Below are 57,671 nucleotides of genomic sequence, written 5' to 3' on the forward strand. Positions count from 1 at the left end.
CCGGTTACAGGTAGCTGGTTACCGGTCTGTTGAATTTGTAAAAAAGCTGATAATTTGTTTAGCCAACATTAAACATTGAACAACCGAACATTGAACAGTAAAGCCTCGTAGAGGCGGCATGTTAGTAGATAAAAAAAAGAGACGATTTACAGGAGCGCCGTAGGTGCGATATGTTTAGCAGGATGGTATATAACGGCAAGATGGATGATTAACAGGCTCTGATGCAAGAGGCTCCTTAATATGCCGCCTTTACGAGGTTATACAAAATTGGCCGCGATTACCTTTTAGCTACTAATATGCCGCTCCTACGGAACTTTGCGATGGGTTGTGGGCAGACCCGGAAGCCTGTTGCCGGTTACAGGTAGCTGGTTACCGGTCTGTTGAATTTGTAAAAAAGCTGATAATTTGTTTAGCTGCGTAAGCGCAGAAGCACTACCTGCTGCCAACATTAAACATCGAACAAACAAACATTGAACGGTTTACCGGTTTACGCAAACGTTTGACTATCTTTTTACCGCACAATTAACGCTTTCTTTAACAGGATAACCCCATATTTGATTTTTACGCTTGCTCAACAAACCCCAATAGATATGGATACCCGCAGAAGTTTTTTAAAAAAAGCAGGCCTGCTTACCGGCGCCGCCGGTGCATGGTATGCCTTACCGCCAACCTTGCAAAAAGCCCTGGCCATAGATCCCGCGCCGGGCAGTACTTTTTACGATGCAGAACATATTGTTTTCCTGATGCAGGAAAACCGCTCGTTCGATCATGCTTTCGGCACCCTGCAGGGCGTACGTGGCTTTAACGACCCCCGGGCCATTACCCTCGCCAACAACAATAAAGTGTGGCTGCAAAGCAACAGGAACGGCGATACCTATGCCCCCTTTCACCTGGATATAAAAGACTCTAAAATTACCTGGATGGGATGCCTGCCCCATGGCTGGGATAACCAGGTAGACGCCCGTAATGGTGGCCGTATTGATAAATGGATTGAGGTAAAAGACCCCGGTGATGAATTTGAAGACATGCCGCTTACCATGGGCTATTATAACCGGGCAGATATTCCTTTTTACTATGCCCTGGCCGATGCTTTTACCGTTTGCGACCAGCACTTTTGTTCATCCCTTACAGGCACTACCCCAAACAGGTTATATTTTTGGACAGGCACCATACGTGCACAAATGGAAGCTGCTGCGCAGGCCAATGTGTGGAACGAAAACGCGGAACACCATACCCTGGTTGACTGGAAGACTTATCCCGAACGCCTGGAAGAAAACGGCATATCATGGAAGGTGTACCAGAATGAAATTTATGCTGATACCGGTCTGGATGAAGCGCAGCCCTGGCTGGATAATTTTGGCGATAACCCGCTGGAGTATTTTAAACGCTATCATGTAAACCTGGCACCGGAAGTAATCGCCCATTTGCCTGTTAAACTGCAAAAGTTGGAGAAAGATATACAGGACATAGAAACCAGGCTGGCAACGGCTAAAGAACCCGAGGTACACAAGCATGAAATACTAAAGATGCGCAGGCTGTTAAAATGGAAAAAGAAGCAACTGGCAGCCACGCAAAAAGCCATCGCTACCGATACAGCAGAAGCGTATAAAAACCTTTCTTCTCTTGAAAAAAACCTGCATACAAAGGCTTTTACCAATAACCGTAACGACCCCAATTATCACCAGCTAACCAAAATACAATACAATGATGGCAACGTACAGCGGCAGATGGATATACCAAAAGGCGATGTATTGCACCAGTTCAGGCAGGATGTAAAAAATGGGCAATTGCCTACGGTATCATGGTTATGTGCGCCACAGCATTTTTCAGACCACCCTGATTCGCCCTGGTTTGGCGCATGGTACGTAAGTGAAGTAATGGACATACTTACACAAAACCCGGAAGTATGGAAGAAAACCATTTTTGTTTTAACCTACGATGAAAACGATGGCTATTTTGACCATGTGCCGCCCTTTGGCGCACCCAATCCCTATATGCCCGGCACAGGCAAGGTTTCCGCAGGCATAGATACCTCAGTTGAGTTTGTGCGCCGTAACGAGCAGTCAAGCGCCAGGGGCATGCGTGAAAGCAATATTGGCCTTGGTTTCAGGGTGCCGATGGTGGTGGCTTCCCCCTGGACACGCGGCGGTTATGTGTGCTCTGAAGTGTTCGACCATACTTCCTCACTCCAGTTCCTGGAAACTTTCCTGGAAAAGAAAACCGGTAAAAAAATCACCGAGTCCAATATTACCCAATGGCGCCGCACCGTATGTGGTAACCTTACATCGGTGTTTCGCCCATACAGTGGCCAGAAAATTGAAACGCCGCCATTTGTTGATAAGGATGCATTTATACAGCTTATCAACAATGCGCAGTTTAAAAATTTGCCCGGGTATAAAAAGCTAACTGAAGATGAAATTGCTGCCGTTAACAACGGGGCTGCAGCATCCCCTCTGCCACGGCAGGAAAAAGGTATAAGGCCTGCCTGCGCACTGCCATATGAACTTTATGTAAATGGTAACCTCAATAAAGCTGCCGGCAAATTCAACATTAGTTTTAAAGCGGGCAATAAGTTGTTCGGGCAGTCTTCTGCCGGTGCGCCTTTTAATGTATATGCACTTAGCGCCTACCAGCGGCAGTTACTTACCAGCCGGGATTATGCAGTAACCGCCGGCGATGAACTGCATGATGAATGGGCGCTCGGTAATTTCGATAACGGCAATTATCACCTGGCTGTATATGGCCCCAATGGGTTTTACCGCATGTTCAAGGGCAATACCGAAGATCCTTTGCTGCACATAACATGCGGTTACGAAAAAAATAAAGTCACCGGTAAGTTTACGGGCAATGTAATGTTCTCTATCCGCAACAATGGCAGCAAACCCATAACAGTAACGCTTGCAGACAATAGTTATAAAACCGGCAGCAAAACAAAAAGCATCGCTGCCAACAGCAAGGCAGAAGTTGTGTTTAATCTGTCTGGGTCGTTTGGCTGGTACGATGTAAGCATCACTGCAAATGGTTACGATGCCTTCAAAAAACAATTTGCCGGCAGGGTAGAAACCGGCGATGTATCCAGGACAGACCCTTTGATGGGGGGAGTGGTGTAAAAGGTGTGCGTGGTAATCGGGTTACATGTATACGTACTTTGTAGCTCGTACTTTTTACATCGTACATCCCACATCGTACATCTAACATAAGTAAGTACTTTGTACTTCGTAACTCGTACTTTTTACATCGTACATCCCACATCTTACATCTAACAAAAAGTAAGTACTTCGTACTTCGTAACTCGTACTTTTTACATCGTACATCCCACATCGTACATCTAACATTTTCAGGGGGTGTCCCTAGTCCCTCGGGTCGGGCTTTCCGCTATTACTCCGGCACAAGCCCCTGCTGCGATGGCCTCACCGGGGTAGCCGCTGCAATCCCTCACCCGAAAGTGCAGCACGCTGCTGCAGCACAAACAGCTTGTAGTGTAAGTTGAAGACTTTAAAAAGGACGGTATATAGAAAGTTTTGATATCATCAAAACATGGTATATTTATTTCTGCTTACCTGTGGCATCAGCGTAACTGCTTAATGTTTCATGCAAAGTTGCTGCCGGTCTGTAATTGGCTTGCAAAATAGTAGCTCAGTAATTTGTTTCGATATGAAAAAACTGTTTGTCGCCGTAATGGGGTGTTGTATGGCATGCTGCCTCTATGCCCAGCCGGATATGAAATCCCTTATTGAGGACAACCTGCGCTTTGCCGAAAAGCAGTATGCCTATATGGCCAGCCTGTTGCCGAAAGATTCTATGCCCAAAACGTTTAGCCCAAAAACACAAAAGCTGGTAAGCAGCGATATACAATGGTGGTGCAGTGGTTTTTATGCTGGCAGCCTCTGGTATATTTATGAATATACCGGTAACCAAAACATCCGGCAGGAAGCGGAGAGGGCCCTGCAGATTATTGAACCCAACCGCCATTATACCGGCAACCACGATTTAGGTTTTATGATGTACTGCAGTTACGGCAATGCCTACCGCATTACCAACAACCCGGCTTATAAGCCCATATTGCTGGATGCCGCGGCCGCCCTTACAACACGTTACCGCCCGTCCATCAAGGCCATACAGTCGTGGGATTCCGGTAAGAGCTTTAAATGTCCCGTTATTGTAGATAACATGATGAACCTGGAATTGCTGGAATGGGCCAGCCTCAATGGTGGTGGCGCTACATTTTCAAACATAGCAATTACCCATGCCAATACAACACTGGCCAACCACTTCAGGCCAGATTACAGCGCATACCACGTGCTGGACTATAACCTGGCCACGGGCCAGGTATCCCGCAAAACCACGGCGCAGGGTGCGGCAGATTCATCTGCCTGGGCAAGGGGGCAGGGATGGGCTTTGTACGGCTATACCATGATGTACCGTTTTACAAAAGATGAACGTTACCTTAACCTGGCACGCAACCTGGCCGGTTTTATACTCAATAACCCCAACCTTCCGCAGGACAAAGTGCCCTACTGGGATTTTGATGCACCGGGCATACCAGATGCACTGCGGGATGCCTCTGCGGCTTCCCTCTTTGCATCCGCGTTGCTGGAGCTTTCAACGTTTGTAAACGGGGCGGAAAAGAAGCAATTCGTATCCTCTGCTGAAACCATGTTGCGTACCTTGTCATCTGGTGCTTACCGTGCAGAAGCGGGTACCAACGGTGGTTTCCTGCTTATGCACAGCGTGGGTGCTTTGCCTTATAACAGCGAGGTGGATGTGCCCTTAACCTATGCGGATTACTATTTTCTTGAAGCGCTGCTGCGTTATAAAAAGTGGTACCTGGATTAGCCCGCCCTGTAGGGGGATGAGGGGCGAATGTTGCTGGCTGGTGAATGGAAAACCTTTGCACCTGGCACCACCCTTGGTTGCAAAAGGCTGCTGAAATTTGATGATATAATCATTGATAAAGTACGGTTGAAAACAGAGACAGCCGTGCGACTCCTCAATTGGCTGAAATAGGCATGTATGAGCTGGTGGAATAATGTTTTTATGTTTATGGGCCCGGCAGGAGGAATTACTATGAAACATCGTTGCGTCGCACTCTTGTACTGCGGTAATTCTATTCACCAATTGCCCCAGTAGCCTGCCTTGGGCAAACGAAGGGTTCTGTGCATTGTTCAATATAGCGAAGACAGACGCATCATACATTCAGTATAGAAGCAAGCCCCGCATTAATTTTAACCCAGGAAACTGTCATGAATATAATCTACCACGCTAACCAGGCTCTTGCTTTCTTCATATACTTTTAGCTGCCTGTCTGCACCGGTGCCGTTCTCCAGCATTTTGTGAATATAGTTAATGGCATGGCGGTTACCCAACTGGTCAACAACATCATCCACAAAATCCAGCAGCTCATAAATAAGCCCACGGGTGCTGGCTTCTGTTTCTTTGCCAAAATCAATAAGGCTGCCGTCAATACCGTACCGGCTGGCCCGCCATTTATTCTCGTTCAGCAGGGCACGCTGGTAAATAATAAAGTTCATGTTCTGGCTGCGCAATTTGTACAGCTTGGCGCAAATAGCCTGGAATAACCCTGCTATGGCAATGGTTTCATCCACCGTCATGGGTATATCGCAAATGCGGAACTCAACTGTATTAAAGAAGGGGTGCACCCGTAAATCCCACCAGATTTTTTTGGCGTTATCTATGCAGTTGGTTTTAATCAGCAGGTTCACATAGTTTTCATAAGATTCTATGCTTTCAAAATAATCCGGTATGCCAGTACGTGGAAATTTATCAAACACCTTGGTGCGGTAAGATTTATAGCCCGTTTTGCGGCCCTCCCAAAAAGGGGAGTTGGTGCTTAGCGCATACACATGCGGCAGAAAATAGCGGGCAGAATTTGCAATGTGGATGGCCATTTTGCGGTCTTCCATACCCACGTGCACATGCAGCCCAAAAATAAGGTTGCTGCGGGCAGCTTCCTGTAATTCGTTTACAATTTCGTTATAGCGGGCATGATCAGTAATCAACTGGCTTTCCCAGTGGCTGAAGGGGTGCGTGCCTGCTGCGCCTACCCATAAGCCCAGGTCTCCGGCAATTTGCGAAATGGTTTTGCGCAGGGTAAGTACGTCGTTATAGGCTTCATCTACATTCTGGCATATATCGGTACCCACTTCCACCACAGCCTGGTGCATTTCTGCTTTAACCTTGTCTTTTATTACTTTCTGGCCCTCAGTAACAATTTTTTGCTCATGGCTTTTAAGTTCCCGGGTAGATGGGTCTATCACCATGTATTCTTCCTCAACCCCCAGCGTAAAATGACGGTAGCTGATATTTGCCATAACTGTTTTTTAGTTTGTTTTCAACAATAACGGATGCGCTGTTCTTGCAAGCAACAGTTTTCAAGATACATACAAAATAGCATTCCCTAAACTTGTTGAAAATTTATTTTATGGTAAGTGTACCCAGTTTTGCGCTGTACTTATAAAAGCCCGTTTTAAAGGCAAAAATTGCGTACTTATCGGGGCCAATTTCAAAGAAATCAGAGCCGGTTATAAAGCCGTCATAGTCTTTACTATGCATAGCAATCTTCTTTTCCAGCAGCTTGCCATCGTGGGATAATATAGCACAGGTAAATACCAGTTTTTTTACTTTTTTAGCGGCATCCGGTTTTTCATCTTCCTCAAGGGTAAGATTGTCTTCATCATCATTATAGAACAACAACAATCTATCTTCAAAATAAGCAGATTCGAAAGAATATAAGTATAGCTTTATTGGACTATGGCTATAATAAACTGTTCCGTAACCGGGTGAAAAGAAACCAATTTGCTTTTTTGGTATGCAAGTAAAGGTTGTTACTCCATTCGCCTTAAATGTTGCAACTAACAGGCTGCTGTAGGTTCGTTTAACCAATGGGCGCCCACTACTGGACACATCTGCATTTTTAATACACTCAAGTATTATGTGTGTGTTACCCAGGTTAGTAGTAATGCCCTGCCGGATAACAAAATTTATAACAATCCCTTTTTTATTTCCATCATTTTTTGCCTCGCCAAGCCTATCTAACTTGTCTAATAATTCCTGTGGAAATTCTGTGTAAGAAAAAGATGATTTGTCTCCATTGCCAAGATCTGAACGGCAAATACCTGCATAATTGCCCTTATGAAGATTTTTATACAAGCCATACAAAATTACCTTGTCGGCAGCATCATAGCCTACTATTATTTTCTTTATGTAATGCCTGTCGTTTTCAATAAGAATGTCTTTATAGTTATCACCGTTAAAAACCTTCAGGTGAGAGCTGTAAGAAGGTACTTTTTCTCCATCCTCCCTTTTAAAATCTTTGGTATCTTTTTCTTCATATAGATCGTAATAAACATAGGCTCTGCCTTCCATATCCACATCAATACTGTTTACGTCAATTTTACTTTCCGGAACGGAAAAGTCAAAATTTTTATAGGTGATTTTCGCCAGTTGCTTATCAAACACATAAAACTCCATTGTTTTAGGCATCTTTTTCTTCTTCGCCCTGGGAAAATGGTACAAGCCCAACTTTATTGAGTCTCTTGAATAGATTATACCTACGTTAAACATATCGGGAACCGAACCTCCGCTACGAACAGCATCTATGTTAGCTTCATCGTTGGATATGTCAAAAGAAGCTACAGTATGCGGATTTCCCATCGTTAACGTAACCGGATCAAGGCTGTGCGCATACACAGATATAGTTTTTTCTTTCCATTGTACTTCCCTGGTTAGCAGGTAGTATTTGTTTTCTATTCTAACAAAATCAAGCAAATCGCCGTCCTTGCTAAAAAGATCATCCAAATCCTTTTCTTTATCTGCCTGCAGCTTGCCGTCAAAAGACATTAGCGTATATATCTCATCAGGCCCGGATCGTTTCTTGCTTGGTTTAGTAAACATGGCAATAAAACTGCCATCGTATGCTGGGAGTGCTTTCACAAAAGCACCAGCATTAAAGAATTTTGACTGGCTTTCTAATTTTTCACTTAACTGAATCTCAAAATCCTGGGCAACAAGTTGATGGGAGCTGATAAGAAATGGAAATAGTACAGCAACTGCTTTTTTAAGAGTACAACGTAACTTCATAGAATAACTGGATTTTAGTTTTTTAAGCAGCAGGGCGCCAGCCCCGCCATATTTAAGTTGCGGCACTACAAACGCCAGGCTATTTGTTGTGCTGTGTCACCACCGCGCCAGGGATAGAAGCGGTTACCCCGCTGAAGCCTTGTGCGGCTGGTTTGTGGCGGAGTAATAGCGGATAGCCCGGTGCCCTGGCAGGCGCCCTAAATATCTTTCCTAAAATTTAAATGCAGGCCATGCCTGCATTTAAAAAAGAAATTTTTAAGCGTAATTTATAAAGGCTTTCATTCAGACTACGGATAAAGCGCCTGGCCGGCACTGCTGCGTTTAATATACTCGCCCCAGGTTAAATTGTCTTTACCGGGTTCTTGTGCCAATGCTTTTTCTATGGCATAGTTGGCGGCCGTTTCTATTACCCAGGCAAAGTTTTCTTCGCCAACGCTGTTGCGGTCGGCATCTGGGGCAGGGTTGCAGAAATCTATGGCATAAGGCACGCCATCGCGAAGGGCCAGTTCTACCGTATTAAAATCGTAACCCAGGAAACGGTTGATGCGCAGTACGATATCTTCCATTTCTTTATGCTTTTCCGGCGACGGGCTAAAGCTGGCCGCATAGCGCAGGTGGTGCGGGTTACGGGGCTCGTAAGGCATGATGCGCACATACTTGCCGCCAATGCAATAGCAGCGGTAATATTCTTCAAAAACAATTTCTTCCTGTAACAACATTACCAGTTGGCCGGTTTCGGCATGTTTTTCAAAAAAGTCATCTATGCTGGTAAGTTTGTACACATTCTTCCAGCCACCACCTGCAAAAGGCTTCATATAAGCGGGAAAACCTGTGTAGCTGAAGATGGCCTCCCAGTCAAGCGGGTAAGCCAGGTTGCTGAAAGACTGGTCGGTGGTATCCTGCGGAAGGTCGCGGGAAGGAAGGATAACGGTTTTAGGCACCGGTACATCAATTTTTGTGGCCAGGCAGTTGTTGAAGAATTTCTCGTCGGCACTCCACCAGAACGGGTTGTTGATAACCGCTGTACCGCACAATGCGGCGTTTTTAAGGTAGGCCCGGTAAAAGGGAACATCCTGGCTGATACGGTCTATGATAACGGCATATTCTGTGGGGTCTCCCTGTGCTACTTTGTTGATTGTTACAGCTTCTGCCGTAACCCCTTCTACATTTTTGCTGTTAACCCGGTCTATAAATCCTTGCGGAAAAGTTCTTTCCTGGCCGAACAATACGCCGATTTTTTTCATAAGGAAAATTTGAAGTGATGAATTGGTTTCCGTTGGTTGAATTTAAACAAACAATTTGTCTGAACCACGATTTTAGGTTGTTTTTTCTAATTAACCTGAAACTATCGGGGGAATTAATGAACAGGTAACAGGTAATGGGAGTGAAGTGCAGGGAATGGAAAATGAAAAATGATGAAGGTGGCGGCCGGCTTATAGTTTACGCCTGCCGGAGGTTACATGCAATACGGCTGATGTGTAAGAAAAAAATGGATGATAATAAAGCGGGCTCATGGACCGCAGCTTTATACTAACAGCTTATATTGCCCTGTGCAAAACTCAACCTGCCTTCCTTTCCGCTAAGCCGCTGCTTCTCCTTATCTTGCAACCTGCTATGGAAAAGTTTATAGTTTCTGCAAGAAAATACAGGCCCCAGACTTTTGATACCGTGGTAGGGCAGGGGCATATTACCACCACATTAAAAAATGCTATTAAGAATAACCAGTTGGCGCATGCTTTTTTGTTTTGTGGCCCCCGTGGCGTGGGCAAAACAACCTGTGCCCGCATTCTTGCAAAAACCATTAACTGCCAAAACCTGCAGCCGGATGGCGAGGCTTGCAACCAGTGCCACTCCTGCAAAAGCTTTAACGACGGTATTTCGCTTAATATACACGAGCTGGATGCTGCCAGCAATAACTCCGTAGACGATATACGCAGCCTGGTAGAGCAGGTTAGGTTTGCACCGCAGGCCGGCAAGTACAAAGTGTATATTGTGGATGAGGTGCACATGCTTAGCGCCAGCGCCTTTAACGCGTTTTTGAAAACGCTGGAAGAGCCACCTTCTTACGCCATTTTTATACTGGCCACTACGGAAAAACATAAGATACTGCCTACCATTTTAAGCCGTTGCCAGATTTTCGACTTTAAGCGCATCACCTCCAACGATACGGTTGAACACCTGGAAGAAATTGTAAGGAAGGAAGAACTGAAAGCTGAAAAAGGCGCTTTGCAGGTAATAGCCCAAAAGAGCGAAGGCTGTATGCGGGATGCCCTGAGCATACTGGATAAAATTGTAAGCTTTACCAATGGCACGGTAACCTACCAGAACACACTGGAGCACCTGAACATTCTTGACCATGACTACTATTTTCGCCTGCTGGAACATTTGTTACAACAGGATATGGCTGGCGCCATGCTGCTGTACGATGAAATAAACCGCAAGGGTTTTGAGGGCGACCTGGTGCTGAATGGTTTTGCGGAATTTATACGCAACCTGCTGGTATGTAAAGACCCCCGCGCCGCCGCCCTGCTGGATGTAGTGGAAGGGATGCAGCAGAAATATACTGACACTGCCGCGGCTACAGGCATGTCTTTTTTGGTAAGTGCCCTGAACATATTGAACGAAGCGGAAATAAACTTTAAAATGGCCCGCAACAAGCGGCTGCATGTGGAGCTTACTATCATCAAGCTCAATTTTTTGCAACAAGCGCTTGAGCTTGCCGCCGATAATGGCTCAGTTGTTAAAAAAAAACGGCTTGATGGCCCGGTAGCTTATAAAACACGGAGCATTCCGTCGTTGCAGGCCAAAAATGCGGCGCAACAGGCCCCACCTGCACCCTCTTCAAAACTATTTATACAGGAACAGCCGGCTGCGCCACCCACAGCCCGCACACCCGTTAACAGGGTAGAAACCGCCAGGGCAATGGTGGCAGAGCCTGCCGCCACACCAGCCACTACCACCCTTGCGCCAAAATCTAAAAGAAGCCTGCTGGACGGACTGCGGGAACGTTATGGCGACAGGTACCTGATTGAAGAGATAAAAGAAGCCGAGCCGCTGGAAATAAATAAACTTTACCAGGTATGGAGCAGGTACGGCTCCAAACTGGAACAACAGCAAAAATTTACCGCCTTTAATACTTTTAAAACCGCCCGGCTGGCTATTGATGAGGATAACCTTTTTACTGTTACCGTACTGGCGCCCATACAGCAGAAGTTTATTGAACAGGAAAAAATGATGCTGACGGATGAAATTCAGCAGGCATTTAACAACCGGGCCATTACATTCAGGATTACTGTAGAAGAAGGGGAGAAAGAAGATGTGCCCCTGCACCTTGCTCTTAACAGCAGGCAGCGCCTTGACCGCATTGCCGAGCAATACCCGCTGGTAATGGAACTAAAGAACAGGCTGGGGCTGGAGCTGGATTATTAGCAATGCCCCTGCTACAGCAGCAGCCCTTCTAAAAACAGGTAGGCCACACTAAAGTAGATAACCAGGCCGGTAACATCTACCAGGGTAGCCACAAAAGGGGCGGAAGATACCGCAGGGTCGGCCCCAAGTTTCTTCAGCAGCATTGGCAGCATAGAGCCGCTTAATGTGCCCCATAATACCACGCCTATTAAAGACAGGCCAACCGTAAAACCAATCATCATCCAATGCTCGCCGTATACAGCCGGTACAATGGCATGCCATACCGCCACCCTTATAAAACCAATAATGCCTAATACAGTGCCCAGCAAAATGCCGCTGGATATTTCCCGGCGCATTACCCGCCACCAGTCTGCAATGGAAATTTCGCCTACTGCCATAGCCTGTATAATCAACGTGCTTGCCTGCGAGCCGCTGTTGCCGCCGCTGGATATAATCAGCGGAACAAACAGTGCCAGCACCACTGCTTTGGCAATCTCATCCTCAAAATATCCCATTGCAGTAGCGGTAAGCATTTCACCTAAAAACAATACTATCAGCCATCCTACCCGCTTGCGGAACAGTTTAAACAACGGCATATCAAGATAAGGCTCGTCCAGCGCTTCGGTACCGCCCATTTTCTGCATATCCTCACTAAACTCCTCGTTGGCAACCCACAACATATCATCAATCGTAACAATGCCCAGTAAAATGTTATTGTCATCCGTTACCGGCAGGGCTACACGGTTATTCATTTTAAATACCTGGCTGGCATGCTCCTGGTCATCATTTACGTTCAGGGCAATTACACGGCTGTCAATCAGCTCGTCCATACGCTTGTCCGGTGCTGCCAGTATTACGTCGCGTATCCGTATATCGTCTACCAGTTCGCCCTTTTCGTTAATTACATAAATCACATCAACCGTTTCGCTGCTTTTAGCTACACGGCGTATGGTGGTAAACACTTCATCCACTGTATTATGCTGGTAAACGTACACATAGTCCGGCGTCATCAGGCGGCCCACACTATCTTCAGGATAGCCAAGCAGGGAAAGCGTAATTTTTCGCTCTTCAGGGTCAATCAGTTTAATCAGGTCGCGTAAAACTTCTTTGGGCAGTTCTTCCAGAAAATCGGTACGGTCATCCGCCGGCAGTTCATTTAAAAGCTCGGCTGTTTTAAAAGAAGGTAATTCTTTAATAATGCGTTTCTGGGCAGACAGGTCGAGGATCTTAAACACTTTAGAAGCCCTGTGTATGGCCATGCCGGCAATAATCTGCGATTCGTATTCGGGGTATTCGCCCAAAAGCGCTGCAACATCGCTAATGTTCTGGTCATTCAGGAAATCGCGGATCTCAATTTTGTCGTCACGCTTAATTATTTCTTCAAACTGCTCAAATAAAGTATCCTGTTCTTCCTGGTAGCTCATGCTTGCAAATTAAATAATACAGCCCTTGAAACATGGTTCAATCCGCATTTTTATTATTTTGCCGCCATATAGCAAGCAACATGATGTTACCGAATTTAGTTATCGCCCCCAGCCCCAAAGGTGGCAGGGGTGTATTTACCACAAAGAATATTGCCGCCAATACCGTACTTGAAATTTCTCCTGTAATAGTGCTTACCGTGCAGGAGCGCAAAGACATAGAAAAAACAAAACTCTTTCACTACATATTCGAATGGGGTAAAACACGCAAGCTGGGTTGCATGGCGCTGGGCTATGTATCCATGTATAACCACGACTACGCATCCAACTGCGAATACGAGATGGACTTTGAAGCCCGGCTGATGACCATTAAAACCGTAAAAGCCGTAAAAAAGGGAGAAGAACTTTGCATTAACTACAATGCCGATCCCAACGATAAAACACTGGTTTGGTTTCACAAATAGCCATGGCATAAGCCATGCCGCTTTTTTTGGGGACCGGCAGCGGTAACATCCATTAAACTTCGTTGTGTCACTCACTTGTACGCCTTGTACGCTATTCGGCTTTTCAGCCCGGATAGTGTCTGCCAGCTCTGCTGCCAGGCACGTAACCTTTCAAGAGCCCGGCAAATCCTCTTCCAGTTGAAAAAGCTGTAAAAAAACTCACATCGGCTTCTTAATGCTTCTGCCACCAACAGGTGCCAGAAGCGGGTGGCAGCAGCAGATATCTACCCGGTGGGAAAAGCTGCGCAGCGAACCAAACAGTACACGAGTGCGATCCCGAATCGTTCCTCTCGGGACAGGCTACAGTAAAGCCTCATATTTGTTCCTGCTGCCGGGTACATAAAAAAATCCTGCCCCAAACAACAGGGATGAGGAACTAACCATGCGGAGCGCTGTTCTTAAATTCCTTTAGGTAATCATGCTTCAGGTGGTCGTAAAAAGATTTTTTATCTACCAGCAGCGATGCAAGGCCGGCAATTAAACCTGCCACCATCAGGTGAAATATTACAGAGTGCCTGTCTGTCATTTCCAATACCAGGATGGCCGAAGTAAAAGGCGTTCTGGTAATGCCTGTAAGAAAACTAACCATGCCGGCAAGTATAAGCAGGTTGGCATCTGTGGCATGCAGGTTAAACCAGTCTGCCACAGATGCGCCAATGCAGGCGCCGGCCGTTAAGCCGGGGGCAAACACACCACCCGCGCCACCGGTAGTAAAGCTTAACAGCGGGCCGATAAACCTTAGCGGAAATACATACCACTCATTGGTTTTAACATCGGTAAACAGTAATTGCTGCATAATTTCTTTACCGGAACCCACTATGGCATGGCTTACGAAAAATGCCCCCGACGCCAGTAGCAATGAGCAGCCCACCGAAAAGAATAGGTTTTGCCTGGTGCTGGTAAGTGTTCTTGCCTTCCATCGCAATACTTTAATAATAAGCTGGCACATATAACTGCCTGCAATACCACCCAGTATAGCCACGATTACAACAATAAACAGTATGTACCAGGACAGGCCATCTACCTGCGGGTAACCCAGGTACATGTACGGCCCCAACATGGCCTGGGCGGTTAAACCGGCAATAATAACGGCGGAGAACAGGGCGGTTCTGTAAAAGCTGATATGTGATCTCGAAAGCTCTTCCACAGCAAAAACTATCCCGCCAAGCGGTGTGTTAAAAGCGGCGGCTAACCCCGCGGCTGCGCCGGCAACAATCATATTGGGCTTTGCCACTTTGGGCCAGCCGGCAGGTATAAGTGCATACACAAACTTAAACACCGATCCGGCAATTTGTATGGTTGGACCTTCACGCCCCACAGCCGCGCCGCCCAATACCATAGACAGGCTGGAAGCGATTTTTGTGGCGGCTACTTTAAGGCTTAGCAGGCTGGTTACATCGCTTTTAGGGTTTTTGTCTACTATGTCAATAGCCGCCATTACCTGGGGAATGCCGCTGCCCCTTGAGGCGGGGGCGAACAGTTTGACCAGCCACCAGCCGATAAAAATAAATATGGGCGCCTGTATAAATATCAGCCAGTGATGCCACCCAAATATGGCCGCGGAAAGCTCTTCTGCCCATGCAAACATTTTGGCGTACAGAACAGCAACCAAACCGGTAAGAAGAGATGCTATCCAGAATGGGAAAGCCTGCAGTAAGCCCAGCTTCATTCTTTCGTTGTGTATAAGATCGAACCGTTGTTTTAACAAAAGCCTTAACCTGCTGAAATACCTCATGGCGACAATTTAAATGCGGGGTATGAAGATGGTGTAGAAGGGGGCTAAAGGTAAGGTTTTAGTGTCTGCCAGCTCTGCTGCCAGACACGTAGCCCATTAAGAGTCTGGCAAATCCTTCTTCGATTGCAAAAGCTGTAAAAAATGTACAGCGGCTTTTTTATGCTTCTGGCACCTGTCGGTGGCAGAAGCAGGTGTGGCAGGCTTCGGGTATAGTGTCTGCCAGCTCTGCTGCCAGACACGTAGCCAAGCAAGAGTCCGGCAAATCCTTCTTCAATTGCAAAGCTGTAAAAAATGTACAGCGGCTTTTTAATGCTTCTGGAACCTGTCGGTGGCAGAAGCGGGTGTAGCAGGCTTCGGTTTTTAGTGTCTGCCAGCTCTGCTGCCAGACACGTAGCCTATCAAGAGCCCGGTAAATCCTTCTTCAATTGCAAAAGCTGTAAAAAATGTACAGCGGCTTTTTAATGCTTCTGGCACCTGTCGGTGGCAGAAGCGGGTGTAACAGGCTTCGGGTATAGTGTCTGCCAGCTCTGCTGCCAGACACGTAGCCTATCAAGAGCCCGGCAAATCCTTCTTCAATTGCAAAAGCTGTAAAAAATGTACAGCGGCTTTTTAATGCTTCTGGCGCCTATCGGCGGCAGAAGCGGGTGTGGCAGGTTTTGTGGACTCTCAGCAGCTTGTTTATGCTTCTGGCACCTGTCGGTGGCAGAAGCAGGTGTAACAGGTTTTAATGCAAAAGACTGGAGACAAAAAAGCTATCTAAAAAAAATCTGCCGCCCGTAGGGCGGCAGCAACTTTATTTGTCTTACAACTTATCCATTTCCCCTTTTACAAACTCCATCAGTGTTTTTATATGAGCAGGCGAAAAATCGAATTTCAGGCCTGCCGCTTCATATAATTGAGGCAATGTTTTGGTACCGCCAAGGCTAAGTGCATTGATGTAGTTCTGCAGGGCCTCCTGCGGGTTTTGCTGGTACTGCATCCACATACCAATGGCGCCCAACTGGGCAATGCCGTATTCAATGTAATAAAAAGGCACTTCAAACAGGTGCAACTGGCGTTGCCAGCCGGTTTTTCGGTATTCTTCCAGGCCGCTGAAGTCAATGGTATTGGTTGAAAACTCATTGAGAATTTCCATCCATTTTTCCGTACGTTCTTCTATGGTATGTGCAGGGTTTTCATACACCCAATGCTGAAACTTGTCAATGGTGGCAATCCAGGGGAAGATGGTAATTACCCGCTCCAACTGGTGTTCTTTTGCCCTTTTCAGGTCTTCCGCATTATCAAAAAAAGCTTCCCAATGGTTCATGCTGAACAGCTCCATCGCCATGCTGGCCACTTCCGCTATTTCCATGGGGTATTCCTTAAAGGCACTCAACTCCAGCGGGTGTGCCAGGAAGGAATGGATGGCGTGGCCGCCTTCATGCACCATCGTGGTTACGTCGCCCATCTGGCCGGCGGCGTTCATAAAAATAAAAGGGGCCCCACTTTCCGCCAGCGGACAATTATAGCCGCCCGGTGCTTTGCCTTTGCGGCTGTCCAGGTCAAAATGCTTCAGTTCATCCATTTTGCGCAGGCAATTGGCAAAGAAGGGGTTCAGTTCCTCAAAACATTTTTCTGTTTTCGCCAGCAGTTCGCGGCCACCCTCAAACGGGTGCAGCGGCATTACACCTTCCGGTTCGGCTTCGGTATCCCAGGGGCGCAGGGTATCCAGGCCCAGTTTTTCCTTTTTTCGTTGCTGTATGCTGGCTACCAGCGGCAGTACATGCAGCTTTACTGCTTCATGAAATTGCAGGCAGTCTTCCCGGGTATAATCAAACCTGCCCAGTTCCACAAACTTATAATCCCGGTAGTTGGCAAAACCGGCGTTTTTAGCTACCTGGTCTCTTTTGGCTACCAGTTGTGTGTATAAATCGTGCAGCGTGGCTTTATCCTGTTGGCGGCGTTCCTGTATTTTGCGGTACACTTCTTCCCGCAGCGCCCTGTCGTGGTCTTCCAGAAATTTGGAAGCCTGCTGCAGGGTATATTCCTGGCCTTTAACTTCTACAGTCATACGGCCGCTAATAACACCGTATTGCTGCTGCATCACGCTTAACTCAGCCTGCAGCGGAATATTGGCTTCACGAAAAAGGTCAATGCTTTTTTTAACGCTGCGCAGGTAGGTGAAGTATTTATCCTTATCAAGTTGTTGGGTAAATTCATTGTCCACCAGCTTCCTGTTAAGCTTATCGGCATAAGGCTGCAGCTTGGGCTGTATTTCCATGCAGAAATAGGTAAACGCTTCTTCCAGGCTTTTGTCGGTGGTGTCGCAGGTCATTTTAATCTGCCGCCAGCAGGCATCTTCGCTAACGGCCGCCTCTACTTCGCTCATGTCTTTCAGCCACTGTTCCAGGCTTTCCATGCTGTTTATTTCCCGGCTTAGCAACTGCTGAAAATAAGGTTCCAGCGCATCCCAGGTAGTTACCTTAAAGTCTTCCGGTAAAAAAGAACGGTGCAGTTTTTTTATATCGGCTGTCATAATAAAGAATTTGTTTAAGGCAGGTTTACTGGCCGGTTGGGTTTATATAAGGCCCGGTAAGAGAATTAACACTGGCCCGGCATACCTGCGGTGGAGAATATGATGCTTACAAATGGGCAGGCGGATGTTGATATAAATTATAACCGGCCTGTTGGCAGGCCGGCTATTAAAAGTTATTCTTCTGTTTTTTTCTTTTTAGCTGTTTTTTTCTTAGGTGCTTCATCGGCGGCAACTTCTGTTGTTGCTTCTTCCTCTTTTTTGGCGGAGGCTTTTGCCTTCTTTTTGGCTGCCGGGGCCTCTTCTTCTGCTACGGCAACAGCTTCAGCGGCTTCTTTAGGCTTTTCAGCTTTCACTTTGGGGGCAGCAGCTTCTGCCTGTTCTGTTTCAGTTTCAACTTCTTCGGCTGTTTCTTCAGTTTCTTCATCCGCCTCACGCAGCTTTATTTCAATATCGTTGTTTTTTAAAACAGTAAACCATTTTACTATTTTTTTCATGTCGCTGGCGTAAACGCGTTCAAAGTCCATATCAGGGTAAACCTTTTGAAAATAGGCTTTAACCGCGGCGGCATCATTGGCATTGGGTAATGCTTCGCTGCTGGCAGTCATAGCGTTAAGCACATCTACCAGGTTTACATTATCCCTTATAGTAAATACTTCAATGCTTTCCAGGTGAGAAAAGCTATGCACACGTGATGACACGAATTTTGTTGTTTTATCTTCCAGGGAGCGTACAATGGCCCCGTCGTTTTTGCTGCCAACCAATTCAAACAAACCTCCTAAACCAGTAACGGAAATAATTTTGCTATATTCCATGAAATTCAATTTTGGGCGTGCAAGATAATCAGAACTGCCAAGTTTTCACTAATGAAAATGTGAAATAAAAAAAGCAGGCTTTTTACGACCTGCTCGGTTAAAATGCAATACCACCCGCCCTATTCTTCAAAAAAGCATGGGCGGGGCCGTTGATGTAAGGTTATTTGCGTGTATATTTCATTTCCATGGTTTTCATTTCCTGTCCGTCCACCGTCATGAACATTTCCATATACTCATGCTTGTCGTCCACGAATTTATACACCTGTTTAATGTCTATTTCCTTTCCCGTCATGGGGTCAACCTGTTTGCCTGTTGAGGTAATGGTTTTTGTAGCGGCATCCCAGGTACCGGTCATATAAATAATGCCGGTGCCCATATTATCTATCCAGGTGCTCATAAAAACCTTTTTGGCATTGTCGTAGCCGGTATTGCCGATACCTTCAAAAGGCATGTTCATAATGCTGCCGGAGTATTTTGCTTCCAGGTAGCGCCCTCCCAGGATCATTTTATTTACACAGGTACCTGTTGAGGTAGTTGGCGGGGCGCCGGGGGCCATCCACATGGTGCTTTCAGTAGTCCATTCTCCTTCGCTTTGGGCAAGCAGCTTCTGCATGTCGCCGGGCGTCATGTAATCCATCCATTTTTTCATGGCTGCCGGGTCATCCTGTGCGGTGGCTGAACCTGCGGATAGTGCAATCGTAATAACGGCAATAAAAATTTTTTTCATAATACAGTTTTTATGTTGTTGGAATGTAAAGGGCGAGGGGAGAAACTGATGGTAAACTACAAAATTGCCGGTAAATAGGCGGCGGCTTTTTATTAACGGCGTGAATGGTGAGTAGGGAGTAGTGAGTGGTGAATGGTGAGTGGTGAATGGTGAATAGTGAATGGGTGGCAAAGGCATCCCACAGTGAAGAAACACATCGTACATCCCACATCGTACTTGTTTTCATCGTACATCCCACATCAAACATCTCACATGTTACCGGTACTTCGTAACTCGTACTTTAACATAGCCTGCAAGCGAAAAGAGCAGCGTGTTACACTTTGCGCCAGGGATTGAAGCGGTTACCCCGCTGAGGCCATCGCAGCCCGGCTTTGTGGCGGAGTAATAGCGTAAAGCCCGGCCCGCCCTGTATTTTGGTGGGGGCGCCCTGCATTTCTTTCCTTTGCGTTTAAATTAGTATGTTAGTCAAGGCTAATAGCTAAAACAATGCTGTATGAAAAAACTGGATAACTATATTCTGGGCCGCTGGATAGCGGGAGACGGGGACGGGCAAACCTTGTTTAACGCTTACACCGGCCGACCGATAGCTGCGGCAACTACCCGCGGGCTTGACTTTGCCGCCATTCTTAACTATGCCAGGCAAAAAGGTAACCCTGCTCTGCGCAGCATGACGTTTAGGGAACGTGGCCTGATGCTGAGGGCGCTGGCCCTGCACCTGCGCAACCACCTGGACGGGTTTTATACTGTAAGCTACCAGACCGGCGCCACAAAAAACGATAGCTGGATTGATATTGAAGGCGGCATCGGCAACCTGTTTGCCTACGCATCGCTGCGGCGAAAATTTACCGACGAAAGTTTTTGCCTTGATGGCGAACCCCACCAGTTGAGCAAAGGCGGCAGTTTTATGGCCCAGCACCTGCTGGTGCCCAAAGAAGGTGTGGCCGTACATATTAACGCGTTTAACTTTCCTGTATGGGGCATGCTGGAAAAAATAGCCGTAAACCTGCTGGCAGGTGTGCCGGCGGTGGTAAAACCGGCAACGGTAACATCGTATTTAACGGAAGCCGTGGTGCGGCAGATTGCCGCATCGGGCATTTTGCCGGATGGCGCTTTGCAACTGGTTTGTGGTTCTGCAGGAGATATGCTGGACTATGTAACAGCGCAGGATGTGGTTACATTTACAGGATCGGCAGGTACGGGGCAAATGCTGAAATCTCACAAGCGCATACTGGAAGAAAATGTGCCTTTTAATATGGAGGCAGACAGCCTTAACTGCATAGTATTGGGAGAAGATGTAACTGCGGATATGCCGGAATGGGAAATATTTATTAAAGAAGTACGAAAGGAAATGACGGTAAAGGCAGGGCAAAAATGTACTGCTGTGCGCCGCATATTTGTGCCGGCCAATAAGCTGGAAGATGTGAAGATTGCTTTAGGCAATGCTCTGGCACAAACAAGTATAGGTAATCCACTGAATGAGAAAGTGCGAATGGGTAGCCTGGCCGGGCAACAACAACGCACAGAAGTAAAGGAACAGGTACAGAAGTTACTGGCCTCCTGCCAGGTAATATATGGTTCGCTGGATAGTGTGCAGGTAATTGACGCCGATGCGGAAAAAGGAGCTTTTGTAAGTCCGTTGCTGCTGTTAAACCAGCGGCCCCTGTTCTCCCATGCGGTGCATGAGGTGGAAGCTTTTGGCCCTGTGGCTACGCTGATGCCCTACACAGGCATGGATGAAGCGGTGCATCTTTCCCGTATGGGTAAGGGTTCGCTTTGTTCTACCATTGTAACAGCGGACAGTCAATTGGCCAGGCGATATGTATTGGGGGCGGCAACACACCATGGCCGCATACTGGTACTCAACCGCTCCTGCGCGGGTGAGAGTACGGGGCATGGTTCCCCGCTGCCGTTATTGGTGCATGGCGGGCCGGGCAGGGCTGGCGGCGGAGAAGAAATGGGCGGCATACGCGGTGTAAAACATTACATGCAACGGGTGGCGGTGCAGGGTTCGCCAACGGATATTACCGCCATCAGTGGTGTTTACCAGCAGGGGGCAACGGGCAGGCAGGATGCAATACACCCTTTTCGCAAGCATTTTGAAGAGGTACAGGTGGGCGACCAGTTGCTCACGGGCAAACGTACCATTACAGAAAGTGATATTATCGCTTTCGCCAACCTTAGCTGGGATCATTTTTATGCGCATGTAGATGCTACCTCACTGGAAGGCACCATGTTTGAAAAGCCTGTAGCCCATGGCTACCTTATACTAAGCGCCGCGGCAGGCCTTTTTGTAGAAAACAGTGCCAAATGCCCGGTACTGCTTAACTACGGTATTGATGAACTGCGGTTTACCAAGCCAGTATATGCCGGCAACACCATTCAGGTGCGTTTTACCTGCAGGGAAAAACTTAACCAGGATGCGAAAGACGAAAATGATGTACCTAAGGGTATTGTAAAATGGCTGGTGGAAGTAACGGATGAAACCGGTGAACAGGTTGCCGTAGGAACTATTTTAACTATGGTGGCTAAAAAAACAACGCTGTAAGACCGGCGGCAATTTTTTGATACCAGCGACAGTATTTTATGGTCCCGAAACTTCGGGATTCCTTGCGTCGCAATCCGTTCATCAGTTGGTTCAATGGGCGGCTTTTCAGACCCGGGTATGCTGCCATTGCCACAATGCTGCCAGGCAAAGACCTGGCAGGGCAGGGCAAAAATTTTTTCACTTTATAATTTCTCACTATATTCATTCCCGTCTTCGAAGTTGCAGCCCTACCGGGGCTATGCAACTTTTTTTATATACACTTAAAACTAAAGCTCATGAGTACCCAGGCATTATTGCAGGCTTACGACTGCACGAAAGAAATATGGGATGAAATGTGCTGTGACAAGCAAACCATCCGGGAACAGTATGCCAAAGTATTCGAAGCGCTGCAGCACCTGCAGGTAAACGACCTGGAACAGAAGGACCGCCTTGCTGGTGAACTGTTTATGAACCAGGGCATTACTTTTACCGTTTACAGCGACAATGCCGGCATTGAACGTATTTTTCCCTTCGACATTATTCCCCGTATCATCACCAACAAGGAATGGGATACTATTGAAAAAGGCATCAAGCAGCGGCTGAAAGCGCTGAACATGTTCCTGAAAGATATTTACAACGACCAGAACATTATCAAAGACAATATTATACCCGCTGAACTGATTGCCTCCTGCCCTCATTATACCCGTGAAGTGCATGGCATACAGGTACCCCATGATATTTATGTGCACATAAGCGGTATTGACCTGATACGCGGCGATGACGGCAAGTTTTACATACTGGAAGATAACCTGCGTACACCCAGTGGTGTAAGCTATATGCTGGAAAACCGGGAAGTTACCAAGCGCATCTTCCCGGATATGCTGGCGGCCAACAAAGTAAGGATGGTGAACAACTATCCGCTGCTGCTGCACCAGATATTGCTTTCACTTGCGCCTCAGCAGATATCCAATCCTACGGTGGTGCTGTTAACACCGGGTGTATATAATTCTGCCTATTACGAGCATACTTTTTTGGCAAGATCAATGGGTATACCGCTGGTAGAAGGCCGCGACCTGGTGATTGATAACCACAAAGTGTATATGAAAACCACCCGTGGGCTGGAGCAGGTACATGTTATTTACCGCCGCATAGATGATGAATACATAGACCCACTTGTATTTAAACCGGAAAGCGTGTTGGGCGTGCCGGGCATTATGGGCGTGTACCGCAAGGGTAATGTGGCCCTGGTAAACGCGGTGGGTAACGGTGTGGCGGATGATAAAGCCGTGTATGCTTATGTGCCGGCCATGATAAAATATTACCTGAACGAAGAACCCGTTCTGTCAAACGTGCCTACGTATGAATTAGAAAATGAAGATGCCCGCCAGTATGTGTTTGATAATATTGAGAAAATGGTGGTTAAGCGTACCAACCAGTCCGGCGGTTATGGTATGATAATGGGCAACACGGTAAAAGAAGAAGACTGGGTAAAGGCGAAAGCTGAGATTGAAGCGGACCCCCGCAGTTTTATTGCCCAGCCGATTATCAAGCTCTCTACGGTGCCTTGCTTTATTGATGGGAAATTTCAGCCAAGGCATGTGGACCTGAGGCCTTATGCCCTTTGTGGCGCCAACGGGGTGCAGATTGTGCCCGGTGGCCTTACCAGGGTAGCCCTTAAGCAGGGGTCGCTGGTGGTAAATTCATCACAGGGCGGCGGCAGCAAAGACACCTGGGTGGTTGACCTGTAAACAGGCAGGTGAGTGGTAAGTGGCAAGTGTGCTTGCACATCAACGTTTGATTACACAATTAGTAACCGGTAGCATGAAACCGGTAACTTACTTAAAAGAGAAATTAAACATACTCTATGCTTAGTAGAATAGCTGACTCTTTATTCTGGCTTAACCGTTATATGGAACGGGCAGATGGCTTGCTGTTGGTAACCAAAACAATCTATATTCTTTCGCTGGATAAGGGTGTGAACAACAACCTTACCTGGCGCCCTGTAATAGAAACTTTTACCCATGCGGAAGAAGACAAAATAGCGCTGCTGGAGAATAATACAGATGCTTCTCTAAACCTGCTGCTGGCCGATACCACCAATCTTAATTCGTTAAAAATACTCCTGACCCGTGCCCGGGAAAATGCCAGGGGCGTGCAGGATTATATAACCAAAGAAGTGTGGGAACAGGTTAACCAGATGTACCACCTGGTAAATAACCCTAACCTGCCCAATAAGCTTACCAGCTATTCGGCGCTGGAAACTATAGAAAACTTTTTGCGCAACAGCTTATTGTACACGGGTGTAACAGATATTACCATGCCCCGGGGCACTGGCTGGAGCTTTATGAACCTGGGCCGTTATATAGAGCGCTGCCTGCTTACCCTGGAAACCACAGACAAGCAATACGCTGATATACAGTACAACATAGCACAGCAAAACGATATATTGCAGTGGCGGTACCTGCTGCTTTCACTGTCTGGGTACGAGCTGCACCTGAAAACATACCGTACCAACAACTACAACAAAAACGTATTGCACCAGGTGTTGATTAACGAAAACTTTCCGCACTCCGTTCTTTACTCGTTAAGCCGCATAGGCAAATACCTTGAAACCGTGGTTAGTGAAAACAAGACACCTGATAATGAAGCTCTTTTGCGCCTATTTGGCCGCCTGTACAGCCGTGTAAAATATGTGGATTTCGATAGCCTTAACAGCAGTACCTTGCAGCAGTTTTTAACCGAGGTACGCTATGAACTGTTTGAATTCAGCAAACAGGTGGCGCATAACTTTTTCTCTTATTCATAAGCATATAAAATGCCCATATTCAGGATACATCACGTAACTAAATACGAGTACGACAGACCGGTAAAAGAGAGCATGAATGAAATAAAAATCTTTCCCTATCCATGCCCAGAACAGGAAACATTATCTCACGAAACAGCCATAAGCGGCCAGCCCGATGTTCAGTATTTTAAAGATTACTGGGGTAATAAGGCCGGCGTTTTCAGCCTGATGGCCCCGCACAAAGAAATGGTGATAGAGAGCCGGCTGGTGCTGCGTACCACGTCTTCCTCCCAGATACAGTTTAATTTTCATGCCGGCTTTGATGAACTGAAGCAGGACATGAAAGGCAAACTGCAGTTGCTGGAGCTGTCAACGCCCGAAAACATACAGTCGCAGCCGGAAATAGATAAAATTGTACAGCATTTTTACGAACCAGGTAAAAGCGTTGCACAGGTAACAGAGCAATGCTGCGAATACATTTTCAAGTATTTTAAATACATAAAAGGCATTACGGATATAGAGTCAACCGTGGATGAAATATTGGCGCACCGCAGCGGTGTTTGCCAGGATTTTGCCCATGTAATGCTGCAGGTGCTGCGTACATTGGGCATACCATCGCGTTATGTAAGCGGCTATATATGCCCCAACAAAAGCGGCATGCGCGGCGAGGGCGCTACCCATGCCTGGGTAGAAGCCTGGATGCCCGGCTATGGCTGGGCAGGTATAGACCCTACCAACAACGTATGGACCACTAATTCCCACATTAAGCTGGCTGTAGGACGCAGTTTTAAAGATTGCACCCCCGTGAAAGGTACGTTTAAGGGCCCTTCCAAACAGCGCCTTTCCATCCACGTTTCTGTTGGTTACGAGGATGGCCATGTGTTTGAAGAAGTGAACAATGTAAAAATGCATGTATCCCCTTCCGATTCTAAAGAGGAAATATTTGTTGATGAAAGCTTTGGACAGCAACAGCAGCAGCAACAACAACAATAAAAATTTTGCATTTGCAAGTAATTGCACTTAAATACCAGCATTAACCCTCGTGGCATCTTCGTTTCAAATATGATTCGTTGTGATTGGATCTTTCAACGAAAGAACCAATCATAATCAATCCGTTTATCTCCTGTGCAGATGGTATCGTCCCGTATCACCTGCAGTCAGCAAAGCCACCTGCCGGCAGGTTTAATTACAGCTATTAAGAACATGCTGTTGGTACTAAATAACTATGCCAGTATTTTTAGCAGCGCTTTTAGCTATTTTGTTGCAATTTGCAGCCCTGAAAAACATGGCTATGAAAGGATTTGCACTGTACAGGATACTTACGCTTTTGGTAAATGTTATTTGCACAATATTTGGTATGGGGCTTTTTTTCTTTTTAGGGGTTGTGTTTACCGAACCAGGGGTATTATTGCAGTTCCTGGTATTGCTGGCTGTAATGCTTTATGCATGGCATGCAAACAGGTTTTTGTTAAAGGTGCTTATTAAGAAAGAGCTAAGTACACGCAAGCACAGGGATTGGTTACAGGTAAACGCCATCGTTACTGTTATATTCTCCGCGGGAATCATTTTCCAGTCAATAAGCATTATGAACAACCCCACTGAAGCCCTTGAAATTATCAAGCAATTTCGGCATCCAAATCCTAAGCAATTATTAGAGAATGTAAGCATTGTTATGCTGGTAGTGGCAGGCATTTTATTAGCTCATGTTGCCTGGACTTACTTTCTTATCCGCAGGCATAAAGAATACTTTATCAACGAGAATATTTAGCTGTTGTTTCACGTATTTGCAGTAGTAGCGAAGAAGGACTCTATGCTAGGGCGGATGCTGAAAAACATCTAACTGCTGCAGTATCAGTATAGCTTATGGGGGTAGCTGGGTAACTGAATTATGCGAAGGGTATACGTAATGCTCCGGGATAATGTTTTAGTTGCTCAGTAAAGATATGGCGTACAAGTGTTCCAATCTTGCTGCTTTGCCACGCAAGATTGCTCAACCAAAGCCTCATAGTAGCAATCCTGCTGGTCCCATAAAAAAGCCAATGTCCGCGCAATCCTTGCCATTACTGGCTTTTAAAAATATTTTCTCCAAATTATTTGGTAGTGTTATCTCAAATCTTAATTTTGCCTATCAATTTAGTAGACTAATAATTTACCACCAGAAGTTTTACTAACAAGGTTTTAAAACAAGCGCAACCGGGCCTGCAAGCGGCCTGGTTATTCACCAATGAAAAATGCGTTTATGAGCACAACTAACATCATGCACCAACCCGGTGCAGCCAACCTGGTGGTATTTCACACCCCATCTGTTTCCTCCTGTTTTACACAACAAGATTGTTGTTGTACATGCTGTTGTTGATGCAAACATTTGCCTAAATACTTTGATGAAGTAATTGCCGGGCGTATGCTGCCATGCATGTATTGTAAATGGTGGTAAATTTATTAGCCATGCTGTGCTGCTATGCCCCGGCATCATCATTCTTCACTTAAAAATATTCTCCTTTAGCTGCGTTTAATGCCGGCTAATCGAATCAATACTATTTCCTGTTTAACAATCCATGCTGTCAGTAGTGCATTGGCGGCATGGCATCACTATCACTAAAACAACTGAAATGTTCCTCTTACAACACCGCGGCAAGCTGTTGGTAACCCTGCTGGTATTAATTGCCGGTACAGCATTGCCCCAAAACAATTTTGCGCAAACCTTAAAAGGAAGGATACTGGATGCCGACGGAAAAACGGCATTGGCAGGCGCTACCGTGCAGGTAAAAAATAAAAGCAATGTAACTGTTACAGATAACGAGGGCAATTATGAATTGACTGTTCCGTCTCTTCCTGTAACCATCCAGGTTAGCTATGTTGGTTACCCGCTTAGCGAATACCGCATAGCCAGCGCAGGCGAATTTAAAACCATACTTATTAAATCACAGCAGGATATTACAGAGAACGTGGTGGTTACCGCCGTAGGTATTAAGCGTTCTCAAAAAGCCCTGGGCTACAGTGTTTCTGAAGTAAAGGGAAAAGAGCTGGTACAGGCACGGGAGCCCAACCTGGTGGCAGCTTTAAGCGGCAAAGTGGCGGGCGTGCAAATCAATAATTCGGGTGGTTCTCCCGGTGGTTCCTCAACCATCAGGATAAGGGGTAATAACTCTTTGCTGGGCAACAACTTTCCACTGTTCATACTGGATGGTATTCCTATTGATAATTCCATACAGGATATCTCCGGCAATATCACCAACGTAAACTCACTGGCCACACCATCCAACCGCGGTGTTGATATCAACAGTGCGGATATCGCCAGCATTACCGTTCTTAAAGGTCCTGCTGCAGCCGCTTTATACGGCATACGTGCGGCCAATGGCGCTGTAGTAATTAATACCAAACGTGGCAGCGACTTAACTGACCGTAAACTGGCTGTTACCTATAGTGGCTCGCTTACCATTGACAAAATAAACCGGCGTTTGCAACCCCGTCAAAACACCTACTCCAATGGTTTAAACGGCCAGTATGTATTGCCTGGCGTAACAGGCAGCGATGAAAACTGGGGGGCTCTATTAGATACGCTTACTTACAGCGACCAACCCAGCGCCTTTGATAAGAACGGCGTTATTGTTGGCAGAAGCAACCCGTTATCAAATGGTAAGGCTGTTAACCGTTACAATAATGTAGACAACTTTTTTGTAACCGGTTATACCAAAGACCATAATGTAAGCCTGTACGGCAACACCGGCAATGCCGGGTATTACCTTTCTTATGGCAACTTAAAACAAACCGGTATAATACCTACAACTGATTTTTACCGTCACACTTTCCGCTTTAACGGAGACTTTAATGTAAGTGATAAACTAAAACTTACCGGCGGCGTTAACTACATACAGGATGGCGCACATAACCGTGCCCTGATGGGTGGCTTTAATACCAATGTTATCAGGGCGCTCATTAACTCTGCAACTAATTTCGATATCACCAACGGGCTGGATAAACCTTACGATAACCCTGATGCTTACAAGCTTCCTGCTACCGCTGCCAAACCCTGGGGCGCTTCCCGTGCTTATGCAGGCGGTATTGGTTGGGATAATCCATACTGGAGCCTTAACATGAACCCGCAATCAGACCAGCTTAACCGCTTCATCAGCTTTGCAGAAGCCAATTACGAAGTGTCAGGCTGGCTTAGGGCAACGGCACGTTATGGTATAGACAATTATACTGATGTACGCAAGGGCGCCTTCAGCCGGGGTACATCCGGCGTTGCCACTGGTACCATTAACGATGTGAACTATTCAAGAAGAGATAATAATGTTGACTTCCTGTTAAGCTCACAGCATCATTTGTCTGAAGATATTGGCATAAGCGTAGTGGCTGGCTACAACTATTATAACTCTTACCGCAATCAAATCAATACCCGCGGCGATGGTTTAACCATTCCCGGCAACTTTAATATTTCTAACGCTTCCACTACGCAAACAGTTAATACCACTATTCGCAAAGAGTTGGTGGCTGGCTACGCTGATATCAAGTTTGATTACAAAAAATGGCTGTACGTAGAAGCAACCGGCAGAAACGAATGGACATCTACGCTGGCAAAGGGTAAAAATTCTTTCTTCTATCCGTCTGTTGCCTCAAGCTTCATCTTTAGCGATGCACTCGGCCTTAACGGCGGCCTGCTTAGTTTTGGTAAAGTTCGTGCATCTTATGCGCAGGTGGGTAACGATGCAGACCCGTACTCATTACAAACGTATTACATACCCACCAGTGCCGGGGGCATCATTCAAAGCAGCATTAGTTTTCCGTTCAATGGTTCGCAGGGTTTAAGTTCCAGCAGCACGCTTGGCAACCCTAACCTTAAGCCGGAACGCATTACTACCTGGGAGGTAGGCACAGAATTACACTTCTTCAAAAACTACACAGTGCTTGATGCAGCCTATTATCACAACAGCAGTAAAGACCAGATTATTCCCGTATCACTGCCAAACTCTACTGGCGCTTCAAGCTCCATCATCAATGCAGGTAACATTGTTAACCGTGGTATAGAAATCACTTTGCAGCAAACTATCATCAAGAATAAAAACTTCGGATGGAATGCTACAGCGCTTTTCAACAAAAACATCAGTAAGGTTAATTATATCACCAACAGCATTACCAATGTAAGCCTTGGCGGTATATGGATGGAGGCCCGCGGCCAGGCCGGCGACCCCTATGGCACTTTCTACGGCATAGACGTAGCCCGCAACGACAAAGGCCAGGTGATTATAGACGACAACACGTCAAGCGCCAACTATGGTTATCCGGTTGTAAATTCCACCTTCACCAAAATTGGTGACCCCAATCCCAAATTTAACCTGGGCTTGCGTAATGAATTCAAGGCCGGTGCTTTCACACTTTCCTTCCTGTTAGATGCACGTTTTGGTTTCGACATCTTCAATGCACCGCGTTTGCAAATGGTGTACAATGGTGTAGATGAGTCAACTGCTGCAAGGGGTACTAATACTGTATTCGAGGGTGTAACACAATCAAAAGGCGAAGTAAATACTATTCCCGCTGTGTTAAGCCAGGCATGGTACCGCAAAACTTTCAGCATACAGGGCCTTTACATAGAGCATGATCTATACTGGGTTAAATTGAAAGATGTTAACCTTACGTATGATATCCCCCAAAGCTTTTTAAAGCCGCTTAAAATACAGGCCGCCAGTTTCACGCTTACTGCAAGAAACTTTCTGCTGGGCACCAATTATACCGGCAGCGATCCTGATTTAGGTACACGTAACGGTCTTGCCAATTATGCAGGTATAGATTTCTGGACAACGCCAAACACACACAGCATCGGCGCGGCATTAAATGTTACTTTTTAAAAGTAATTGGGATTTATAAATTATTAAGCTCTTTATCACTCATCGTTTGGCTCCCTCTCCCATAGGAGAGGGCCGGGGGTGAGGTTTAAACAATACTATCATGAAACAACATACAAAATATTTGGGGCTGTCAGCAGCAAAACAACATGCAACTGCAGTCCGGGCTATCCGTTCCAAGTCCTCACCCTCCTTCGTCGGGTTGCGGGCTTTCCACTCCTATCCCGCAGCCATTCGGCTTAAGAATGTCTATGGGGCAATAGTGCTGCTGGCTGTATTTGCTCTTGCCTCCTGCGATTTGCAGAAGACCAACGTAAATCCCAATGCATCTTCAGAAGTATCGCTTAGCGCTGTACTAACCGGCGCCGAAGTGTCCCTTGCTTTCAACATTGGCGCCAACGGGGCTATCGCTACCAACACGTTTATACAACAAACCTCTGGCGCCAATGGCGATGCGGCGGGGCTGGATAACTACACCATATCGCCTTCTTACTACAACAGCACCTGGGGCAGTTTTTACACCGGCGTTCTGGAAGAATTGAAAATTCTACAGAAAACCGCATCGGAAAGGCAATTGCCTTATTACAGCGGTGTAGCAAGGGTGTTGTCATCATTTACTTTTGGCGCCCTCACTGATATATTTGGAGACATCCCTTACACAGAATCCTTGTATGGTAATGGTATAGTAAACCCTAAGTATGACAAACAGCAGGATATCTATGCTGCCATACAATTGCAACTGGATTCTGCCATTACAGAATTATCAAAACCCGTATCTGATAATATAGGTGCTACACCTGCAACAGATGATTTAATCTTCGGAGGCGCTACCGCCAAATGGATTGCAACAGCATATACGCTAAAGGCCAGGTATGCATTGCATTTAACAAAGCTGGGTGCTAAAGACGCAGCGCAGAAAGCATTGTCTTTCCTGTATGATGGCGCTAACTATCGCGGCATCGCAAGTTCATCGGCGGATGCGCAGGTGTTGTTTGGTTCAGCGGCTACCAATGCCAACCCTTTTTACCAGCAACAGGTAAACAGGCCGGGCTGGGTTGGTCTGGGTGCATCTTTTGTAAACCTTTTAAATGGTAATAAAGTAACCGATGCAAATACTACCCCTGAGGGAACTTATGTTGACCCACGCCGGGCATACTTCGCCACTAATTTCCCAGCAGGCAGCAGCACCTACCAGGGCAGTACCGCAGGAGTGCCCGGTGCAAAATCTGTAATTGGCCCTTATTACGGCACTGCTACATCACCGGTAAACCTGGTTACGTACAGCGAAGCCAAGTTTATTGAAGCAGAAGCAAGGATTATTATAAATCCTTCAGACCCTTTGGCACAAACCGCATTGCAGGAGGCAGTGAAAGGTTCTTTTGCCAAGGTTGTTACCAACGCCAACGACCCATATTCTTCTGCCCAAAAGCAAGCGGATTATATCAATGCCAAAGCATCGCTTACCGGCAACTTCAATGCAGATTTGGAAACCATCATTACCCAAAAATATATCGCTTTGTTCCTTCAGCCGGAAGTATGGGCAGATTACAGGAGAACAGGTTATCCTGCATTGCCGCTGGCGCAAAATGCAACATCTGCGGCCAACCCGAATGGCTTAATTCCAAGAAGGATTTTATATCCGCAGAATGAAACATCATTGAACAGCAATGCACCAGCGGGCTCAACCTATCAAACTCCTAAGTTGTGGTGGGATAATTAACCCTATCCCCTAAAGGGGTAAGAATCGTTGCCGCGTACCGGTTACGGGTTACCGGCCAGATGTATGCGGAAAGATGAAAACTCACGCAAAGAACGCAGAGGCGCAAAGAAAGAAGAAATAAGAAAAGCCTTTGCGACTTAGCGGGCTTTGCGTGAGATGCTCTACGGCTTTAACCAAAGTGAAGCATAATAATCAGCAGGCATCCTTAAAAAAAACTGTTGCACCCAAAACCTAAAGATGCCCATTGATATACAGATGAAAGGTTTGCGACGCAAGGGACGATACCATGAATGATAAAGCTGGTATCAAAAAAAAATTGAAAAACAACGCTCAATACTTATCCGGGATGCCTCTTGTGGTGAGGATGTATGGACTTTAGAATTGCGTGTTGATGATTGTATGTTGAATACTTAAAAGAATGAAACGGATGAATTTTAAGAAACATCTTTTTTTGTTGGTGATGGTTGTTGCTGGTCTGGTTGATTTAAAAGCACAAGATAAACGCCCACCTAATTTTATCATCATCCTCGCGGATGATTTAGGCTATGGCGATTTAGGTAGCTATGGACATCCCACCATTAGAACACCCCATCTTGATACGCTGGCGCAGCAGGGGATACGGTTTACGCAGTTTTACGTTGCGGCCAATGTATGCTCACCCAGCCGGGCCGGTTTATTAACAGGCAGGTTGCCGGTGCGTACCGGTGTTACAGGTGGTTTGGGTGTGTTCTTTCCGCATTCGGCAACAGGGTTGCCAACATCTGAGGTGACCATTGCCAAAGCATTAAAAGCAAAGGGTTACAGCACCGGCATTGTTGGTAAATGGCACCTGGGAAGCAAGCCTCAATACCTGCCCAACAATTATGGCTTTGATGAATATTTCGGAATTCCTTATTCCAACGATATGATACCGGGCAACAATAATATCCCTTATCCGCCGCTGCCGTTGTACCATAACAGCCAGGTGCTTGAAACAAACCCTGACCAGCACCAGTTGACCAAACGTTATACAGAGGCTTCTATAGATTTTATCAGAACAAACAAAGACAAGCCTTTCTTTTTATACTATCCCAACAATGCGCCACATGTGCCTTTGTATGCATCCAACGATTTTGATGGCAAAAGCAAACGCGGCTTGTATGGTGATGTTGTGCAGGAACTGGACTGGAGTGTGGGCCGCATTATACAAACATTAAAAGGGCTAAAGCTGGATGATAACACGTTCGTTTTATTTCTTAGTGACAATGGCCCCTGGTTAACTGAAAAAGAGAACGGTGGTTCCGCAGGGTTATTAGCGGATGGTAAAGCCTCTACCTATGAAGGTGGCATGCGTGTGCCTGCTATTGGGTGGTGGCCTGGCACTATACAACCTGCGGTAAGCACATCGCTGGCAAGCAGCCTGGATGTTTTGCCTACCCTGTTACATTGGGCAGGTACGCCCCTGCCTGCTGACAGACCGTTGGATGGGTTTGATATCGGCGACTTGTTTACGGGCAAAAAAGAATCAATAAGGGAGATTTTCTACTACTATAATTCAGATAAGTTATTTGCCATACGCAAAGGGGTGTGGAAGGCAAACTTTACTACCCACTCCGGGTATAACCCAAAGTTGCCGGAGCCGCACGACCCGCCGCTTATCTACAACCTGGAGAATGACCCTTCTGAGAAATACAATATTGCATCCACGCATCCGGAACTGGTGCAGGAATTTAAAAAGTTATATGCGGAACAGGTGGAGAAAGTGAAGCCTGCGCCATCTGAGCTTGCCAAATTTGAGGAGGGGCCCGTGAACGAAGCTTTTAAAGCTTTGATTAAGCAAAGGGAAGCGCAAAGCAAACTGAAACAGGATTAAGTGCTGCAGATTATAGGCTTGCTGTATGCACAGAGATAAAAACTCACACAAAGAACTAAGAAATAAGAAAAGCCTTTGCGCCTTGGCGGCCTTTGCGTGAGATGCTCTAACCGGATTCAGCGAATGTGAATTACGATAATCAACAGGCATAAATAAAAAAACCTGTTGCACCCGCAGCCTGAAGATGCCCATTGATATACAGATGAAAGGATTGCGACGCAAGGAACGATGCCATGAATGATGAAGCTGGTATTTAAAGAAAGACAAACATTCAACAACTATGCTCAATAATAGAAAATCACTACAGCTACTAACTACCGCGGTTGCAATTGCAGCAATGCATACCGCTACTGCACAGTACAGCCCTAAACCTGTTTTTAAAGGCAATGCGGGTAAAACGCTGGCAGAATCAACACCTGGCAATACCGTGTTTAATCCTATTGCGCCACAAGGTGCGCCGAATGTGCTGTACATTATGCTGGATGATGTTGGCTTTGGCGCCAGCAGCGCTTTTGGCGGCCTGGTGGAAACGCCCACTTTTGACAGCCTTGCCAATAACGGGCTGCGCTTTACCAATTTTCACACAACAGCTATATGTTCGCCTACCAGAGCTTCGCTGCTTACAGGGCGTAACCATCATTCAGTAAATATTCCTACAGTAATAGATGCAGCGGTTGATTATCCAGGCCACAATGGTTATATGCCTTTTGAAAAAGGTACCATTGCGGAAATAGCACGTGAGAATGGGTATAACACATTTGCTGTGGGTAAATGGCATGTAACACCTTCTCCGGATGCCACGCCGGCCGGCCCCTTTAACCGCTGGCCCACTGGCCGTGGCTTTGACAGGTTCTATGGTTTTCTTGCCGGCGAAACAGACCAGTACACACCCATGTTGTGGGAGAACAATAATAAAATTGAGCCCGACCTGCAGGGCAGGCATTTAACAACAGTACTGGTTGATAAAGCCATTGAATATATAGCAGGCCAAAAATCTTCAGCTCCCGGCAAGCCGTTCTTCTTATACCTAACGCCCGGCGCTACACATGGCCCACACCAGGTAGACCGCGAATGGATAAACAAATACAAAGGCCGTTTTGACCAGGGCTGGGACAAGTATCGTGAAGAAGTATTGGCCAGGCAAAAAAAGCTGGGCATTGTTCCGCAGAATGTTACCATACCACCGCGTAACCCGGGTATAAAGCCATGGGATTCTCTGTCTGCATTAGAGAAAAAAGTGTTTGCAAGGTTCTTTGAAGCTTATGCGGGCTTTTTATCTCAAACAGATTATGAAATAGGCCGGCTGATAAACTACCTAAAAGAAATCAACCAGCTTAATAACACATTGGTAGTGCTGATTATAGGCGACAATGGCGCCAGTAAAGAAGGCGGGTTAACAGGCCATGCGCAGGGCATTAATGAATACATAGACCGTAGCGTGTTTACAGAAAATTATGAAGACCGCATTAATGAGATAGCGAAACTGTATGACGATATAGGTACCGCTAAAACAGGCCCTAACTACCCGGAAGGATGGGCGCAGGCCGCCAATACACCATTCCGTTACCTTAAGCAGGATGCCAACAGCGAAGGCGGCACACGCAACCCGTTGGTATTATTCTGGCCGGATGGCATAAAGGAAAGAGGTGTGCGTTCGCAGTATTCACATGTAAATAGTGTAACGCCAACAGTTATAGAGCTGGCTAATCTTAAGGTGCCTGAGGTCATCAATGGCTACAAGCAGGAACCCCTGGAAGGTATAAGCTTTGCTTATACTGTTAAAGATGAAAAAGCAGCCGGCAGGCACCATGTACAATACTATGAAATTGCAGGTGGGCGCTCTATATACAAAGACGGCTGGAAGGCCGAAGTGTATCATCGCAACGGCACGCCTTTTAGTACAGACAAATGGGAATTATACAATCTTAACGACGACTTTAATGAGCAAAACAACCTGGCGGCTAAAGAAGCGGGTAAGCTTAAAGAACTGGAGGATTTGTTTGATGCCGAAGCGATAAAGTATAATGTGTACCCATTGCTGGGAGATACATCGCTGCGGCCTTTTTTCCAGTTAACTAAAGGCCCCTTTGCTACACGCAGGCAGGCCATATTGTACCCGGGCATCACACAATTGCCAACCCTGTCAGGCCCACCATTGCAGCAGCATTCTTTTAGTATAAAGGCAGATGTTGAAATATCCGGCGATAACGCTGAAGGTGTATTGTTCGCTGCCGGCGGAAGGTTTACCGGTTTAAGCTTCTTTGTACACAATGGCAGGCTAAAAGTGGTGCATAATAACAACGGCAAGCTGGTTACGCTGGAGGCATCGCAGCCTGTAACAAAAGGCAAAGCCATATTGCGCTACGACCTGAATTATACGCCTGCAAAAAATCTTACCGATGCTGCAGGCACAGAGGCCTTGTATATTAATGATGTTAAAGTAGCGGAGAGAATAATTACAAAGGCGGATGCTACCATTATGCCTTATGATGAAGGGCTTGATGTGGGCCGCGACAATGGTTCGGCGGTATCGCCATTGTACCAGTCGCCGTTCGTCTTTACAGGAAAGCTGAACAAAGTGATCATTGATTATTAAGAAAGCAATTATGAGCCCAACTGCATAACTACTATTATGCATCGTTGCGTCGCACTCTTGTACGACTGGTTCGCTACTCTCCATATTGGTACAGGCTGAGTAAACAACGGCAACATAAGAGGCTAATTATAAACCATAAAAACAAAAGGCAATGACTTTATCTGACATCTACCTGCTGGCAAGAAAAATTGTGGTTGGCATTATCATCTTCCTGGTGCCGCTGGCGATAATTTCCGGCATACTCTGGCTGTTGCAAAATGTGCTGCTCAGGTAAAATACACATTAGGTTAAATAGCTATTCACCATTGACTATTCACTTGTTAAAGATTATTATATGCCAATAGAAAAAGATACTGCCCGGAAAATAACACGGGACATACTTGTTAGCCTTTTGCTGTATGCATTACCTGTATTACTGATGTTGCTTAGTTTTTACTTTACCGGCGAGAGGCCCTGGAAAGAAAAAAAACAGGAAACAGCAAAAAGCAGGTAGCGTTGTAAACGATCAATCGCAACTCAGTATTGGCCACTCACCAATCAGTGCTGTTTAGTTAAGATTGTCAGCCTGAGCCTGTCGAAGGCGGATGCATGAAAAGTAAAGCATATAAGCGGTTTCGACAAGCTCAACCTGACATTGGTTGCTTAACTAAGCGGAATTGATTCACCATTCACGACTAAATCATCTAAACATGATACATTACATCGAACAAATTTTCCGCAACCTCGGTACATGGGGCTTGCCTGTTATTATGCTCATTGTGGGCATCATTGAATTCGCTTATGGTTTGTATGACAATCATTGGTCAAAAAATGAACGCATCCTTGATATCGTTTGCTTCATTGCGCCCAAACTTATCATCAGGCCGATGATAGCCTATTTCGGGTTGAAATTTTTACCGGTACTATTGCCCGGCGCAAAAGATGCGTTTTCCTGGGTGCCGTTCTGGTGGGCATTTCTCATCATAGCTGTAGCTGATGATTTAACACAATACTGGTACCACCGGCTGCACCACCAGGTGCCCTGGCTATGGAGGTTTCACCGCACACATCATTCCGCGCCTTACATGGGTATGGCAATGGCCAGCAGGCAAAATGTTATTTATACTATTTTCTTTTCGCAGATTTACTTAACTACTGCGCTTACATACCTGGGCCTTGGTTACGCGGCATTATTTGTAACAGGCATTAAATCTTTAATTACAACAGCGGCCCACAGCAGCATTAAATGGGATAAACCTTTTTATACCATCAAATGGTTAAAGCCCATTGGCTGGGTAATGGAAAGATTGATATCAACACCTGCCACCCATCATGCGCACCATGCTGATACAGATGGAGATGGTGTTGGCCACTACAAAGGCAACTTTGGCAACATGTTTTTTATATGGGACCTGATTTTCAAAACCGGTATCATCACCCGTAAGTATCCGTCATCTTATGGTATTAAACATTACGGCCAGGAGGAGTGGTATGCGCAATTTGCATGGCCCCTGTTCAAATCTAAAGTAGAGGGCAGTGAACTGTCTAAGAATGGCCCAGAAGTAGGCGATGAAATACCGGTTGAGCACCGTCGTAACGAAACAGACGAGCCATTGGTTGCTGTACCAGCATAATGAACGTAGGGATTGCCCGGATAAATAAGTAATGAAAAAATAAGAGACTAATGAATAAAAAAAGATTGTTTGTTCTTTCAGCATTTTTTGCAGGGTTGTTTGCAGACGATATAAAAGCGCAGGCAAAGGAGCATCCCAACGTGATTATTATTTATGCGGATGACCTTGGCTGGAGCCAGTTATCCTCCTATGGTAATACAAAAGTACAAACCCCTAACATAGACGCTATTGGCAAGGAAGGTGTTCGGTTTACCCAGGCCTATGCATCAGCGCCAATATGTTCTCCATCAAGGATGGGTCTGTTAACCGGCCGTTACCAGCAAAGGTTTGGCGGAGAATTTCTTGTGCCGGAACTGCATTCAACAACACTTACCGACCCGGAGCTTATCCAGAAGATTAAAGCCGACGCGATTGAAAGGAAAGCACAAACAGAAAGCAATATTGATCTGGAAGCATACAAAAAAATTAAGAAAGGGATACCGGAATCAGAAGTGCTTATCAGCCAGTTGTTCAAGCAGGCGGGTTATGCAACAGGTGCAATCGGCAAATGGCATGCGGGTGAAGAGGAAGGCTTAAAGCCCTGGCAACGTGGTTTTGATTATTATTACGGCATGCTAACCTGGGGCTCTATTTATGCAGGAGTTGACCAGCCCAATATCCTTACCCGGTCTTTTCATTTTCATACCAACCTTGCCAAAACCACCAAACGGGAAGGTTCTATTAACATTGTACGCAATGGGGAAGTAGTAGAAGAAAAAGAGTATATAACGGACCGCCTTGGGGATGAAGCTGTAGGTTTTATTGACCGGAACAAAGACAAGCCTTTCTTTTTGTATGTGCCCTTTAATGCGCCGCATGACCCCTTCCAGGCAAAGAAGGAAGATTTTGATGCCATTACCACCACAACAGACACAACAGAACGCATTTACCTGGCCATGGTAAAATCGCTTGACGACGCTGTAGGCCGCATATTGAATAAGCTGAAAGAAGAAGGGCTGGATAATAACACCCTTATCTTTTTCGGCAGCGATAATGGCGGGGCCTCTTACACCGGGCAAATGAAAAATGACCCGTTAAAAGGCGGTAAGCTCAGCCATTTTGAAGGAGGCATACGTGTACCCTTGCTGTTACGCTACCCGGGTAAAATACCTGCCGGTAAAACTTACGATTTACCTGTAAGCAACCTGGATATTTTTGCAACCGCCGTTGCCGCCGCCGGTGCACAACTGCCCAAGGGCAAGGTGTACGATGGGGCTAACCTGGTGCCTTATGTAAGCGGGGAAAGCAACGGAAGACCACATGAAACGTTGTTTTGGCGTAACGGCTTTTCAAAAGCGGTGCGCAAGGGCGATTGGAAACTGTATGTAAATGAGCGCAACGGTAAAACGCTGCTTTATAATATCGCCGATGATATAAGTGAAGAAAAAGATTTGGCCGTGGCTAATCCTGCCAAAGTAAAAGAGTTGCAGGGTGCTCTTAAAAACTGGGAAAGCCAGTTGGCCAAACCCGTATGGCCATTTATAAGAACTGAGGCTATACCCGGTCTGGATGCAGCTTATTACTTTCCTATATAAAAGCGCCATTCGTGTTCAATACAATACATGCTAAGCCGGTAGCCGCAAACTACCGGCTTTATTTTTGATACCCTGTCTGGACCACGATTTTACATCTGATTGGGGTGATTATCCTGAAAGCAGGATGAAGTCTTGGGAGAGGTAAAGTCAGGAGCATCGGAAAAATCCGGTTAAAATCGTGATGAGGTGATTATGCTGAAAGTAGAAGGAATTGTCAGCAAAGGTTAAAAGTCAGGCGCATCGGAAAATCCGGCTAAAATCGTGGTAGGGCTGCATAGAGAACAGAATGTACAAGAGTGCGACGCAACGATGCCTCATAGTAGTTTCTACAGCCTGGCCCATAAAAAACTGCACAATAAAGCGTAAGCTTTATACTGCTAAAAGCTGTTTATTTGTTTGCTCAAAAGGAAATTGTCGCTTATGGAACCAGGGAACAAAACACCCAATGCATTAATAAACGAAACAAGTCCATACCTGTTACAGCATGCCTACAACCCTGTTGAGTGGTATCCCTGGGGCAGGGAAGCACTGGAACGTTCGGTAAAAGAAGATAAACCCATCCTCGTAAGCATTGGCTACTCTGCCTGCCACTGGTGCCATGTAATGGAGCGGGAAAGTTTTGAGGATGCGGCCACAGCAGAAATAATGAACAGGTTCTTTATCAATATTAAAATAGACAGGGAAGAACGCCCCGACCTGGACCATATTTATATGGATGCCGTACAGGCCATGACGGGCAGCGGGGGCTGGCCACTCAATGTATTTCTCACGCCTGACAAAAAGCCTTTTTACGGCGGCACTTATTTTCCGCCGGTAAAAGCCTTTAACCGTATGAGCTGGCGGGAAACACTATACGCTGTTAACGATGCTTACCGCAACCGGCGGGATGAAATTGAACAACAGGCAGGTAACCTTACAGAACATTTGGTAGCTTCTAACTCCTTCGGCATCCGCAAACCCGGCGAACAAGAGGATGAGCCGCTTTTTTCAAGCGAAAATACAAACCTTGCCGCGCAGAACATTCTTACACAAGGCGATAAAACATGGGGCGGCTTTGGCAGGGCGCCAAAATTTCCGCAAACCTTTTCTATACAATACCTGTTACAGCATTACTATTATACAAAACAGGAAGCATCGTTACAGCAGGCGTTGCTTAGCCTTGACAAAATGATACAGGGAGGCATTTACGACCACCTGGGCGGTGGCTTTGCCCGGTACAGTACCGATGAAAAATGGCTGGCCCCGCATTTTGAGAAAATGCTGTACGACAATGCTCTGCTGATTTCCACACTGGCAGATGCTTATCTTGTAACAGGCAAAAAGCTGTATGCGCAGGCCATCAGTCAGTCAGTTAGTTTTATTGAAAGGGAGATGCTGCACCCCTCTGGCGGTTTTTATAGTGCGTTGGATGCGGACAGCGAAGGGGTGGAAGGCAAGTTTTACACATGGAGTAAAAGTGAGATACAGGAAATACTTGGCGGCGACGCGGATATTTTTTGCGAGGTATATAATATAACTGAAACGGGTAACTGGGAGCATACCAACCTCATCTGGCTGCCGGTTGCAATGGAAGAAAAGGCCGTTGCCATGGGCTTACCGTTGCACGAACTGGAAGAAAAACTGGCTGTTTGCCGTAAAAAATTGCTGGCGGAGCGGGATAAAAGAATCCGTCCCGGCCTGGATGACAAAATTTTACTTGGCTGGAATGCCCTGATGATAACCGCCTTTGCCAAAGCTTATGCTGCGCTGCAGGATGAAAAATACCTGGCGATGGCGGAAGCAAACCTTCATTTTCTTGAAAATAACCTGCAAGGTGCGGAAGGTAGCTGGTACCATAGTTGGAAAGACAACCGCCCCGGCAGCCCGGCTTTCTTAGACGATTATTCCCACCTTATCCAGGCATACCTGCAGTTGCAGGAGGTTACAGGCAATCATGATTACCTATACAAAGCCCGGCAGTTGGCGGAAACAGTCGTCAGCAATTTTAGCGAGGAGGACAATACTTTTTTTTACTTTACCAGCCTTGATCAGCAGGATGTGCTGGTGCGTAAAAAAGAGGTGTACGATGGCGCAACCCCATCAGGAAACGCGGTGATGGCCCAAAACCTGTATTACCTTTCTGTTATTTTTAACCTTCCGGCCTGGCAAAGCCGCAGTATCAATATGTTACTTTCTTTGGGTAAGGCGGTTGTGCGTTATCCAACATCGTTTGGGGTGTGGGCCTCTTTATTACAATCTGTTACACATGGTATTAGCGAGGTTGCCATTGTAGGGCAGGATGCGTTTACATTGCTCCGGCAGTTAAACGGGCATTATGTACCATCACGCATAACCCTGGCTGTTACCCGGGAAAATAACGAATTTGCGTTGCTGCAGGCTAAGGCCGCTGTGGAAGGCGAAACATGGATGTTCCTGTGTAAAAACTATGCCTGCAGGCAGCCGGTAGGTTCTATGGAAGAATTTCTTAAACTTGTGCAAACGCCATCTTAAAAAAAATCGTTTCTTATACAATAACCTTGTATTATTGCCGTTTTTTTAAGGTTAGAGGCTTAGTTTTAACAACTTTTAAAAAAGCTTCGGAACGGTCAGCAGATTTGTAGCGTATGGTTTTTGGTGTCGGGCTGACGGTTTTTTATGGCGGCCCAGTTGCGTCGCACTACGTTCATCGTTCCGTTTTTCATGGCGACATTTAAGCGGGTATTAATCGTTTACGGGTGGGTTTTTATCATTCAGCCGGTAAATTTGTCCTCCCATTTTACTAAAAGGGGAGGGGTAAAAAAGAAGGGAATTTGTGCGTTTCGTGTAGAAAATCCCCGGTTTTTTAAACAAAACGGGGTAAAAAAATTAAGATTTGATAAAGAATCATTGAACCAGTCTTAAAATATTGACAGATGTCAAAAAAGCTAATTAAATCATTACATTTGCTAAATACCCCATTAATCAGTTAAGATAGATGAAAAACCAACTCTTATCGCTTATATCAATTCTGGCCCTTACCGTCGTTGCGGGTGGGTGTTTTAAAAAGGGAAAAAGTAAGGGGTTACCTGATAATGGTCAACTTGTTGGTGTATCCTCTTCAGCTAAAATGAGTGCAACCAAGCCGGTGGGTATGGTATATGTTCCGCCCGGCACCTTTCACATGGGGCCCAGTGATGAAGACATCAATTACAATTTTACATCCCGCAATAAGCAGGTTTCCATAGCAGGGTTCTGGATGGACGCTACCGAAATCACCAATAACGAGTACCGCCAGTTTGTATGGTGGACACGTGATTCCGTAGCGGCACTGGAGCTTGGGTTTTTCAAAACCGGTGCAAATGGGGATACCGCTATTGACTGGGCCAAAGCCCGTACCATTAAATGGGGCGACAGGGCTACTATGGAAAAACTCAACAAACTGGTTTTAGCGCCTGATAACAGGTTGTACAATAAAATGGAGTTGGATCCGCTGAAAATTGAATACAGCGTACAGGGCTTCGACCTTAAGGAAGCCGCCAAAAGAGAAAATGCACGCCAGCCCCGTTCTTCCTTTATTTTCCGTTACAAAGAAGCAGTATATCCTGATACGCTCGTTTGGATGAGGGATTTCTCTTATTCTTACAACGAGCCCATGACCAAACGTTATTTCAACCATCCTTCTTTCGGCAATTATCCCGTAGTAGGTGTTACCTGGAAACAGGCCATCGCCTTCTGTAGCTGGAGAACACAGTATATGAACAGTTTCCTGGAAAGGAAAAAGTTTGCTGTGGAAAGTGATTTCCGCCTGCCTTCAGAAGCGGAATGGGAATATGCGGCCCGCGGCGGACGCACACAGTCTATGTTCCCCTGGGGTAACTATTACCTGAGAAATAAGAAAGGCTGTTTGCTGGCCAACTTTAAGCCCGGTCGTGGCAATTATCCTGAAGACGGTGGTTTTTATACCGTGCGGGCAGATGCTTACTGGCCTAACGACTTCGGCCTTTACAACATGGCCGGTAATGTGGCTGAATGGACTGGTTCTTATTACTATGAAGGTTCTTATAATTTCCAACACGATATGAACCCTGATGTTCGTTACAACGCAAAAGACTCCGATCCTCCGCGCATGAAGCGTAAAGTGGTAAGGGGTGGTAGCTGGAAAGATGTAGGGTACTTCCTGCAAACCAGCACCCGTTCTTACGAATACCAGGACACGGCAAAATCCTACATCGGTTTCCGCTGTGTAATTGATTTACCTGCTCAAATGAGAAAGTAAGTAAAAAACTAAACGCTGTCCTTTGAAGAAGACACCACTCACTTAAAGGCGCTTTCCATTATTATTTTGTTACAGTAAAAATTCAAAATCCATCATTAAAAATCGTAAAAATGGCAGCTGCAATTCCTCCGAAAGTTAGTAGAGTAGTAGACATTTTTGTATCCATTGCTGCGGCAATAGTTATTGTGGGCGCTTTATTTAAACTTCAGCACTGGGAAGGTGCTGACACCATGTTGATTGTGGGTTTAGGTACCGAAGCTATCGTATTCGCAATATATGGTATTCTTTATATGCGCTATCCTGCAATAGATGACCACCAGGTAAAAATTGCAGGGGAACCTGCGGGCAATCCTGCTTTAAAAAGTATGGAAAAAATGCTGGCGGAAGCAGACATTACCCCCTCTAATTTATCAAAACTTAGCAGTGGTTTCCAAAAGCTGGGAACTACAGTAGAAAAAATGGGAGATATAGGTGATGCAGTTTCTGCAACAGGTGATTACGCCAAAAAAACAAAAGAAGCTACCCAGGCACTTTCTTCCGTTAAGGATGCTTATCTGGCAACTTCCAATTCGCTTAATGCCTTCAATAGTGCTTCTGAAAGCACAAAGGTTTTCCACGACCAGATACAGGTTCTAACCAAGAACCTTTCTTCTTTAAATACCATTTATGAACTGGAGTTGCAGGAAAGCAATAATCACCTGAAGACACTCAACCAGTTCTATGGTAAGCTTGCTCAGGCTTCTGCTGCCATGACAGGTACCGCAGAAGATGCACAGAAGGCCAAAGAGCAAATTGCTGTATTGGCAACAAACCTTGGAAAATTGAACCAGGTGTACGGTAATATGCTTACTGCTATGCAGGGCAGATAATGTATTCTCTGAAAACAGAATTTCGAAATCGTATATCCTACTATAAAAAATTGATTTGATTATATGGCACTACCTAAGGAGCCACGGCAAAAAATGATTAACCTGATGTATTTGGTGCTTACTGCATTGTTGGCATTGAATGTATCAGCGGAAATCCTGAACGCTTTTAGAACGGTTAATACCAGCTTGAATAATGCGAGTAGTGTGATTGATCAGAAGAATGCAGCTCTGTTTAAATCTTTTCAGGAAAAGTTAAAGGATGAAAAAACTAAAGAGCAGGCGGCAAAATGGCAGCCAAAAGCATTGGAAGCTAAGCGGCTTGCAGACAACATATATAATTATGTTGAGAGCTTGAAATTAAGATTGAAAACAGAGTCGGGCCTCGAAATAAAAAATGGAGTTGAAACCTACAAAGAAGATGAAACAAATGTACCCACTAGGGTGATGATTGAGGGCGGAGATCCACAGGCAAAAGTTTTATACCAGCGATTAAAGTCGTTCAAGGATTCTTTACTAAACATAGATCCTGAAATCAAGTCGGCATATCAAAATTCATTGCCCATTGATTTGAGTATACCTAAAACGCAGAATTCTGGTAATAATTCGTGGGAAGCCGCTTATTTTAGAATGACCCCTACTATTGCTGCAATTACCATTTTAAGTAAATTTCAAAACGATATTAAAAACAGTGAAGCACAAGTAGTAGATTTTTTGCACCGTAAAGTTGGCGAAGTACAGTTTGTTACTGATACTTATCAGCCATTAATTGGGCAGAGCTCAAATTATTTGATGCCTGGCCAAGAGTTAACAATAACGGCTGGTATAGGTGCTTACAATAGCGCTGCAAAACCAACTGTAACTGTTGATGGCTCCGCTGCCAATCCTAATTCTTCAGGTATTCCTGAAGTTAAATTTAACGTTGGTGGGCCTGGTTCTTATACTAAAACAGTACATATTACGTTTAGAAATCAATTAACAAACCAACTGGAAAGTAAGGATTATAAAGTCGAATATACTGTTGGGTCTCCCACCGGGGCCAGTGTAAGTGCGGATGCTGTAAAAGTTTTGTATATCGGTTTAGATAATCCTATTACAGTAAGCGGGGGTAATGTTGGTGATGAAAGGGTAACTATCTCTATTGACAATGGAACCGCAACAAAGACTTCTGCCGGAAAATATATGATCAGACCTGGGAAAGCAGGGAATGCTACAATTACCGTGAATGCGGATGGAAAATCAACTCCGTTCCCTTTTAAAGTTAAGGATGTACCAGATCCTATCGCTATGGTTGGCCAGAGTAAAGGTGGCCGTATGAGGGTTAATGATTTTAAAGCGCAGGCAGGTGTTAGGGCAGTCTTGGAAAATTTTGTTTTTGACGGAGTTAAATTTAATGTTGTAAGCTATACAATTGTGTTTACAGGTGCTGGTTTCTCTCCCCTTCAATTTAGGGAGGTAACAGGAGAAAGGTTTGATCCTGTAAGAAGCCTCATAGAGAATTGCAGGGTAGGCACTACCGTAACAATTGATGAAATTAAGGCTTCCGGACCAGGAGGAACGAGGGATATTCCACCGATAGTATTTAACTTATTTTAATATACTGAACATGATGCGTCTGAAATATTCAAAATGGGTTCTGGTGCTGCTTTTTGCTGCATTAGTTACTGATTCCGTTACAGCTCAGCGTCGCACAAGACGCAGAACAGGCGGTAGCGCTTACGGAAATCAGCAGCAGACAAACAACTCTGGGTATGGCAATCCCGATACTACACGCAACCCCTCCCAGTCTGCTTATGGCAATGCAGCACCCGCCGGGCCTGCGTTTGACACTACTTTGCCTATCAACAGGGTTCAGTCTTCTGGCGGAGGATTGTTCGATAGCGTAAAAATGTCTTTACGTAATGATGCAGCCATTGAGCGCTCATTAGTTAAAGAGAGGACGCCACTTGATTACGAAAACTTGAGAGAGGATGATGCGGTTTACCGGGTAAGGGTTTGGCGTGAAATTGACATACGTGAAAAAATAAACCTGCCTTTCAGGTATGCTGCAACTGAAGATAATGGTGGCCAGCGTTTTATTAGCATCCTGCTTACTGCGATAAAGCAAGAAGGTATTACAGCTTTCAGCAGCGATGATGACCGGTTTACTACGCCAATCACCCCTGAAGATGCTATCAAAGCTTTTGGCGGGGGAGAGGACACTGCAAAAAAATACGATCTTGATGGAAATGTTATTGGCTACGAAATAAGGCCAAAACCTTTATCTCCCGATTCTGTTTACAAGTTTAGGCTAAAGGAAGAGTGGATATTTGACAAGGAATCAAGCCGGATGTTTGTACGTGTATTGGGAATAGCTCCGGTTATGCCTTATAAACTTTCAACCGGCCAGGCATTGGAAAACAGTGAAAGACCCCTGTGGTGGGTTTACTACCCCGACTTACGCCCTGTACTTTCCAAATTCGAGGTCTACAATCCCAAAAACTTCGGTGCGAGGATGACTTGGGAAGAACTTTTTGAAGGCCGCATGTTTAGCAGTTATATAGTTAAATCAACCATTGACAATCCTTACGACAGGGCACTGGCTGACTATGTAAAAGACCCGCTCTTCAGGTTGTTGGAAGGCGAAAAAATCAAAGACAAAATATTCGACTACGAGCAGTCGTTATGGTCTTACTAGTACAAATTTTAAAAAATATCATAACAATTTCAAACCCCGCTTATAGCGGGGTTTTTTTATGGGGATAAACTTATAATTATTTAGTTACCAATTAGTTATAAAAGGATGCTTTTTTTAAAAAAAGCTTATAAAAAAACTTGTACAATCCAAATTGATATCTAACTTTGTTCTCGGTTTTTCATAGGATATTGGATTTTAAAACGGGGTAGGATTTCCATCCAAGCCCCTTTTTTATTTTAGTACTATCTTATCTTGTTCTGTTTTTAATTTAGTTGATAATCAATTATTTACGTCGGTTTTCCAGTTTTCATGTATTTTATATTTCGTTGAAATAAATGCCTTTCTAATAAAAGATAGGCAGATTTTTAATATCAAAGTTTATAAATGCTAAACAAGCATTTTTTGAAATCGGAGATTTTTACTCATTTTTTTTTCAGTTTTAATGCACCGTTATTTCCTGCCTATGCCTGCATTTCCTGTAAGTGCCTTTTAAGTATGTTTGCTGCAAATAAAAATTCATGTCCTTAGAGTTCATAGATTCCATCATAGATTTTCTCGAACCGGTTAATAAGTATGAACTGTCCCGGGATGAAGGGTACAAGGATGTTCAATTGGGAAAACATATTAACGCCTTTGAAGAGTATTTTCCTGATATAAGCACGGCCGATATTGTATTGGTGGGCTGTAATGATTATCGTGGAGAAGGTATTCCCGCCAGGTCAGCCAATGCCGCCGATGCTGTCAGGGCAGCTTTTTACAGTTTATTTCACTGGCATACAGAGGTAGTGGTGGCCGATGCGGGCAATGTAAAAACGGGCGCTACTTTGCAGGATACGTATGCGGCTTTAAGGGCTGTGGTATCAGAACTTATCCAGCAGGGTAAAAGGGTGGTGATATTGGGTGGCTCTCACGATTTAACCATAGCCCAATACGAAGTGTATGCCCGCCAGCAACAGATTATCGAAGCTACCTGCGTAGATGCTGCTATAGACCTTCAGATTGAAAGCCGTTTGCCCATAGATACCTTTCTTTTCAGGCTGTTAACCAGCGAGCCTAATTTTCTTAAGCATTACAACCACATCGGTTTTCAAAGCTACCTGGTACACCCCAATATGCTCGAGACCATTGATAAACTTAGGTTCGATTGCTTCAGGGTTGGCAAGGTAAAGGAAAATATAACAGAAATGGAGCCGGTTATACGCAATTCCGATATGTTCAGCTTCGATATATCGGCCATACAGCACAGCCATGCACCGGCCAACCGCCTTACGCCCAACGGGTTTAATGGCGAGGAAGCCTGCACCCTTATGCAATATGCCGGCATGAGCCCGAACATCAGCAGCTTTGGCATTTATGGTTATCACCCGGACAGGGACGAGCATAATTTAACCGCCAAACAAATAAGCCACATGCTCTGGTATCTCATGGACGGCATTTACAAGGGCAAACAGGAAGCCCTGCTGGAGCACCGGGAAGATTTTAATGAATTCAACCTGGCATTTGCCGAAATGCAATCAGTTTTTTTGCAAAGCAAAAAAACAGGCCGCTGGTGGGTACAACTGCCCGATGGCAAATTTATCGCCTGCAGTTATCATGATTACCTTGCCGCGTCCAATAACGACATTCCTGAAAGATGGCTGAGGGCGGTAGAAAGAAGTTGAGGTAAAGTGGCGGATGTCAAATATTTAATAAATAAGTTGATGGGGGTGTCCCCAAGCTATCGCAAGGGGCCGGGCTTTTCGCTGCAAGTCCTCACTCATGGCTTCGTACCTCAGCCATTCGCTGCGGGCTTTCCGCTTCAATCCCTCACCCGTAGGTGACGCTTCCTGCTTTATTTGCAGGCGGGTTACACGGCAATTTGCCGGCGGTTTATTTAATGCTGATCATGAAATTATTAAAATATGCCGTGCTGCTGGCTGCTGGCCTACAGTTAATGGCCTGTTCAGTCCGGCAACGGGTAGCAAGGCAGGCGCAACAATCGTTATTAAGTACGCCCGAACTACAGTCTGCGCATGTAGGGATATATATAGCAGAGGCGGAATCTGGCAGGGCTGTCTACCGCCACAACAGCAGCAGGTATTTTATTCCTGCAAGCAATACCAAGCTCTTTACCTGCTACGCCGGCATGAAGTACCTGGAAGATAGCCTGGTCTCGTCCTTTATACGAGAAACGGATTCATCGCTGGATTTTATACCTAACGGGGATCCCACCTTTCTGCACCCTGATTTTCACTTTCAGCCTTTGTACCATTACCTGCAAAAAGCAGCAAGAAAACGCATAACTTTTATAGCCCCTTCCATTTCCGGCAAAAATGGGCTGCAGGAAAAATTGTTTGCAGCTAATCCGCTCGGAAAAGGCTGGGCGTGGGACGATTATATGTACGCCTACATGGCGGAAAGAAGCCTGATGCCCATATATGGTAACACGGTACAGTTTAGTTTTAATGCTGCAAACAGCAACATAGCCAGCCTGCCTTCTTTTTTTAGCAATTATTCTACAGACTGGCGTGGGTGGGATACCGTACCTCCTGGAACCCGCAAAGGTTTTTTCTTAAGAAGAAGTTGGGGAACCAACAATTTTACCCTGGAGCCACATGGAGATACAGCGGCTACAAATCTTACCTTTTCAACATCAGATGATAGATTCATAACCGCTTTACTGCAGGACACCCTGCATGTTGCACATATTGCTTACAGGCAGGGTTTGCAGGAGAGTCTGGCAGGCTATCACAAAATTTATTCCCAGCCAACCGATTCTATGCTGGCGATTATGATGCACCGCAGCGACAACTTTTTCGCGGAGCAAACGTTGCTGATGGTAGCCAAAGAAAAGTTGGGTATAATGAGGGACAGGCAGGTGATTGATACACTGCTTAAAACGGATTTTAAGGACATACCGCAACCAGTCCAATGGGTAGATGGCAGCGGGCTTAGCCGTTATAATCTTTTTACGCCGGAAGATATAGTTTACCTGCTGCGCAAAATGCAACATGATTTTGCCTGGCAACGCATTACAGCCATTTTACCCACAGGCGGTACTGGAACAATAAGCGCCTACTACAAAAACCTTAGGGGCCGCATTTTTGCGAAAACCGGAACGCTAAGTAACAATGTTGCCCTCAGCGGTTACCTTGTTACCAATAAAAACAAAACCCTCGTTTTTTCCATATTGGTTAATAACCATAATGCAAGTGTTGGCAACATACGCCGGCATATCGAATCTTTTTTAACAAAGTTGGCCAATGAAAAATGAGGAGTATTGAATATTGAGCAAGGAACAAGGAATGCTGAATGAAGAACGCAATGCCCCTACTCACGGAAAAAAATATTGAACAAGGAACAAGGAATGTTGAATGGTGAACGCAATGCCCCCACTCACCACTCACGATTCACCACTCACGAAAAAAATATCGAACAAGGAACAAGGAATGTTGAATGGTGAACGCAATGCCCCCACTGACTATTCACTACTCACCACTCACCATTCACCACTCACGGTCAACAAGCCGCCTCAAAGAACCGGACGTACAAGTGAGTGACACAACGAAGCCGCCACAAGGTACTGTCGCCCGTAACATAAATATTGTTTGCCTCAAAGGCCGCAGGCATTTGCTGTCTTAAATTAATTAGCATTTGTTCAACGCGTTTTGTACATTGTTGGCCTAAAAATCTAACGTATGCTTGAAAATTTATTTAACCTGGTAAAACAATATGCCGGGGATGCCATCACTAACAATCCATCTATCCCCAACGAAAGAAACGACGAAGCTGTTTCCGGTGCGGCAGATTCTATTGCCGGTGGCCTGCAAGGGGCGCTGGCCAACGGAAATATCAAAGACATTCTAAGCATGTTCAGCGGCAACCAGGATGTATCTCAGAACAATGTAACCCAAAATATACAGGGCGGATTTATTGATAACCTGGTAGGAAAGTTTGGGCTTGACCGTAGCCAGGCCGGCGGTATCGCGGCCAGCCTTATACCTATGGTGCTGCAAAACCTGGTTAGCAAAACCAACGACCCAAACGACAACAGCTTTGACCTGCAGGGAATTTTAAACAATTTTTCCGGCGGAAAAACTTCGGGCTTTGATATAAGCGGATTAATGAATAAATTTAAGGGCGGCGCTTTTGACCGCGACGGAGATGGCGATACAGACCTGCAGGATGTGGCCGCTATGTTGAAAGGTGGTGGCGTACCCGGCGGTGGTGTAATGGATGCTGTAAAAGGGTTGTTTAACTAAGTTTAATGTTTCCCTCTAAATAAAAGGTGAAGCTTTTTGCTTCGCCTTTTTTTATTGGTATTAAACGGGGAATTGTGAACAGTATGGATAATGTTGTTATGCTTTTACCAGGGCGCAGCGTAAAGACAGTTGCCATACCTGCAGCGCATACACTTTTACCTGTGCCATTATCGTAGAAAAGCTAAACCGTACAGGCGTGCCGGGTTGGCTGGCTTTTTGGTGGCAGGTGTGCTTAAAATATTCAATACTGGTATGGCCGGGGTGGGGTATGCCGTTAACCAAAGCGCCATTAACATCATGTTCCTGCAAGGCTGTTAATTTGCCCAGGGCATTCCACGTGGCTGTAAGCTGGTGCAGGGTAAAACCGCCGGAAGCCGTAACATTGGAGTATGCGGATGCGGCCAGCCTTTTGCACATTAGCAGGCCGTTGTTGCCCATGCGGTAAATGGCAGCGGCGCCACAACCACTTATAAGAATGCTGCCGGTTTTAAAGCGTAATATGGCAAAGGCTTTGGATATATTGTCGGCGGTAAGTCCGCTGCCCAGTTGCAGGCCGTTTTCGTTACAGGGGCAATGTACCTGCAGTTGGTGGGTCCAGCCCGGTGCAAAAGACAGGCACTGCTGCTCAATTTGTGCCGCCAGTTCATGTAGTTTACGAAAAATATTGTCTGAAGGGCCAACTGTCATTACAAGGTCAGCTTTAATGTTTGGGGCGGGAACCCTGGTGTCGTGTAGAAGGATGGTAGCCATTGGATGATTGATTTGGACATACCAAAAATACTCTGGCAGGGTAGGGCCAATCAATAGCAAAAAGGCTTATTATGGCCTCATAAATTTACAGGTAGCGCTAAGAAATATAAACGGGCGGCTGTAGAATAACTACTACAGCAGGCTAGTATTGGTGGGCTTCAGAAAGGTAGGGCTCGGCATAGTCAATAATTTTTTCGCTGCTAAGTTGGTTAAGCCGGTCTTTAATTTTAAGGTAGTTGGTATCGGCAGCAATCTCCATGGCAAAATACCGGTCATGAATTGATTCAGACCCGCAGCCAAGGTCAAGGAAAATGGTCCTTATGTCGTCAATTTCAATTTTATCGTCCAGTATAGCCACCCAAACGGTAGAGTTGCCAGACCGTTCAATTGTTTCCCGGTAGGTAAGCATTTCTTCTTTGTCGTCGTATTCCGCAAACACTATGTCATCGCTGGCCAGCCCCGGAAAATAAAACGGTATGCTGTCAATGCGGTAGTAGCCAAGCCCCTCTTCTTCAGGCAGGGCCCAAAGTGTTTCTGTCACATCCTGTTCCATAATGTCGCTGTAAAACCTGAAGAGTATTTTTACTTCTTCGTTATTATCCGTTGCCATAAAATGAAAGTAGCGCATTTAAAATGCCGGGGGCATTTTTGTGGCTTATTTTTTATGGTCCCGGCAGTGGGAACATGAATTGAACATCGTTGCGTCGCACTCTTGTGCGGTTGTTTCGTTATGCGGCTTTTCAGCCCGGGTAGGGTAACCTAAAGCAGGTTCAGTCAATAATAGACAACATAAAAAATCCCTCACGTAAATTTCAAAGCAAAAGTTATGTAGCTTTAAACGCTTTAAAATAACCCGTAACTATCATTGGGTTACTTTGTGTAAGCAACACTAAAGAACAAACCGCTAAGACTGTATCATTCTATAACCTAAAAATTTGTTTGCAACCGTATGAATCGCAGGAAATTCATTAAAAACACTTCGCTTGCCACCGGCAGTTTATTAATAATGGATGGCCTTTTTGCCAGGCAGCAGGGTAAAACCTATGGTTACAACAACATGCAGTACACACTGGATACTACCTGGAGCAAGGCCGATACCACGAAATTCCCGGTAAACGACTGTCATGAAATGGTGCAGGATAAGCATGGCCGCATAATACTGCTAACAAACGAAACAAAAAATAACATACTCGTTTACGATACAAAGGGCAAGTTGCTTAAAACCTGGGGACATGAGTTTCCGGGGGCGCATGGCCTGACCCTGCACAGCGAAAACGGCACAGAATACCTGTACATTACCGATACTGATAAGCACCAGGTGTACAAAACCAACATGGATGGTAAAATACTGCTGACTATTGATGCCCCGCTGGATGCCAATGGCATTTACAAAGAAGCCAAAGCTTTTGTACCAACAGAAACAATTGTAGATGATAACGGCGACATCTTTATAGCAGATGGCTATGGCTCTCAGTATGTGTTACAGTATGATAGCAAGGGAAAGTTAAAGAATTACTTTGCCGGCCGCGGCGAAGGCGATGAACACCTGGATAACGCCCACGGCATCACCTTCGACAGGCGGGGTGGCAGCAATACCCTGCTGGTAACGGACCGTACCCGCAACTGCTTTAAGCGCTTCACCAAAGAAGGCAAGCTGCTGGAAGTAATTAAGCTGCCCGGCGCATGTGTTTGCCGCCCTGTTATTCACGGGGATTACCTGTACGCGGCCGTATTACGCTCACCGGATTTAAATGCGGAAGGTTCAGGTTTTGTTACCATACTGGATAAGGACAACAAAGTAATAAGCAACATTGGTGGCAGCCAGCCGGTTTACACAGATGGCCAGTTGCAGCCTATGGCGCAAACAGATAAAATATTTGTGCACCCCCATGATGTATGTGTGGATAGTGATGAAAATTTATACGTGGCGCAGTGGGCCTCAGGCAAAGTGTACCCATACAAACTGAAAAGGGTATAGTTAGCTGCTATTCAATATTTAGTTATCGGTTTATCTCTTTTGTCAGCATTTCTGCATGAAAAAATCACCCTCATTTCATGAAGTTTAAAAACATTCTTGCCGCCTCCTTAATTCCCTTTAATACCTTATTGCTGTTCTTTCTGTTGGTGGAAGGCAGGCTGGATGTACCGGCCTGGTTACAGGTGTTTGGCCGTATGCACCCGCTGGTGCTGCATTTTCCCATTGTGCTTATTTTGCTCTATGCGGCTATGTTGCTGGTAACACCGGCGCAATACAAAAAAGAGCATTGGTTTCAGTCCGGTATAGAATGGATGTTGCTGTTTGCCTCGGTAACATCGGCGGTTACGGCGCTAATGGGTCTGCTGCTCTCCCGGGAGCCTGGCTACGATGCTGATGCTATTGCCCTGCATAAGTATACAGGTATACTAACTTCCCTGTTGTTGTTTATTATGTACAGCAGCCGTAAATGGCTGGCCACACGGGCCTCAATGGCAGGTGTGTTGGTGGTTGTAACAGCAGGTATAGTTATATGGGCCGGGCACCTGGGTGGTAATATAACCCATGGCGAAAATTTTGTACTGCTGCCGGTAACGCCCGATAACACAAAGCCGCCTGTTGCTTTGGAAGATGCTGTATTGTATGCAGACCTGGTAGAGCCTGTTTTCCAGGCTAAGTGTATGGGTTGCCACAACAACAGCAAAGCAAAGGGAGAACTGGTAATGGACACCAAAGAACTGTTGCTGAAAGGCGGCAAAAATGGCAAGCTCTGGGATACCACCAAGCCAGACCTCGGCCTGCTGATGCACCGCATACACCTGCCGCTGGAAGAAAAGGAACACATGCCACCAAAAGGCAAGCCACAGTTAACGGAAGAAGAAACAGCCATCATTTACGCATGGATAAAGGGCGGCGCTGCTTTTGATAAACGTGTAATAGAACTACCCGTTACCGATACCTTGAGGGTGCTTGCATCCAAGGTGTTAAAGCAATCCACCGAAGAGCAATACAGTTTTGCTTCGGCGGATGAAAAGCAAATTCAAAAACTTAGCAACAACAACAGGGTAATTACGCCGCTTTCGCTGGTTTCGCCGGCATTGGTGGTTAACTTTTACAACAAGCCGTTTTACAATATCCAACAACTGGAAGACCTGAAGCCCCTGGCCGAACAGATAGTGGAGCTTAACCTGGATAATATGCCCGTAAAAGACGAAGACCTGAAAGTTATCGGCAGCTTTAAAAATCTCAGGAAACTCAACCTCAACTTTACCGGTATTACGGGCGCCACCCTTGGCGAATTGAAAAACCTGCAGTTCTTAAAAAGCCTTTCTTTATCAGGTACTGCTGTAAAGCCTTCGCATATCACTGTACTCACGGGCTTACCCAAACTAAGAACGGTATATTTATGGAATACACCCGTGTTGCCTGCCGATGCGGCGGAACTGGAAAAGCAAAACAAAAACATTGCTTATCAAACAGGCTTTAAGGGGGCAGATACCATGATACTTAAGCTAACGCCCCCCATCTTGCAAAACGAAGAACAGGTTATTACCACAAGCACCCCGCTTAAGTTAAAACATTACATCAACGGGGCCATCATACGTTATACGTTCGATGGCAGTGAGCCCGACAGTATTTCCTCTCCCATTTACAAAAGCGGCGTTAGCATAGATTCTGAGCTTACTGTAAAAACTAAAGCGTTTAAACCCGGCTGGATAAGCAGCGATGTAGTGCAGCAACATTTTTTCAAAAGCGGCTTTAAGCCGGATAGTGCCGTACTGCTTACAGCAAGCGATTCCAGGTACAGCGCAACAGGCGCCAAAACACTTATTGACCTTGAAAAGAGCGAGCTTAATTTTTCCGCCGGCAAGTGGCTGGGCTTTCAGCAAAATGCCATGGAGGCCAAACTGTTTTACAGTAAGCCGGTTACCGCCCAAACGGTTACACTAAGCTTGCTGCAAAACATAGGCCCATCCATTATGCCGCCTTACAAAGTAACGGTAATGGGCAGTACCGACGATAAGAACTGGGCAACGCTTGCCACTGTATTACCAAAGCAGCCGGGTAAAGATGATACCAACGAAGAAAACCTGGCTATCGTGTGCCGCTTTAAGCCGGTACAGGTAAAGTATATAAAGTTGCTGGTACAACCTGTGGCCTCCCTGCCTGCCTGGCACCAGAACAAGGGTGCCAAGGGCTGGGTGTTTATAGACGAGGTATTTGTAAATTAATGGCAGCCTGCGGCCGGCCATTAGAAGCATCTTTATGTACCCGGCAGCAGGAACAGGTATTAGGCTTCCGTTGCGTCGCACTCTTCTGCGCCTTGTCCGCTATGCGGCTTTTCCCACATGATAGCCTTGTTTCTGCCGCCTCCGGCGCCAGAAATTTTGCCGGACAACCTGCCAATTGCCACTCTGCGGAATGAGAGTTTCACGTTATCCAAAAAGCCAGTACAAAGAAAGAACTGCGAAGTACCGGGATGATGTACATATTTCATAAAACAGCTCACATATTATAGGTAGTTCGTACCTCAATTGTTCTTTGCACTTACACAGCAAAAAAACCGCAAACATTAAACACTCAACATAATGTGCTATCTGGGCTTCAATCCTTAATTTTGCGCCCTCAAACCCTGCCCGGCAGGGAGTTTTGACAGCAATAAACAAAGGAGCAAGCATGATCAGCGCCAGAAACATAACCCTCGCTTATGGCAAGCGGGTGTTGTTTGATGAAGTAAACCTGAATTTTGTTAAAGGCAACTGTTACGGCGTAATTGGCGCTAACGGTGCCGGTAAATCTACCTTCCTTAAAATTTTAAGCGGCGAAATAGAACCCAATAAGGGAAACGTGGAAATTACGCCGGGTGAACGTATGGCCGTTTTAAAACAGAACCAGTTCGAGTTTGATGAAAATACTGTTTTGAATACCGTTCTTATAGGTCACAAACATTTATGGGACGTAATGCATGAGCGGGAAAAAATTTACGCCAAAGAAGATTTTACTGAAGAAGACGGCATGCGTGCCGCCGAACTGGAGGGGGAATTTGGTGAGATGGGCGGTTATGAGGCAGAAAGCGATGCCGGTACCCTGCTTAGCAGCCTGGGTATTGATGACAGCCTGCACCAAAGCCTGATGAAAGATATACCCAGCAACATGAAAGTGCGTGTGCTGCTGGCACAGGCATTGTTTGGCAACCCGGA

General features: G+C 45.7%; 39 protein-coding genes (1 of these 39 running past the window's edge). 28 read left to right on the forward strand and 11 right to left on the reverse strand.

What is annotated here, in order from left to right; genetic code table 11:
• Nucleotides 1-590: 590 nt before the first annotated feature.
• Nucleotides 591-3,110 carry a phosphocholine-specific phospholipase C gene (locus F0364_RS16250; protein WP_153798859.1) on the forward strand — a complete coding sequence of 840 codons (2,520 nt, stop codon included), beginning with the start codon at nucleotides 591-593 and terminating at the stop codon, nucleotides 3,108-3,110.
• A 544-nt stretch (nucleotides 3,111-3,654) separates the two neighbouring features.
• Nucleotides 3,655-4,836 carry a glycoside hydrolase family 88 protein gene (locus F0364_RS16255; RefSeq protein ID WP_153798860.1) on the forward strand — a complete coding sequence of 394 codons (1,182 nt, stop codon included), beginning with the start codon at nucleotides 3,655-3,657 and terminating at the stop codon, nucleotides 4,834-4,836.
• A gap of 389 nt (nucleotides 4,837-5,225) precedes the next feature.
• Here the strand turns inward: F0364_RS16255 and F0364_RS16260 are convergent, their stop codons facing one another.
• From F0364_RS16260 to F0364_RS16270, 3 genes are all read right to left on the reverse strand, one after another.
• The gene (locus F0364_RS16260) at nucleotides 5,226-6,332 is read right to left on the reverse strand and encodes a carboxylate-amine ligase (protein WP_153798861.1); all 1,107 of its coding nucleotides are present in this window, start codon (nucleotides 6,330-6,332) and stop codon (nucleotides 5,226-5,228) included.
• A gap of 103 nt (nucleotides 6,333-6,435) precedes the next feature.
• Nucleotides 6,436-8,100 (reverse strand): hypothetical protein, encoded by a 1,665-nt coding sequence (locus tag F0364_RS16265; RefSeq protein ID WP_153798862.1) that lies wholly within the window; start codon nucleotides 8,098-8,100, stop codon nucleotides 6,436-6,438.
• Nucleotides 8,101-8,387: 287 nt separating this feature from the next.
• Complete coding sequence (locus F0364_RS16270) at nucleotides 8,388-9,344, reverse strand: ATP-grasp domain-containing protein (protein ID WP_153798863.1); 957 nt, start codon at nucleotides 9,342-9,344, stop codon at nucleotides 8,388-8,390.
• A gap of 370 nt (nucleotides 9,345-9,714) precedes the next feature.
• On the opposite strand from F0364_RS16270, the gene F0364_RS16275 reads away from it, so the two are divergent.
• Nucleotides 9,715-11,529, forward strand: coding sequence for a DNA polymerase III subunit gamma/tau (locus tag F0364_RS16275; RefSeq protein WP_153798864.1), 1,815 nt, complete (start codon nucleotides 9,715-9,717; stop codon nucleotides 11,527-11,529).
• Between the two features lie 11 nt (nucleotides 11,530-11,540).
• Here F0364_RS16275 and mgtE read toward each other — a convergent pair whose 3' ends face one another.
• Complete coding sequence (mgtE, locus tag F0364_RS16280; protein WP_153798865.1) at nucleotides 11,541-12,932, reverse strand: magnesium transporter; 1,392 nt, start codon at nucleotides 12,930-12,932, stop codon at nucleotides 11,541-11,543.
• 80 nt (nucleotides 12,933-13,012) lie between these two features.
• On the opposite strand from mgtE, the gene F0364_RS16285 reads away from it, so the two are divergent.
• Entirely contained in the window at nucleotides 13,013-13,393 is a 381-nt protein-coding gene (locus tag F0364_RS16285; RefSeq protein WP_153798866.1) for an SET domain-containing protein, read from the forward strand.
• Nucleotides 13,394-13,808: 415 nt separating this feature from the next.
• Here the strand turns inward: F0364_RS16285 and F0364_RS16290 are convergent, their stop codons facing one another.
• The 4 genes from F0364_RS16290 to F0364_RS16305 form a co-directional block, all read right to left on the reverse strand.
• Nucleotides 13,809-15,167: a chloride channel protein gene (locus tag F0364_RS16290; protein WP_153798867.1), complete on the reverse strand. Its 1,359-nt coding sequence runs from the start codon at nucleotides 15,165-15,167 to the stop codon at nucleotides 13,809-13,811.
• Between the two features lie 802 nt (nucleotides 15,168-15,969).
• The gene (locus tag F0364_RS16295; protein ID WP_153798868.1) at nucleotides 15,970-17,682 is read right to left on the reverse strand and encodes a M3 family oligoendopeptidase; all 1,713 of its coding nucleotides are present in this window, start codon (nucleotides 17,680-17,682) and stop codon (nucleotides 15,970-15,972) included.
• 173 nt (nucleotides 17,683-17,855) lie between these two features.
• Complete coding sequence (locus tag F0364_RS16300; protein WP_153798869.1) at nucleotides 17,856-18,494, reverse strand: DUF5606 family protein; 639 nt, start codon at nucleotides 18,492-18,494, stop codon at nucleotides 17,856-17,858.
• Nucleotides 18,495-18,654: 160 nt separating this feature from the next.
• Nucleotides 18,655-19,221 carry a DUF1579 domain-containing protein gene (locus F0364_RS16305; protein WP_153798870.1) on the reverse strand — a complete coding sequence of 189 codons (567 nt, stop codon included), beginning with the start codon at nucleotides 19,219-19,221 and terminating at the stop codon, nucleotides 18,655-18,657.
• Nucleotides 19,222-19,714: 493 nt separating this feature from the next.
• On the opposite strand from F0364_RS16305, the gene paaZ reads away from it, so the two are divergent.
• The 21 genes from paaZ to F0364_RS16400 all read left to right on the forward strand — a co-directional run bounded on the left by paaZ (nucleotide 19,715) and on the right by F0364_RS16400 (nucleotide 51,746).
• Complete coding sequence (paaZ, locus tag F0364_RS16310; RefSeq protein ID WP_153798871.1) at nucleotides 19,715-21,766, forward strand: phenylacetic acid degradation bifunctional protein PaaZ; 2,052 nt, start codon at nucleotides 19,715-19,717, stop codon at nucleotides 21,764-21,766.
• Between the two features lie 275 nt (nucleotides 21,767-22,041).
• Nucleotides 22,042-23,493 carry a circularly permuted type 2 ATP-grasp protein gene (locus F0364_RS16315; RefSeq protein ID WP_153798872.1) on the forward strand — a complete coding sequence of 484 codons (1,452 nt, stop codon included), beginning with the start codon at nucleotides 22,042-22,044 and terminating at the stop codon, nucleotides 23,491-23,493.
• Between the two features lie 116 nt (nucleotides 23,494-23,609).
• Nucleotides 23,610-24,551 (forward strand): alpha-E domain-containing protein, encoded by a 942-nt coding sequence (locus tag F0364_RS16320; protein ID WP_153798873.1) that lies wholly within the window; start codon nucleotides 23,610-23,612, stop codon nucleotides 24,549-24,551.
• A 9-nt stretch (nucleotides 24,552-24,560) separates the two neighbouring features.
• Nucleotides 24,561-25,523, forward strand: coding sequence for a transglutaminase family protein (locus F0364_RS16325; RefSeq protein WP_153798874.1), 963 nt, complete (start codon nucleotides 24,561-24,563; stop codon nucleotides 25,521-25,523).
• A 298-nt stretch (nucleotides 25,524-25,821) separates the two neighbouring features.
• A complete protein-coding gene (locus F0364_RS16330) occupies nucleotides 25,822-26,298 on the forward strand; it encodes a hypothetical protein (protein WP_153798875.1) in 477 nt (158 codons plus the stop codon).
• A gap of 841 nt (nucleotides 26,299-27,139) precedes the next feature.
• Complete coding sequence (locus F0364_RS16335; RefSeq protein ID WP_207632720.1) at nucleotides 27,140-30,376, forward strand: SusC/RagA family TonB-linked outer membrane protein; 3,237 nt, start codon at nucleotides 27,140-27,142, stop codon at nucleotides 30,374-30,376.
• 100 nt (nucleotides 30,377-30,476) lie between these two features.
• Nucleotides 30,477-32,093, forward strand: coding sequence for a SusD/RagB family nutrient-binding outer membrane lipoprotein (locus tag F0364_RS16340; RefSeq protein ID WP_153798877.1), 1,617 nt, complete (start codon nucleotides 30,477-30,479; stop codon nucleotides 32,091-32,093).
• A gap of 418 nt (nucleotides 32,094-32,511) precedes the next feature.
• Nucleotides 32,512-33,945 (forward strand): sulfatase family protein, encoded by a 1,434-nt coding sequence (locus F0364_RS16345; RefSeq protein WP_207632721.1) that lies wholly within the window; start codon nucleotides 32,512-32,514, stop codon nucleotides 33,943-33,945.
• A gap of 280 nt (nucleotides 33,946-34,225) precedes the next feature.
• A complete protein-coding gene (locus tag F0364_RS16350) occupies nucleotides 34,226-36,541 on the forward strand; it encodes an arylsulfatase (protein WP_153798879.1) in 2,316 nt (771 codons plus the stop codon).
• A 151-nt stretch (nucleotides 36,542-36,692) separates the two neighbouring features.
• Nucleotides 36,693-36,815 (forward strand): hypothetical protein, encoded by a 123-nt coding sequence (locus F0364_RS29320; protein ID WP_262885387.1) that lies wholly within the window; start codon nucleotides 36,693-36,695, stop codon nucleotides 36,813-36,815.
• Between the two features lie 60 nt (nucleotides 36,816-36,875).
• Entirely contained in the window at nucleotides 36,876-37,034 is a 159-nt protein-coding gene (locus F0364_RS28990) for a hypothetical protein (RefSeq protein WP_207632722.1), read from the forward strand.
• A 196-nt stretch (nucleotides 37,035-37,230) separates the two neighbouring features.
• Nucleotides 37,231-38,154 carry a sterol desaturase family protein gene (locus F0364_RS16355; protein ID WP_153798880.1) on the forward strand — a complete coding sequence of 308 codons (924 nt, stop codon included), beginning with the start codon at nucleotides 37,231-37,233 and terminating at the stop codon, nucleotides 38,152-38,154.
• Nucleotides 38,155-38,204: 50 nt separating this feature from the next.
• On the forward strand, nucleotides 38,205-39,728 hold the full coding sequence (locus F0364_RS16360; protein ID WP_153798881.1) for a sulfatase-like hydrolase/transferase: 1,524 nt from the start codon (nucleotides 38,205-38,207) through the stop codon (nucleotides 39,726-39,728).
• Between the two features lie 420 nt (nucleotides 39,729-40,148).
• Nucleotides 40,149-42,218: a thioredoxin domain-containing protein gene (locus F0364_RS16365; RefSeq protein ID WP_153798882.1), complete on the forward strand. Its 2,070-nt coding sequence runs from the start codon at nucleotides 40,149-40,151 to the stop codon at nucleotides 42,216-42,218.
• Between the two features lie 463 nt (nucleotides 42,219-42,681).
• Nucleotides 42,682-43,962 (forward strand): T9SS ring complex lipoprotein PorK/GldK, encoded by a 1,281-nt coding sequence (gene porK / locus F0364_RS16370; protein WP_153798883.1) that lies wholly within the window; start codon nucleotides 42,682-42,684, stop codon nucleotides 43,960-43,962.
• Nucleotides 43,963-44,072: 110 nt separating this feature from the next.
• A complete protein-coding gene (gene porL / locus F0364_RS16375; RefSeq protein WP_153798884.1) occupies nucleotides 44,073-44,831 on the forward strand; it encodes a type IX secretion system motor protein PorL/GldL in 759 nt (252 codons plus the stop codon).
• 63 nt (nucleotides 44,832-44,894) lie between these two features.
• A complete protein-coding gene (gene porM / locus F0364_RS16380; RefSeq protein ID WP_153798885.1) occupies nucleotides 44,895-46,424 on the forward strand; it encodes a type IX secretion system motor protein PorM/GldM in 1,530 nt (509 codons plus the stop codon).
• Between the two features lie 10 nt (nucleotides 46,425-46,434).
• Complete coding sequence (gene porN, locus F0364_RS16385; RefSeq protein WP_153798886.1) at nucleotides 46,435-47,505, forward strand: type IX secretion system ring subunit PorN/GldN; 1,071 nt, start codon at nucleotides 46,435-46,437, stop codon at nucleotides 47,503-47,505.
• 518 nt (nucleotides 47,506-48,023) lie between these two features.
• The gene (locus F0364_RS16390; protein WP_153798887.1) at nucleotides 48,024-49,166 is read left to right on the forward strand and encodes a formimidoylglutamase; all 1,143 of its coding nucleotides are present in this window, start codon (nucleotides 48,024-48,026) and stop codon (nucleotides 49,164-49,166) included.
• Nucleotides 49,167-49,390: 224 nt separating this feature from the next.
• A complete protein-coding gene (locus tag F0364_RS16395; RefSeq protein WP_207632723.1) occupies nucleotides 49,391-50,758 on the forward strand; it encodes a D-alanyl-D-alanine carboxypeptidase/D-alanyl-D-alanine-endopeptidase in 1,368 nt (455 codons plus the stop codon).
• A 424-nt stretch (nucleotides 50,759-51,182) separates the two neighbouring features.
• A complete protein-coding gene (locus F0364_RS16400) occupies nucleotides 51,183-51,746 on the forward strand; it encodes a DUF937 domain-containing protein (protein WP_153798889.1) in 564 nt (187 codons plus the stop codon).
• 96 nt (nucleotides 51,747-51,842) lie between these two features.
• On the opposite strand, the gene F0364_RS16405 is transcribed toward F0364_RS16400, so the two are convergent.
• Both F0364_RS16405 and F0364_RS16410 read right to left on the reverse strand, forming a co-directional pair.
• A complete protein-coding gene (locus tag F0364_RS16405; protein ID WP_153798890.1) occupies nucleotides 51,843-52,496 on the reverse strand; it encodes a hypothetical protein in 654 nt (217 codons plus the stop codon).
• 142 nt (nucleotides 52,497-52,638) lie between these two features.
• Nucleotides 52,639-53,106, reverse strand: a complete 468-nt coding sequence (locus tag F0364_RS16410) for a DUF4265 domain-containing protein (protein ID WP_207632724.1) — start codon at nucleotides 53,104-53,106, stop codon at nucleotides 52,639-52,641.
• 339 nt (nucleotides 53,107-53,445) lie between these two features.
• On the opposite strand from F0364_RS16410, the gene F0364_RS16415 reads away from it, so the two are divergent.
• Both F0364_RS16415 and F0364_RS16420 read left to right on the forward strand, forming a co-directional pair.
• Nucleotides 53,446-54,474: an NHL repeat-containing protein gene (locus F0364_RS16415; protein WP_153798892.1), complete on the forward strand. Its 1,029-nt coding sequence runs from the start codon at nucleotides 53,446-53,448 to the stop codon at nucleotides 54,472-54,474.
• 77 nt (nucleotides 54,475-54,551) lie between these two features.
• Complete coding sequence (locus F0364_RS16420; RefSeq protein WP_153798893.1) at nucleotides 54,552-56,702, forward strand: FN3 associated domain-containing protein; 2,151 nt, start codon at nucleotides 54,552-54,554, stop codon at nucleotides 56,700-56,702.
• Between the two features lie 59 nt (nucleotides 56,703-56,761).
• Here F0364_RS16420 and F0364_RS16425 read toward each other — a convergent pair whose 3' ends face one another.
• Nucleotides 56,762-56,968, reverse strand: a complete 207-nt coding sequence (locus F0364_RS16425) for a hypothetical protein (RefSeq protein WP_153798894.1) — start codon at nucleotides 56,966-56,968, stop codon at nucleotides 56,762-56,764.
• A gap of 179 nt (nucleotides 56,969-57,147) precedes the next feature.
• Here F0364_RS16425 and F0364_RS16430 point away from each other — a divergent pair, with 179 nt between their 5' ends.
• Nucleotides 57,148-57,671, forward strand: partial view of an ABC-F family ATP-binding cassette domain-containing protein gene (locus F0364_RS16430; protein WP_153798895.1) — the 5' portion only. The gene runs 1,099 nt beyond the window's last position; the window shows 524 of its 1,623 coding nt (coding positions 1-524); the start codon lies at nucleotides 57,148-57,150; its stop codon lies off the right edge, out of view.

It is taken from the genome of Foetidibacter luteolus (genome assembly GCF_009650435.1).
Lineage (GTDB): Bacteria > Bacteroidota > Bacteroidia > Chitinophagales > Chitinophagaceae > Foetidibacter > Foetidibacter luteolus.

What these genes read in the sequence shown, in the direction of transcription:
- F0364_RS16305 (WP_153798870.1), bottom strand. Translation starts at nt 19,221, where the DNA reads ATGAAAAAAATTTTTATTGCCGTTATTACGATTGCACTATCCGCAGGT.
- F0364_RS16325 (WP_153798874.1), top strand. Translation starts at nt 24,561, where the DNA reads ATGCCCATATTCAGGATACATCACGTAACTAAATACGAGTACGACAGA.
- paaZ (WP_153798871.1), top strand. Translation starts at nt 19,715, where the DNA reads ATGAAAAAACTGGATAACTATATTCTGGGCCGCTGGATAGCGGGAGAC.
- F0364_RS16275 (WP_153798864.1), top strand. Translation starts at nt 9,715, where the DNA reads ATGGAAAAGTTTATAGTTTCTGCAAGAAAATACAGGCCCCAGACTTTT.
- F0364_RS28990 (WP_207632722.1), top strand. Translation starts at nt 36,876, where the DNA reads ATGCCAATAGAAAAAGATACTGCCCGGAAAATAACACGGGACATACTT.
- F0364_RS16365 (WP_153798882.1), top strand. Translation starts at nt 40,149, where the DNA reads ATGGAACCAGGGAACAAAACACCCAATGCATTAATAAACGAAACAAGT.
- F0364_RS16295 (WP_153798868.1), bottom strand. Translation starts at nt 17,682, where the DNA reads ATGACAGCCGATATAAAAAAACTGCACCGTTCTTTTTTACCGGAAGAC.
- F0364_RS16335 (WP_207632720.1), top strand. Translation starts at nt 27,140, where the DNA reads ATGTTCCTCTTACAACACCGCGGCAAGCTGTTGGTAACCCTGCTGGTA.
- porN (WP_153798886.1), top strand. Translation starts at nt 46,435, where the DNA reads ATGATGCGTCTGAAATATTCAAAATGGGTTCTGGTGCTGCTTTTTGCT.
- F0364_RS16415 (WP_153798892.1), top strand. Translation starts at nt 53,446, where the DNA reads ATGAATCGCAGGAAATTCATTAAAAACACTTCGCTTGCCACCGGCAGT.
- F0364_RS16300 (WP_153798869.1), bottom strand. Translation starts at nt 18,494, where the DNA reads ATGGAATATAGCAAAATTATTTCCGTTACTGGTTTAGGAGGTTTGTTT.
- F0364_RS16255 (WP_153798860.1), top strand. Translation starts at nt 3,655, where the DNA reads ATGAAAAAACTGTTTGTCGCCGTAATGGGGTGTTGTATGGCATGCTGC.
- F0364_RS16315 (WP_153798872.1), top strand. Translation starts at nt 22,042, where the DNA reads ATGAGTACCCAGGCATTATTGCAGGCTTACGACTGCACGAAAGAAATA.
- F0364_RS16250 (WP_153798859.1), top strand. Translation starts at nt 591, where the DNA reads ATGGATACCCGCAGAAGTTTTTTAAAAAAAGCAGGCCTGCTTACCGGC.
- porM (WP_153798885.1), top strand. Translation starts at nt 44,895, where the DNA reads ATGGCACTACCTAAGGAGCCACGGCAAAAAATGATTAACCTGATGTAT.
- F0364_RS16330 (WP_153798875.1), top strand. Translation starts at nt 25,822, where the DNA reads ATGAAAGGATTTGCACTGTACAGGATACTTACGCTTTTGGTAAATGTT.
- F0364_RS16265 (WP_153798862.1), bottom strand. Translation starts at nt 8,100, where the DNA reads ATGAAGTTACGTTGTACTCTTAAAAAAGCAGTTGCTGTACTATTTCCA.
- F0364_RS16425 (WP_153798894.1), bottom strand. Translation starts at nt 56,968, where the DNA reads ATGAAATATGTACATCATCCCGGTACTTCGCAGTTCTTTCTTTGTACT.
- F0364_RS16260 (WP_153798861.1), bottom strand. Translation starts at nt 6,332, where the DNA reads ATGGCAAATATCAGCTACCGTCATTTTACGCTGGGGGTTGAGGAAGAA.
- F0364_RS16285 (WP_153798866.1), top strand. Translation starts at nt 13,013, where the DNA reads ATGATGTTACCGAATTTAGTTATCGCCCCCAGCCCCAAAGGTGGCAGG.
- F0364_RS16290 (WP_153798867.1), bottom strand. Translation starts at nt 15,167, where the DNA reads ATGAGGTATTTCAGCAGGTTAAGGCTTTTGTTAAAACAACGGTTCGAT.
- F0364_RS16340 (WP_153798877.1), top strand. Translation starts at nt 30,477, where the DNA reads ATGAAACAACATACAAAATATTTGGGGCTGTCAGCAGCAAAACAACAT.
- F0364_RS16270 (WP_153798863.1), bottom strand. Translation starts at nt 9,344, where the DNA reads ATGAAAAAAATCGGCGTATTGTTCGGCCAGGAAAGAACTTTTCCGCAA.
- F0364_RS16400 (WP_153798889.1), top strand. Translation starts at nt 51,183, where the DNA reads ATGCTTGAAAATTTATTTAACCTGGTAAAACAATATGCCGGGGATGCC.
- F0364_RS16390 (WP_153798887.1), top strand. Translation starts at nt 48,024, where the DNA reads ATGTCCTTAGAGTTCATAGATTCCATCATAGATTTTCTCGAACCGGTT.
- F0364_RS16420 (WP_153798893.1), top strand. Translation starts at nt 54,552, where the DNA reads ATGAAGTTTAAAAACATTCTTGCCGCCTCCTTAATTCCCTTTAATACC.
- F0364_RS16360 (WP_153798881.1), top strand. Translation starts at nt 38,205, where the DNA reads ATGAATAAAAAAAGATTGTTTGTTCTTTCAGCATTTTTTGCAGGGTTG.
- F0364_RS16345 (WP_207632721.1), top strand. Translation starts at nt 32,512, where the DNA reads ATGAAACGGATGAATTTTAAGAAACATCTTTTTTTGTTGGTGATGGTT.
- F0364_RS16405 (WP_153798890.1), bottom strand. Translation starts at nt 52,496, where the DNA reads ATGGCTACCATCCTTCTACACGACACCAGGGTTCCCGCCCCAAACATT.
- F0364_RS16410 (WP_207632724.1), bottom strand. Translation starts at nt 53,106, where the DNA reads ATGGCAACGGATAATAACGAAGAAGTAAAAATACTCTTCAGGTTTTAC.
- F0364_RS16350 (WP_153798879.1), top strand. Translation starts at nt 34,226, where the DNA reads ATGCTCAATAATAGAAAATCACTACAGCTACTAACTACCGCGGTTGCA.
- F0364_RS16395 (WP_207632723.1), top strand. Translation starts at nt 49,391, where the DNA reads ATGAAATTATTAAAATATGCCGTGCTGCTGGCTGCTGGCCTACAGTTA.
- porK (WP_153798883.1), top strand. Translation starts at nt 42,682, where the DNA reads ATGAAAAACCAACTCTTATCGCTTATATCAATTCTGGCCCTTACCGTC.
- F0364_RS16355 (WP_153798880.1), top strand. Translation starts at nt 37,231, where the DNA reads ATGATACATTACATCGAACAAATTTTCCGCAACCTCGGTACATGGGGC.
- F0364_RS16320 (WP_153798873.1), top strand. Translation starts at nt 23,610, where the DNA reads ATGCTTAGTAGAATAGCTGACTCTTTATTCTGGCTTAACCGTTATATG.
- F0364_RS29320 (WP_262885387.1), top strand. Translation starts at nt 36,693, where the DNA reads ATGACTTTATCTGACATCTACCTGCTGGCAAGAAAAATTGTGGTTGGC.
- porL (WP_153798884.1), top strand. Translation starts at nt 44,073, where the DNA reads ATGGCAGCTGCAATTCCTCCGAAAGTTAGTAGAGTAGTAGACATTTTT.
- mgtE (WP_153798865.1), bottom strand. Translation starts at nt 12,932, where the DNA reads ATGAGCTACCAGGAAGAACAGGATACTTTATTTGAGCAGTTTGAAGAA.